The 57,671-nt window shown below is 67.4% G+C and carries 51 protein-coding genes, 2 tRNA genes and 3 pseudogenes (1 of these 56 only partly in view); 17 read left to right on the top strand and 39 right to left on the bottom strand.

Features of this window, described 5'->3' with window-relative positions:
• Together AB0K60_RS30735 and AB0K60_RS30730 are read left to right on the top strand one after the other, a co-directional pair.
• A protein-coding gene (locus AB0K60_RS30735; RefSeq protein ID WP_364062935.1) for an alpha/beta hydrolase crosses the window boundary here: on the top strand, window positions 1-1,151 show its 3' portion. 391 nt of this gene lie to the left of the window's left edge; the window shows 1,151 of its 1,542 coding nt (coding positions 392-1,542); its start codon lies off the left edge, out of view; its stop codon occupies window positions 1,149-1,151.
• A 13-nt stretch (window positions 1,152-1,164) separates the two neighbouring features.
• The gene (locus AB0K60_RS30730; RefSeq protein WP_364062932.1) at window positions 1,165-1,764 is read left to right on the top strand and encodes a GNAT family protein; all 600 of its coding nucleotides are present in this window, start codon (window positions 1,165-1,167) and stop codon (window positions 1,762-1,764) included.
• Between the two features lie 87 nt (window positions 1,765-1,851).
• Here the strand turns inward: AB0K60_RS30730 and AB0K60_RS30725 are convergent, their stop codons facing one another.
• A complete protein-coding gene (locus AB0K60_RS30725) occupies window positions 1,852-2,796 on the bottom strand; it encodes an aldo/keto reductase (RefSeq protein WP_364062929.1) in 945 nt (314 codons plus the stop codon).
• Between the two features lie 98 nt (window positions 2,797-2,894).
• Between AB0K60_RS30725 and AB0K60_RS30720 the strand changes: the two genes are divergently transcribed.
• Complete coding sequence (locus AB0K60_RS30720; RefSeq protein ID WP_364062926.1) at window positions 2,895-3,506, top strand: helix-turn-helix domain-containing protein; 612 nt, start codon at window positions 2,895-2,897, stop codon at window positions 3,504-3,506.
• Between the two features lie 55 nt (window positions 3,507-3,561).
• On the opposite strand, the gene AB0K60_RS30715 is transcribed toward AB0K60_RS30720, so the two are convergent.
• From AB0K60_RS30715 to AB0K60_RS30705, 3 genes are read right to left on the bottom strand one after another with little or no spacing between them, the layout of a single operon-like run.
• Window positions 3,562-4,071 (bottom strand): flavin reductase family protein, encoded by a 510-nt coding sequence (locus tag AB0K60_RS30715; RefSeq protein ID WP_364062923.1) that lies wholly within the window; start codon window positions 4,069-4,071, stop codon window positions 3,562-3,564.
• Window positions 4,072-4,081: 10 nt separating this feature from the next.
• A complete protein-coding gene (locus AB0K60_RS30710; RefSeq protein WP_364062920.1) occupies window positions 4,082-5,398 on the bottom strand; it encodes a 4-hydroxybenzoate 3-monooxygenase in 1,317 nt (438 codons plus the stop codon).
• 1 nt (window position 5,399) lies between these two features.
• Window positions 5,400-6,182 carry a helix-turn-helix transcriptional regulator gene (locus AB0K60_RS30705; protein ID WP_364062917.1) on the bottom strand — a complete coding sequence of 261 codons (783 nt, stop codon included), beginning with the start codon at window positions 6,180-6,182 and terminating at the stop codon, window positions 5,400-5,402.
• 101 nt (window positions 6,183-6,283) lie between these two features.
• On the opposite strand from AB0K60_RS30705, the gene AB0K60_RS30700 reads away from it, so the two are divergent.
• Both AB0K60_RS30700 and AB0K60_RS30695 read left to right on the top strand, forming a co-directional pair.
• Complete coding sequence (locus AB0K60_RS30700) at window positions 6,284-7,321, top strand: LLM class flavin-dependent oxidoreductase (protein WP_364062914.1); 1,038 nt, start codon at window positions 6,284-6,286, stop codon at window positions 7,319-7,321.
• A gap of 25 nt (window positions 7,322-7,346) precedes the next feature.
• Window positions 7,347-7,667 (top strand): hypothetical protein, encoded by a 321-nt coding sequence (locus tag AB0K60_RS30695; protein WP_364062911.1) that lies wholly within the window; start codon window positions 7,347-7,349, stop codon window positions 7,665-7,667.
• Window positions 7,668-7,729: 62 nt separating this feature from the next.
• Here the strand turns inward: AB0K60_RS30695 and AB0K60_RS30690 are convergent.
• The 7 genes from AB0K60_RS30690 to galU form a co-directional block, all read right to left on the bottom strand.
• Window positions 7,730-7,803, bottom strand: a tRNA-Ala gene (locus AB0K60_RS30690).
• 49 nt (window positions 7,804-7,852) lie between these two features.
• The gene (locus AB0K60_RS30685; protein WP_364062908.1) at window positions 7,853-8,593 is read right to left on the bottom strand and encodes a hypothetical protein; all 741 of its coding nucleotides are present in this window, start codon (window positions 8,591-8,593) and stop codon (window positions 7,853-7,855) included.
• A gap of 151 nt (window positions 8,594-8,744) precedes the next feature.
• The gene (locus AB0K60_RS30680; protein WP_364062905.1) at window positions 8,745-9,374 is read right to left on the bottom strand and encodes a GNAT family protein; all 630 of its coding nucleotides are present in this window, start codon (window positions 9,372-9,374) and stop codon (window positions 8,745-8,747) included.
• A gap of 7 nt (window positions 9,375-9,381) precedes the next feature.
• The gene (locus tag AB0K60_RS30675) at window positions 9,382-9,891 is read right to left on the bottom strand and encodes a MogA/MoaB family molybdenum cofactor biosynthesis protein (RefSeq protein WP_364062902.1); all 510 of its coding nucleotides are present in this window, start codon (window positions 9,889-9,891) and stop codon (window positions 9,382-9,384) included.
• A complete protein-coding gene (gene moaC / locus AB0K60_RS30670) occupies window positions 9,888-10,397 on the bottom strand; it encodes a cyclic pyranopterin monophosphate synthase MoaC (RefSeq protein WP_364062899.1) in 510 nt (169 codons plus the stop codon). Before moaC ends, AB0K60_RS30675 begins: the two co-directional genes overlap by 4 nt.
• 70 nt (window positions 10,398-10,467) lie before the next feature.
• Entirely contained in the window at window positions 10,468-11,667 is a 1,200-nt protein-coding gene (glp, locus tag AB0K60_RS30665; RefSeq protein WP_364062989.1) for a gephyrin-like molybdotransferase Glp, read from the bottom strand.
• Window positions 11,668-11,708: 41 nt separating this feature from the next.
• A complete protein-coding gene (gene galU / locus AB0K60_RS30660) occupies window positions 11,709-12,620 on the bottom strand; it encodes a UTP--glucose-1-phosphate uridylyltransferase GalU (protein WP_364062896.1) in 912 nt (303 codons plus the stop codon).
• A gap of 24 nt (window positions 12,621-12,644) precedes the next feature.
• Here galU and AB0K60_RS30655 point away from each other — a divergent pair, with 24 nt between their 5' ends.
• The 3 genes and pseudogenes from AB0K60_RS30655 to AB0K60_RS30645 form a co-directional block, all read left to right on the top strand.
• Window positions 12,645-13,226: a 5-formyltetrahydrofolate cyclo-ligase gene (locus AB0K60_RS30655; RefSeq protein ID WP_364062894.1), complete on the top strand. Its 582-nt coding sequence runs from the start codon at window positions 12,645-12,647 to the stop codon at window positions 13,224-13,226.
• 58 nt (window positions 13,227-13,284) lie between these two features.
• Window positions 13,285-14,781, top strand: coding sequence for a potassium/proton antiporter (locus AB0K60_RS30650; RefSeq protein WP_364062891.1), 1,497 nt, complete (start codon window positions 13,285-13,287; stop codon window positions 14,779-14,781).
• A 393-nt stretch (window positions 14,782-15,174) separates the two neighbouring features.
• Window positions 15,175-15,267, top strand: a pseudogene (locus AB0K60_RS30645) (zinc ribbon domain-containing protein); the annotation flags it as partial.
• 62 nt (window positions 15,268-15,329) lie between these two features.
• Here AB0K60_RS30645 and AB0K60_RS30640 read toward each other — a convergent pair.
• Complete coding sequence (locus tag AB0K60_RS30640; RefSeq protein WP_364062995.1) at window positions 15,330-15,503, bottom strand: hypothetical protein; 174 nt, start codon at window positions 15,501-15,503, stop codon at window positions 15,330-15,332.
• Between the two features lie 703 nt (window positions 15,504-16,206).
• On the opposite strand from AB0K60_RS30640, the gene AB0K60_RS30635 reads away from it, so the two are divergent.
• Both AB0K60_RS30635 and cpaB read left to right on the top strand, forming a co-directional pair.
• On the top strand, window positions 16,207-17,013 hold the full coding sequence (locus AB0K60_RS30635) for an S-methyl-5'-thioadenosine phosphorylase (RefSeq protein WP_364062888.1): 807 nt from the start codon (window positions 16,207-16,209) through the stop codon (window positions 17,011-17,013).
• 101 nt (window positions 17,014-17,114) lie between these two features.
• On the top strand, window positions 17,115-17,735 hold the full coding sequence (cpaB, locus tag AB0K60_RS30630) for a Flp pilus assembly protein CpaB (RefSeq protein WP_364062885.1): 621 nt from the start codon (window positions 17,115-17,117) through the stop codon (window positions 17,733-17,735).
• Between the two features lie 40 nt (window positions 17,736-17,775).
• Here cpaB and AB0K60_RS30625 read toward each other — a convergent pair whose 3' ends face one another.
• Window positions 17,776-18,906 (bottom strand): D-alanyl-D-alanine carboxypeptidase family protein, encoded by a 1,131-nt coding sequence (locus tag AB0K60_RS30625; protein ID WP_364062882.1) that lies wholly within the window; start codon window positions 18,904-18,906, stop codon window positions 17,776-17,778.
• Window positions 18,907-19,247: 341 nt separating this feature from the next.
• On the bottom strand, window positions 19,248-19,700 hold the full coding sequence (locus AB0K60_RS30620; protein ID WP_364062879.1) for a hypothetical protein: 453 nt from the start codon (window positions 19,698-19,700) through the stop codon (window positions 19,248-19,250).
• A 231-nt stretch (window positions 19,701-19,931) separates the two neighbouring features.
• On the opposite strand from AB0K60_RS30620, the gene AB0K60_RS30615 reads away from it, so the two are divergent.
• A tRNA-Arg gene (locus AB0K60_RS30615) sits at window positions 19,932-20,004 on the top strand.
• Between the two features lie 431 nt (window positions 20,005-20,435).
• Here AB0K60_RS30615 and AB0K60_RS30610 read toward each other — a convergent pair.
• Window positions 20,436-20,555 (bottom strand): annotated as a pseudogene (locus tag AB0K60_RS30610) (transposase family protein); the annotation flags it as partial.
• 318 nt (window positions 20,556-20,873) lie between these two features.
• On the opposite strand from AB0K60_RS30610, the gene AB0K60_RS30605 reads away from it, so the two are divergent.
• Complete coding sequence (locus AB0K60_RS30605; RefSeq protein ID WP_364062986.1) at window positions 20,874-22,649, top strand: IS481 family transposase; 1,776 nt, start codon at window positions 20,874-20,876, stop codon at window positions 22,647-22,649.
• Window positions 22,650-23,103: 454 nt separating this feature from the next.
• Window positions 23,104-23,658 (top strand): class IV adenylate cyclase, encoded by a 555-nt coding sequence (locus AB0K60_RS30600; RefSeq protein ID WP_364062876.1) that lies wholly within the window; start codon window positions 23,104-23,106, stop codon window positions 23,656-23,658.
• A 12-nt stretch (window positions 23,659-23,670) separates the two neighbouring features.
• On the opposite strand, the gene AB0K60_RS30595 is transcribed toward AB0K60_RS30600, so the two are convergent.
• From AB0K60_RS30595 to AB0K60_RS30555, 9 genes and pseudogenes are all read right to left on the bottom strand, one after another.
• Window positions 23,671-24,471, bottom strand: coding sequence for an endonuclease/exonuclease/phosphatase family protein (locus tag AB0K60_RS30595; RefSeq protein WP_364062873.1), 801 nt, complete (start codon window positions 24,469-24,471; stop codon window positions 23,671-23,673).
• An 11-nt stretch (window positions 24,472-24,482) separates the two neighbouring features.
• Window positions 24,483-25,088, bottom strand: coding sequence for a dTMP kinase (gene tmk, locus AB0K60_RS30590; RefSeq protein ID WP_364062870.1), 606 nt, complete (start codon window positions 25,086-25,088; stop codon window positions 24,483-24,485).
• On the bottom strand, window positions 25,085-26,188 hold the full coding sequence (locus AB0K60_RS30585) for a radical SAM protein (RefSeq protein WP_364062867.1): 1,104 nt from the start codon (window positions 26,186-26,188) through the stop codon (window positions 25,085-25,087). Before AB0K60_RS30585 ends, tmk begins: the two co-directional genes overlap by 4 nt.
• An 837-nt stretch (window positions 26,189-27,025) precedes the next feature.
• Window positions 27,026-27,610 (bottom strand): annotated as a pseudogene (locus AB0K60_RS30580) (class I SAM-dependent methyltransferase); the annotation flags it as partial.
• Between the two features lie 205 nt (window positions 27,611-27,815).
• Window positions 27,816-30,590 carry an RNaseH domain-containing protein gene (locus AB0K60_RS30575; RefSeq protein WP_364062864.1) on the bottom strand — a complete coding sequence of 925 codons (2,775 nt, stop codon included), beginning with the start codon at window positions 30,588-30,590 and terminating at the stop codon, window positions 27,816-27,818.
• Window positions 30,587-33,829: a hypothetical protein gene (locus AB0K60_RS30570; protein ID WP_364062861.1), complete on the bottom strand. Its 3,243-nt coding sequence runs from the start codon at window positions 33,827-33,829 to the stop codon at window positions 30,587-30,589. The genes AB0K60_RS30575 and AB0K60_RS30570 overlap by 4 nt, the downstream gene beginning before the upstream one ends.
• Complete coding sequence (locus AB0K60_RS30565) at window positions 33,820-34,962, bottom strand: hypothetical protein (protein WP_364062858.1); 1,143 nt, start codon at window positions 34,960-34,962, stop codon at window positions 33,820-33,822. The genes AB0K60_RS30570 and AB0K60_RS30565 overlap by 10 nt, the downstream gene beginning before the upstream one ends.
• Window positions 34,963-35,854: 892 nt before the next feature.
• A complete protein-coding gene (locus tag AB0K60_RS30560; protein WP_364062855.1) occupies window positions 35,855-39,373 on the bottom strand; it encodes a ThiF family adenylyltransferase in 3,519 nt (1,172 codons plus the stop codon).
• Window positions 39,366-40,691 carry a hypothetical protein gene (locus AB0K60_RS30555; RefSeq protein ID WP_364062852.1) on the bottom strand — a complete coding sequence of 442 codons (1,326 nt, stop codon included), beginning with the start codon at window positions 40,689-40,691 and terminating at the stop codon, window positions 39,366-39,368. Before AB0K60_RS30555 ends, AB0K60_RS30560 begins: the two co-directional genes overlap by 8 nt.
• A 169-nt stretch (window positions 40,692-40,860) precedes the next feature.
• Between AB0K60_RS30555 and AB0K60_RS30550 the strand changes: the two genes are divergently transcribed.
• On the top strand, window positions 40,861-41,217 hold the full coding sequence (locus tag AB0K60_RS30550; RefSeq protein ID WP_364062849.1) for a helix-turn-helix transcriptional regulator: 357 nt from the start codon (window positions 40,861-40,863) through the stop codon (window positions 41,215-41,217).
• Between the two features lie 29 nt (window positions 41,218-41,246).
• Entirely contained in the window at window positions 41,247-41,804 is a 558-nt protein-coding gene (locus tag AB0K60_RS30545) for an ImmA/IrrE family metallo-endopeptidase (protein ID WP_364062846.1), read from the top strand.
• 333 nt (window positions 41,805-42,137) lie between these two features.
• Here AB0K60_RS30545 and AB0K60_RS30540 read toward each other — a convergent pair whose 3' ends face one another.
• The 8 genes from AB0K60_RS30540 to AB0K60_RS30505 all read right to left on the bottom strand — a co-directional run bounded on the left by AB0K60_RS30540 (window position 42,138) and on the right by AB0K60_RS30505 (window position 49,998).
• Window positions 42,138-44,087: a recombinase family protein gene (locus AB0K60_RS30540; RefSeq protein WP_364062843.1), complete on the bottom strand. Its 1,950-nt coding sequence runs from the start codon at window positions 44,085-44,087 to the stop codon at window positions 42,138-42,140.
• 591 nt (window positions 44,088-44,678) lie between these two features.
• Window positions 44,679-45,125 (bottom strand): transposase, encoded by a 447-nt coding sequence (locus AB0K60_RS30535; protein ID WP_364062983.1) that lies wholly within the window; start codon window positions 45,123-45,125, stop codon window positions 44,679-44,681.
• Window positions 45,126-45,328: 203 nt separating this feature from the next.
• The gene (locus AB0K60_RS30530) at window positions 45,329-46,318 is read right to left on the bottom strand and encodes a tyrosine-type recombinase/integrase (protein WP_364062980.1); all 990 of its coding nucleotides are present in this window, start codon (window positions 46,316-46,318) and stop codon (window positions 45,329-45,331) included.
• Between the two features lie 14 nt (window positions 46,319-46,332).
• On the bottom strand, window positions 46,333-46,587 hold the full coding sequence (locus tag AB0K60_RS30525) for a hypothetical protein (protein WP_364062992.1): 255 nt from the start codon (window positions 46,585-46,587) through the stop codon (window positions 46,333-46,335).
• Window positions 46,584-47,003 (bottom strand): site-specific integrase, encoded by a 420-nt coding sequence (locus AB0K60_RS30520; RefSeq protein WP_364062977.1) that lies wholly within the window; start codon window positions 47,001-47,003, stop codon window positions 46,584-46,586. The genes AB0K60_RS30525 and AB0K60_RS30520 overlap by 4 nt, the downstream gene beginning before the upstream one ends.
• A 663-nt stretch (window positions 47,004-47,666) precedes the next feature.
• Entirely contained in the window at window positions 47,667-47,903 is a 237-nt protein-coding gene (locus AB0K60_RS30515) for a transposase (protein ID WP_364062840.1), read from the bottom strand.
• Window positions 47,904-48,696: 793 nt separating this feature from the next.
• Window positions 48,697-49,446, bottom strand: a complete 750-nt coding sequence (locus AB0K60_RS30510) for a DUF4386 family protein (RefSeq protein WP_364062837.1) — start codon at window positions 49,444-49,446, stop codon at window positions 48,697-48,699.
• Between the two features lie 408 nt (window positions 49,447-49,854).
• Complete coding sequence (locus AB0K60_RS30505; RefSeq protein WP_364062834.1) at window positions 49,855-49,998, bottom strand: hypothetical protein; 144 nt, start codon at window positions 49,996-49,998, stop codon at window positions 49,855-49,857.
• Between the two features lie 140 nt (window positions 49,999-50,138).
• Here AB0K60_RS30505 and AB0K60_RS30500 point away from each other — a divergent pair, with 140 nt between their 5' ends.
• The gene (locus AB0K60_RS30500; RefSeq protein ID WP_364062831.1) at window positions 50,139-50,504 is read left to right on the top strand and encodes a hypothetical protein; all 366 of its coding nucleotides are present in this window, start codon (window positions 50,139-50,141) and stop codon (window positions 50,502-50,504) included.
• A 158-nt stretch (window positions 50,505-50,662) separates the two neighbouring features.
• Here the strand turns inward: AB0K60_RS30500 and AB0K60_RS30495 are convergent, their stop codons facing one another.
• From AB0K60_RS30495 to AB0K60_RS30465, 7 genes are all read right to left on the bottom strand, one after another.
• Complete coding sequence (locus AB0K60_RS30495; RefSeq protein ID WP_364062828.1) at window positions 50,663-50,833, bottom strand: hypothetical protein; 171 nt, start codon at window positions 50,831-50,833, stop codon at window positions 50,663-50,665.
• A 235-nt stretch (window positions 50,834-51,068) separates the two neighbouring features.
• On the bottom strand, window positions 51,069-52,181 hold the full coding sequence (locus tag AB0K60_RS30490; protein ID WP_364062825.1) for a LacI family DNA-binding transcriptional regulator: 1,113 nt from the start codon (window positions 52,179-52,181) through the stop codon (window positions 51,069-51,071).
• A 20-nt stretch (window positions 52,182-52,201) separates the two neighbouring features.
• On the bottom strand, window positions 52,202-52,726 hold the full coding sequence (locus AB0K60_RS30485; RefSeq protein ID WP_364062822.1) for an amidohydrolase family protein: 525 nt from the start codon (window positions 52,724-52,726) through the stop codon (window positions 52,202-52,204).
• Entirely contained in the window at window positions 52,702-53,559 is an 858-nt protein-coding gene (locus AB0K60_RS30480; RefSeq protein WP_364062819.1) for an amidohydrolase family protein, read from the bottom strand. The genes AB0K60_RS30485 and AB0K60_RS30480 overlap by 25 nt, the downstream gene beginning before the upstream one ends.
• Complete coding sequence (locus tag AB0K60_RS30475; RefSeq protein ID WP_364062816.1) at window positions 53,556-54,737, bottom strand: FAD-dependent oxidoreductase; 1,182 nt, start codon at window positions 54,735-54,737, stop codon at window positions 53,556-53,558. Before AB0K60_RS30475 ends, AB0K60_RS30480 begins: the two co-directional genes overlap by 4 nt.
• A 568-nt stretch (window positions 54,738-55,305) precedes the next feature.
• Window positions 55,306-55,779 carry a GNAT family N-acetyltransferase gene (locus AB0K60_RS30470; protein WP_364062813.1) on the bottom strand — a complete coding sequence of 158 codons (474 nt, stop codon included), beginning with the start codon at window positions 55,777-55,779 and terminating at the stop codon, window positions 55,306-55,308.
• A 116-nt stretch (window positions 55,780-55,895) separates the two neighbouring features.
• On the bottom strand, window positions 55,896-56,351 hold the full coding sequence (locus AB0K60_RS30465) for a hypothetical protein (protein WP_364062810.1): 456 nt from the start codon (window positions 56,349-56,351) through the stop codon (window positions 55,896-55,898).
• A gap of 601 nt (window positions 56,352-56,952) precedes the next feature.
• On the opposite strand from AB0K60_RS30465, the gene AB0K60_RS30460 reads away from it, so the two are divergent.
• Entirely contained in the window at window positions 56,953-57,429 is a 477-nt protein-coding gene (locus tag AB0K60_RS30460; RefSeq protein ID WP_364062807.1) for an NUDIX domain-containing protein, read from the top strand.
• Window positions 57,430-57,671 lie beyond the last annotated feature (242 nt).

Here is a 57,671-nt window from a genome sequence, read left to right as displayed (position 1 = left end):
CCGCCGAGGTGCGCCGCCGCTTCGACATCATCGGGTTCGATCCTCGGGGGGTGGGGCGCAGCCACCAGATCCGGTGCCGCCCGCTGACGTTGCGGCCCGAGGACGTGTTCCCCGTCACGACCCGGCAATTCCGTCGCCTTGGCGAGACCATGCGCGCGCACGGCGAGAGCTGCCGGCAGGTGAGCGGCCCGCTGTTCGACTTCGTGGACAGCGCGAGCGTCGCACGGGACATGGACGCGATACGGGAGGGCCTCGGCGAGGACACACTGAATTTCTACGGCAACTCGTACGGCACCCTGCTGGGCCAGCAGTACGCACGGCTGTTCCCGGAGCGGGTGCGCGCCATGGTGCTCGACAGCACCATGGACCACAGCCGGGCCACCACGTGGGATTTCCTGCGCAGTGAGGCGAAAGCCGTACAGGATGGCTTCGATCAGTACGTGGCCTGGTGCCGCCGATCGACCGACTGCGCCCTGCACGGCAAGGACGTCCGCCGCGTCTTCGCCGAACTCCGCGCCAGGGCCGAGCGTGGCACGCTGGTGGATCCGCGTACGTCGGAGCCGAAGACCGCCTTCGATCTGCTCGCCGACGCCCAGTACGCCTTCTTCGGCCCGTATTGGAAGTCGCTGTCGCAGGACCACGCGAAGATGCTGGCGAACAGGCCGAGGACGTCCTCCACCAGCCGCCCCGTGGAGAAGGCCACGCGGGAGGAGACGGTCGAGAATCCGTCCATGCCCATCTTCTGCCAGGACTGGCGGCTGCCGGTGCGCGGCGCCGCCGAGGTCCGCGCGTACCTGCGCGGGCTCGCCCGGGTGGCACCGGACATGAGGCTGCCGGCGCAGGCCTGGGCCGCGACCATATCGTGCGTCGGCTGGCCGACCGCGACCCGCGTTCCCCAGGAGCCGCCGCGGTGGAAGGGAGTCCCGGTTCTGCTGATCAACAGCCGGTACGACCCGGCCACGCCGCACGAGTGGGCGCGCAACGTGGCACGTCAGTCCGGTGCGGCGCTGCTGACCTACGACGGCTGGGGACACGGCGTGTACTCGCTGGGCAGCGCGTGCGCCGCCGCGGCGACCGAGCGGTACCTGCTCAGCCTGCGGACTCCCCCGCCCGGTTCGCGTTGCCCCGCCGTCGAGCCGCGGGCCGAGTGAGGTGGCCGTTTCGATGCGAGGAACCAACGGCATCGCCGTACCGTCGTGGACTGTGCCGATGTTGCCGTTCCCGGACCCTCCGCTCACCGATGCGGTCGTGGCGCTGCGCCGGTGGCGCGGAGCGGATGTGCCGCAGCGGTTCGCCGGCTTCCGCGACCCACTGTGCCTGCGTTACTCCTGGCCGCTGGCCGAGCCCTTCACCGAGGAGCACGTGCTGCGGCGCTTCGCCGGTGAGGAGGAGGCACGCCTCGCCGGCGAGGAGCTCGCCCTCGCCGTGGTCGACGCGACCGATCAGGCCCGCGTCCTCGGCGGCGCGTCTCTCTACGACGTCGACCATGACCAGGAGCGTGCGGCGATCGGCTACTGGCTGGTGGCGCACGCGCGCGGACGCGGGGTCGCCACCCGCGCGCTGCGACTGCTGGCGGGCTGGGCGTTCGACCGTCTCCGGCTGGCCCGCCTTGAGCTGACGTGTGCGCCCGACAACGACGCCTCGCAGCGGGTGGCCGAGCGCTGCGGGTTCGTACGGGAGGGGGTGCTGCGCTCGCACCTGCGGTTCAAGGGCGAGCGCCGCGACTCGGTGCTGTTCAGCCTGCTGCCGGGCGAACTGGTGTGATCGCTCGGCCGCCCGGCGGCGGCAGCGGCGCGAGCAGGAGTGGCCCCTCGCCATGCGCTCCCGGAGCCGCCGCGTCTCACGCGAATCTCATGCGAAGGCGATGTCGCCCGGCTTGGATTCCACGGCGTCCAGCGCGGCCAGGGTGACATCGTCGAGCTCGATCGCTCCGGCGGCGATGTTCGCCGCGAGATGGTCGGCGTCGGCGGTGCCCGGGATGAGCAGCACGTTCGGCGCGTGATGCAGCAGCCAGGCGAGGCCGAGCTGGGCGGGGGTGCGGCCGAGGGCTTGCGCCGCGTCCCGCACCGCGGGCTCGTCGGTCACCTTCGGCAGGCCGGGGAAGGCGCCGCCGAGCGGGAAGAACGGCACCCAGGCGATCCCTTCGGCGACGCAGAGGTCGAGCAGGTCCTCGTCGTCGCGGCTCACCAGGCTGTAGGCGTTCTGCACGCAGGCGATCCCCGCCGGGAGCGCGCGGCGCAGCGTGTCCAGGGTCACGGCGCTCAGCCCGATCGCGCCGATCTTGCCCTCGTCGCGCAGCGCCGTCATCACCGCGAGCTGGTCGTCGACATCGACCGCCTGGTCGCCTTCGGCGCGCAGGCCCGGGCCGGTCTCAAGCCGCCGGAGGTTCACCAGCGGGATCTGCTCCGTGCCGAGGCTGCGCAGGTTGTCCTCCACGCTCGCCCGGAGCTGCTCGGGCCGCTGGGCCGGGCGCAGCGGGATGCGTCCCCCCGGGTTCGGGTCGGCGCCGACCTTGCTCGCGACCAGGACATCGTCCCGGGTGCCGATCACCTCGCGGATGCAGCCGTTGACGAAGCCGTCGCCGTAGAACTGGGCCGTGTCGACGTGATCGGCGCCGAGCTCGACGGCACGGCGCAGCAGCGCGATCGCGGCATCGCGGTCGCCGTGCAGGCGTTCCAGCTGCATCGCGCCGAATCCGACGCGCGAGACGGTACGCCCGGCGAGCAGGCCGGCGCCGCCGGGACGCGGTACGCCGGTGGCCGTGACGTCGGACGATGAGGTGCCGGGTGACATCATGGAATTTCCATCCTCATGAATGTTGGCGAAAAGAACGTTGACAAAAGCGGAGGGCCCTCCGCTAATGCGACTCTAACACTACCGGAGGGACCTCCGCTTTGAGCTCCCTTGAATCAACGCCCGGCACCGCCCGCCCCGGACGGGCCGACGCGCGACGCAACCGCGAAAAGCTCATCGCGGTCGCCCGTGCCGCCTTCGCCACGGCCGACGACACCGTCGCCCTGGAGGCCATCGCCCGCGAGGCCGGCGTGGGGATCGGCACGCTCTACCGCCACTTCCCCACCCGCGAGGCGCTCGTCGAGGCCGTCTACGCGGCCGAACTCGACGACCTCGCCGCCGGCGCCGCCACCCTGCTGGACGAGTACCCGCCCGAGATCGCCATCCGCGCGTGGATGGAGCGCTACGCGTCGTTCGTCGCGACAAAACGCGGAATGGTCGACACGCTCCGCGCCGGCTGGGCCTCCGGACGGATCGCGACGCCGACCACGAGGGAGCGCCTCACCGCCGCGATCGGAACGATCCTCGCGAGTGGGGCGCGCGCCGGTTCACTCCGTTCGGACGTCGAACCCGAGGACGTCATCGCGATGCTCCTCGGCGTCTTCCTGTCGACGACGGCCCTCGACGCCCCACAGCGCACGGGACGACTGCTCAACCTCATCGCCGACGCCCTGCGCCCCGGACCCGAACCCTCGGATCGGCGTGGCGGGTGAGGTCCACGTCGCCTCTGGCCCGCGGCGGCCGCCGCAGGCGCTTGTGGGTCTCCGGTCATGCCGCCTTCGCGCCCGCCGCCAGAGAGCGGAACCGGCTGCCGTGGAAGACCAGCGGCGCCCCATCCGGCTGCGCCCCCAGGCCGAGGACCTCCAAGAGGACCATCACGTGGTCTCCGGCCGGGATCTCGCCGTAAACGCGGCAGTTCAGGACGGCGGTGGCGCCGTGCACGAACACGCTCCCGTCCGAGGTCGCCTCCCAGTCGACGCCGGCGAACCGGTCCCCCTCCTTGGACGACAATCGCAGCGCGACGTCGTCATGCCCTTCGGCCAGCACGCTCAGGCCGACCCGCGTGCGGCCCCGCAGGCGGGGCCAGGTCCGCGAGGTGTTCTGGACGCAGACGGAAACCAGCGGCGGCGCGAGGGAAACCGGCGTGAACGAGGCGATCGCCATTCCTACCGGTTCGTCGCCGTCCATCGCCGCCAGCGCCACCACGCCGGAGGGGAAGCAGCCGAACGCCTGGCGGAGCCGCTTCGGATCCTGGTTGAACACTTCGATCTCGATCATGGTTTGGCGGTCAGATGTCGGATGTGCGGGGCTGCAGGATGGTCTCCAGATTCACTCGTGCGACCCGCTTGCGGAACTCCCCTGCGTAACCGGCGTCACCGGACTCATGCATGGTCTCGGTCATCCACACCGCGGATGCCTGACGCTCCCAGGTGTGGGTCAGACAGGTGTCGGAGTAGCTGTCGAGCAGGCTCGAATCGTCCTTCTCGACGTACTGGATGACCGCCCGGGCGAGCACCTCGGCGTCGTGGAGGGCGAGACTCATCCCTTCCGCGCTCATCGGAGAGATGATGTGCGCCGCGTCCCCGACGAGGTAGAGCCTGCCGTAGCTCATGGGGTCGAAGACGACACCACGAAGCGGTACGACCTGCTTGCTCACGATCGGGCCCTTGACCGCCGGCGGCTCACCGAAACGCAATTCCAGTTCGCTCCAGATGCGCTCGTCCGGCCACTGGTCGATGGTGTCGGTGACCGGGCACTGCAAGTACAGGCGACTCGCGTTCGGGCCACGGGTGATCTGCGCGGCGAAGCCACGGGAGTGCACGGCCATCACGGCCGGCGGATTCGCCGGCACCTCCGCCAGGATGGTGAGCCAGGCGTACCCGAACTCATGGGTGTAACAGTTGAGGACGTCGGCGGGGATTCCGGTCCTGCTGACACCGTGATAGCCGTCGCTGCCTGCGACGAAATCACAGCCGATCGCCTTCGCCGAACCGGCGGCGTCCCGGTAGCGAACCACGGGACGCTCGGTGTCGATGCCCTCCAGACAGACATCCTCGGATTCGAAGCGGAGGTCGCCGCCGTCCCGCAGGAATATCTTGATGAGGTTCCGTACGAGGACCTGCTGCGGGCAGAAGACGGCGTCCAGATCGTCCGCGTTGCTCTCGTCCATCTTCCACTGCCGCTTCTCCCCGTCGATGATCAGCGGCATGTTCGCATCGGAAGAGCCGTGATCGACCTCTTCTATCGCCTCTCCGAGCCCCCACTCGCGCAACATGCGCACCCCCCGGGCATCGAGGGACCCGGCCCTGTGCCGATTCTCGACATATTCGCGGCTGCGCTTCTCCAGAATCACGCAGTCGATTCCGCTGCGCAGCAGGAAGTTGCCGAGCGCGAGCCCGGCAACCCCGCCGCCCACGATGACCACGGTGGTGCTCTCCTCTGCCTGGTTCATCCGCTTTCGTCCTCCTTCAGGAGTTGTGGTGGTCGACAGCCCGAACGGCACGAGCGCCGTCGACCACCACCGTGGCCCCGCCGACCGACTGCCGACAACCGCTACACGGACAGGCAATAACGAAAACCCGCCAACCTGGGCGGGCTCAGACACGCTACGAAGCGTGATGATGCAGGTCGGCCTGGTATCGGCCCGGGGTCTGGCCGACGACCGCGGTGAACGCCTCGATGAAGGTCGACGGATTGGACCACCCGCAGGCGATCGCGGTGTCGGTGACCGACTGGCCGTCGGTGAGGTGGACCAAGGCGTGGTGGATGCGCAGGATCGTGCGCCAGCGCTGGAAACTCATCCCCAGATCGGTCTGAAACAGACGGCTCAGCGTGCGCTCACTCGCTCCCGCGGCACGCCCCAGCTCGGCAAGGGTCGTGTTCTGGCCGGGATCGGCCCGCAGCAGGTCGGTGACGACACGCAGCCGGTCATCACGCGGCTCAGGCAGATGCAGGGACTGCTCGGGCGTCTCGACGAGCTCGTCGATGACCACGGCACGCAGCCGGTTCTCGGCGTCGAGAGATCTCCAGTTCCGGCCGGTCAGCGCCAGCAGCGCCTCGCGCAACAGCGGACTCACCGCGAACACGCTGGGGTGCGCCGCGAGGTCGCCGCACTCGTGGGCCGGAATGGTCAGGAGCCGGGCATCGGTGTTGCCGTAGAAGCGATGGGAATGCTCGAACCCCGGCGGCGTCCAGGTGACCCGGTGGGCAGGCGCCACCCATGTCCCGCGCTCGGTCGTGGTGGCCAAGATGCCGGACGCCGCGTACACCAGCTGACCGTCGACATGGGAGTGGGTCTCAAGACGGAAGCCGTGCGGAAGCCAGGCCCGACCGCGAGGCGCTTCCTCCGGCTCGCCGACATCGAGGGAAGGTTGGCGGATTTCCTGCATCAGGCGTCAGTTTACCGGTGGTACGGCACCTGCACCAAGGCCGAGACTCTCCCCGTGAGCAGAAAGGCACCGATCACGCCTGCACGAGAGGAAAAGATCCAATGAAGCTCAGTCTGCTGGACCTGGGTGACCGCTTGACCGATCCGATCACCGGGGTATGCCCCACCCCGGCCGAACGCCACCGCGCGATCGTCGAGGCGTCCGCGGTGGCCGACGAGGCCGGATTCCACGGTGTGCACATCGGCGAGCATCACGGCCTTGAGTACATCTACTCGGCGCCACCGGTGATCCTCGCGGCGATCGCCGAGCGGACCACGAACCTCCGCCTCTCGACGGGCGTCACCCTCGCCGCGAACCTCGACCCGGTCCGCGTCGCGGAGGACTACGCCACGGTCGACGTACTCTCCGGTGGCCGCTGCGAGGTCGTCGTGGGCCGCGGCCACTTCTTCGTCGCGACCTACGCCCTGTTCGGCCAGCGCGTCGAGGACTCCCACGAGTTGTTCAACGACGCGATCGAACTGCTCCTCCAGCTGTGGAGCGGCGAAACCGTGAACTGGCCGGGCTCCCGGCACCGCGCACCGATCGAGGGGTTCACCCTGCAGCCCCCGCCGGTCGACGGGATACCGCTGTGGGTGGGCGGCGGCGCCTCGGAGACGACCGTCGACCTGACCGCCCGGCTCGGCTTGGACCTGCTGCTGCCCAGCGTGTTCGGCGATCCCGAGAAGCTCAAGCCGGTGGTCGAGACCTACCGCGAGAAGTTCGCCTCGTACGGCCACGCCCGCGAGCCACGTGTCGGCGCCGCCTGGCACGTCAACGTCGGCAAGACCAGCCAGGGCGCCCGCGCCCGCTGGGAACCGCGTTACCGCGAGTACTTCGACCTCATGATGCAGCGGGGCAACCGAGCCGCCCCCGCCCCGACGCCGTTCTACGACACCCCCCTCGACTTCGACCACGTGACCACACACGGACCGGCCATCGTCGGCAGCCCGGACGAGGTCGCCGACCGGCTGAACCGCGCCGCCGCGATGCTCACCGCCGACACCAACCTCATCTCCCTCAACATGGGCGGCTGCCCCACGGAAGAGTTCATCGACATGGTCGAGCTCATCGGCGCGCAGGTCATCCCGCAACTGGACTGACACCGCATCTGAGAAAGGTACGTGCATGTACGTCCAAGTGACGGGAACCGCCGAAAGGCCCGAGGTGAGCGTCGAGGAGGCTGACGACTGCACTCGCCTGCACGTCTCCGCGGGACCACTGGACGAGGCGACGGTGGGCACCATGCTCATCCGTACGGGACTCGGCCGCCCGCGCGGACCGGGCCACGTCTGGCTCGACATCGCCGCGCTCCGCTCGCGAATCCGCAGCCACGCCCCCGACTGGCCCCAGCGATTCGCCGCGATGATCGCCCACGCCGGGCGCAACGGCTGGCTGGACGCCAGCGGCAAGCTGGTCGCCGCGCACATCGCCGGCAACGAGCGATGAAGTCTCTGCGGAAGCGGCGAGGCCGCCTCACCGGTTAGGGTGAAACGGCCTCTGACATGCGGTGGAGCTAAGGGGATTTGAACCCCTGACCCCCTCGATGCGAACGAGGTGCGCTACCGGACTGCGCTATAGCCCCTAGGACTCGACCAGGTTAGCAAACTTTGGGAGCAGTCTGCGCCAGGGTTTCAGTCGCCGACGGCGCGGCGTGGCGGATCGGCGTACTGGTCGAAGACCTCGACGCGGCGGGAGGCGTCGAATTCGAGGATTTCGGCGGCGGTCTGTTGGGCGGCGAGGGCCCGGGCCCGTTCGCGGGCGCGGCGGCGGGCGCGTTCCGCGCGGGCTCGGGCGGCGTGGGCGCGGCGTTCGGCGTCGATGCGTACGGCGATGCGGAGCATGACGAGGTAGCCGAGGAGGAGGAAGACGGAGGGGAGTACGCCCAGCCAGGAGACGACGCCGGTGGCGGCGGTGATGGCGGAGGCGATGACGAGGAGGATGGACCAGAGCATGCGACGGCGGCGCCGGGCGATGAGGCGGGCGCGGCGGCGGGCGGCGGCGCGGCGGCGGGCGGTCCGGGAGGTCGGGCTCGGGGGTGCGGAAGGAGGGGTGACGGAGGCGTCGGGGTCGTCGGCGACGGCGGCGGTGGCTCCCTGGGGGGAGGCGGTGCCGGTCGGGGCGGCGGAGGCCTCGGACATGGGGGTGGGAGTGGGCTCGGAGAGGGTGTCGGACCCAGGGTCGGACCCGGGGTCGGACGCAGGATCGGACACAGGGTCGGGTCCGGCCTCGGATCCTGCCTCGGAGGCGGTGTCGTCGGTGCTGAAGGCGGGGACGAGTTCGGCGTCGTCATTGCGGTCCCGGCGCAGCCACATGGGCACCAGGACGCACAGCCACATCAGGACAATGGCGAGATAGAGGAATACGCTACCCATGAGGCCACCTCCGGGCAGCGTGAACACATCTGGGGACCTTTGCCGTTGCCGATGTGCTCACGTCACGCACCGTAAGACCGCGTGTCACTGGTTGACGAGTATTCGATGCGGTGTGTCGCGAGATCGTCAAACCTGTTCACGTGATGGCCATCTAAGAGCCGTCGCGTGCCGTCGCCTCCCGGCTGCGCCGCCATTGCGCCAAGAGCCCGTGCGGGACGTCCTCCAGCGTCAGCGCGTAGCAGACGTGGTCCCGCCAGGCTCCGTCGATGTGCAGCTGACGTCGGCGTACGCCCTCCTCACGGAATCCGAGCTTCTCCACCACCCTACGGCTGGCCTGATTCTCCGGCCGGATGTTGGCCTCCAGGCGATGTAGTCCGGTGGTAAAGAAACAGTGGTCCACGGCCATGGCCAGGGCGGTCGGGGTGATGCCGCGGCCGGCGAGCGCCGAGTCCACCCAGTAGCCGACCTGGGCGGAGCGCGCCGCTCCCCAGGTGATCGCGCCGATGGTCAACTGCCCGGCGAAGCGTCCTTCGTACGTCATCACCCAGGGCATCGCGAGCCCCTGCCGCGACTCGCGGCGCAGCGTGCCGACCATCGAGATGTACGGCCCCAGGCCGGTGCGGTAGAGCGGCGTCTCGGGGTTGGTGGGCTCCCAGGGGCGCAGCCAGTCGGCGTTGCGCAGCCGCGTCTCGCGCCAGACGCGCACGTCTCGCAGGCGCAGTGGCCGTAGGCCGACCGGCCCTTCCGTCAGGGTCACCGGCCAGCCGCGAAGTCGATCCACTTGTCAATCATCCCTTGTGTGACCGGTGATCCGCTACGCCGGGCCGAGGGTGGTCGCCGCCGTGGATCTGGTCGATCGCGTGGCGCAGGATGGGCGCGAGTACGGCCATGCCGTCCCGGACCCCGCCGGACGATCCGGGCAGATTCACGATGAGCGTGCGGCCCGCCACGCCGGCCAGGCCGCGCGACAGGATGGACGTGGGGACCTTCTCCCGGTTCACCTGGCGGATCGCCTCAGCGATGCCGGGGATCTCGCGGTCGATGACGCGCCGGGTCATCTCGGGGGTGAGGTCGGTCGGGGTGAGGCCGGTGCCGCCGGTGGTGACGATCGCGTCGTATCCGGCGGCGATGCCGTCGCGCAGGGCCTTCTCGACCGGGTCGCCGTCGGGGACGACCTGTGGGCCGTCCACGTCCTCGCAGCCGGCCTCCTGCAGCAGCGCCGCCAGCAGTTGCCCCGATTTATCGGGATAAATCCCGGCGGCTGCGCGGTTTGAGGCCGTGATGACCAGCACCCTCACGACGACGCCCCCGCCCTACCGCCGCGCTCGGCGGCGTCCGCACGCGTCCACACGCCGGTCTTGCCCCCGGTCTTCTCCTCCACCCGCACGTCCGTGATCACGGCCCCCGGGTCCACGGCCTTGATCATGTCGATCAGCGCCAGCCCGGCCACCGACACCGCCGTCAGCGCCTCCATCTCCACGCCCGTGCGGTCGGCCGTCTTCACCCGGGCGGCGATCTCCACGCCCTCGTCCACGACCTCCAACTCGATCTTGACCCCGTGCAACGCGATCGGATGACACAACGGGATCAGGTCGGGCGTGCGCTTGGCCCCCTGGATGCCGGCGATGCGCGCCACCCCCAGCGCGTCGCCCTTCGGCACCTCCCCGGCCCGCAGCACCGCCACGGCCTCCGGCGACAGCAGCACCCGGCCGGTCGCGCGAGCCGTACGGACGCTGACGTCCTTGGCCGACACGTCGACCATGCGGGCCGCACCGGTCTCGTCGATATGGGTCAACCGGCTCACATCGCCCTCCTGACGGGCCTTCTCCAGGCAACCGCTTGCCGTACGAACTCCTCCAGATCGTACGTCCAGCTCACAACGGGATGACCCGCACGGTCGAGCCGGCGGGGACCTCGGTGACGTCCTCGGGGACCACGATCAGCGCGTCGGCGGCGGCGAGCGCGCCGAGCTGGTGCGAGCCCTGCCCGTGCACCGGCGAGACGACGCCCGCGGGCGACAGCACCCCGCGCAGATACGACGTTTTGCCCTTGGGCGAGCGCAACGCCCGGTCCGTGGTGGCCTCCACCGTTTCGGGCGGTCCGGACGGCAGGCCGCGCATCTTCATCAGGGCGGGCCGTACGAAAATGATGAAGGACACGAACGACGACACGGGGTTGCCCGGCAGGCAGAAGATCGGGACCTTGTCCTCCCCGACGACGCCGAAGCCCTGCGGCATGCCGGGTTGCATGGCGACCTTCTCGAAGCGCACCGTGCCGATCGGCGTCAGCGCCTCCTTGACCGGCTCGTACGCGCCCATCGACACCCCACCGCTGGTGATCACGACGTCCGCCCGCACGAGCTGGGCCTCCAGCCGCTCCAGGAACTCGGCCGGATCGTCGGTCACCGCCTCGGCGCGGAACGCCTCGGCGCCCGCCTCACGGACCGCGCCCACCAGCATGTAGCTGTTGGACTCGTAGATCTTGCCCGGCGTGAGCGGCGACCCCGGCGGCACCAGCTCCGACCCGGTGGACATCACGACCACCCGCGGACGCGGCACCACCCGCACCCGCCGACGCCCCACCCCGGCGAGGATGCCGAGCTGCGCGGGCCCGATCCGCGTCCCGGCGGGCACGACCACCTGGCCGGGGCGCACGTCCTCCCCCGACCGCCGGATCGCGTAGCCCACCTCGGGCGCGCGGCGGATCTCCACCCGCACCTTGCCGCCGTCGGTCCACTCCACCGGCACGACCGCGTCGGCCCCGCCGGGCATCGGGGCCCCGGTCATGATCCGGGCGGTCATGCCGCGGCCCACCGCGTACGTGGCACCGTCCCCGGCCGCCACGTCGTCCATCACCGGCAGCGTGACCGGCCGTGCCTCGGACGCGCCGGCGACGTCCTGCGTCCGTACGGCATAGCCGTCCATGGCCGAGTTGTCGAACGGCGGCAGCGCCACCGGCGAGGCGACGTTCTCGGCGAGGGTGGTGCCGAGCGCCTGGTCGAGATCGAGCTCCAGCGGAGCGGGGGCGCGCACGGTGGAGAGGATCTCGGCCAGGTGCCGGTCGACGGATTTCAGCATGACGTCATGGTCCTGACGTCAGGGATGTTGTGCACTTTTCATCCAGACTTTTCGTTCTCGTTGAGGAACTCCCGGAGCCAAGGGATGAACTCCCCGGCGAGGTCCTCCCGTTCCGCGGCGAACTGCACCACGGTGCGCAGATAGTCGAACTTGTTCCCCGTGTCGTAGCGCCGCCCCCGGAACAGGACCCCGTGCACGGGACCGCCCTCGCCGCTGTCCCGCTTGGCGAGCGTGAGCAGCGCGTCGGTGAGCTGGATCTCGCCACCGCGGCCCGGCTCGGTGTTCTCCAGCACCTCGAACACGGCCGGGTCGATGACGTAGCGGCCGATGACGGCCCAGTTGGAGGGGGCGTCCTCCCGGCGGGGCTTCTCCACCAGGTCGGTGACGCGCACGACGTCGTCCTCCTCGGTGGGGGTGATGGCGGCGCAGCCGTACATGGAGACGTGGTCGGCGGGGACCTCCATCAGCGCCACGACGCTGCCGCCGTACCGGTCGCGCACCTCGATCATGCGCTTGAGCAGCGGGTCACGCGGGTCGATCAGGTCGTCGCCGAGCAGGCAGGCGAACGGGTTGTCGCCCACGTGCTGCTTGGCGCACAGGACGGCGTGGCCCAGGCCCTTGGGCTCGCCCTGCCGTACATAATGCAAGGTCGCGAGATCGGCGGTCTCCAACACCTGCGAGAGCCGTTCCTCGTCCCCCTTCGCCGCGAGGGCCTCCTCCAACTCGTACGCTCGGTCGAAATGGTCCTCAATGGAGCGCTTGTTACGGCCGGTGACCAACAGCACGTCGAGCAGACCGGCGTCCACCGCCTCTTCAACGACATACTGAATGGCCGGCTTATCGACGATGGGCAGCATCTCCTTCGGGGTGGCCTTGGTGGCGGGCAGGAACCGGGTTCCGAGACCCGCCGCCGGGACGACAGCTTTCGTCACAGGGTCGAAGTCAGCCATGCACCGACTTTAATGGAGGTATTCGTGGAAAAGCGGGAGCTGAGGCGGGAGATCCTTGAGAGGCGGGCCACAGTCGCCGACCCGCAGGGCGCCGCCATCGCGATCAGGGAGTCGCTGCTTGAACGGCCATGGGTGCAAATGGCCGGTCTGGTGGCGTGTTACTGGTCCACAGGGAACGAGCCCGCCACGCATGGGCTGGTGTTCGCGCTGTGGAAGCACGGGGCGACGGTGATGCTGCCGGTGCTGCGGCCGGACAACGATCTGGATTGGGCGGTGTACGACGGGCCGGACACGCTCGCGCCCGGCCGGCACGGACTGCTCGAACCGGTGGATACGCGGCGCGGGGTGGACGCGATCCGCACGGCGGCGCTGGTCATCGTGCCCGCGCTCGCCGTCGATCGGACCACGGGGGTACGGCTGGGCAGGGGCGGCGGTTCGTACGACCGGGCGCTCGCGCGGGTGGGGCCGAACGTGCCGACGGTCGCGTTGCTGCACGAGGGGGAGCTGATCGACGGGGTGCCGGCCGAGCCGCACGATCGTGCGGTTCGGTACGCGGCCCTGCCCTCGGGGATCGTCACGGTCGGGGCTGCCGCTGCCCAACGCTAAAGGAGGGACGTGAATGCGACAGAATGACCTTTGAGGACCGAAAGGGGGCACGCTGGAGATGGACATCTGGCTGCTCCTCGGGTCCGTCGTGGTCATCGCCGCGATCATCTCCGTGCGGGTCGCGCACCGGACCGGTCTGCCCAGCCTGCTGATCTATCTGGGGATCGGGCTGCTTCTGGGCGAGAACGGGCTCGGCATCCACTTCGACGACGCCTTTCTCGCGCGGGAGATCGGGCTGATCGCCCTGGCGGTCATCCTGGCCGAGGGTGGTCTGACGACCAGTTGGCACCATGTGCGGCCGGCCGTACCGGTGGCCACGGTGCTCGCGACGGTCGGCGTCGGGGTGAGCATCATCGTGCTGGCCGCGTGCGCGATGATGCCGCTCGGCATGGACCTGCGGTCGGCGCTGCTGCTCGGAGCGGTGCTGGCATCGACCGACGCGGCGGCCGTCTTCTCGGTGCTGCGGCGGTTGCCGCTGCCGCCGCGGCTCGCGGGCATCCTGGAGGCCGAGTCCGGCTTCAACGACGCGCCCGCCGTGATCATCGTGATGGCGCTGAGCGCCGGGGGCGCGCGGATGCCCGGCGTGGGAAACATCGTCCTGGACGTGGTCCTGGAGCTGGTGATCGGCGCGGCGGTCGGGCTGGCGGTGGGGCCGCTCGCCGCGTACGCGCTGCGGCGGGTCGCGCTGCCGGCGTCCGGTCTGTATCCGCTCGCCGTTTTCGCCGTCGCGCTGGCCGCGTACAGCGGGGCGGTGCTGGTGCACGGGAGCGGCTTCCTCGCCGTGTACCTGGCCGGCCTCGTCCTCGGCAACGCACGGCTGCCGCACCGGGCGGCGACGCGCAGTTTCGCCGAGGGTGCGGCCTGGCTGGCCCAGATCGGACTTTTCGTGATGCTGGGCATGCTGGCCAATCCTTCGGAATTGTCCTCCTCGGTGATCCCTGGCCTGCTCGCCGGTTTCGCACTGATTTTGCTCGCCCGCCCGATCTCGGTGGTGGCGTCGTCGCTGGTGTCCCGGGCTCTACGGATCGATCGCATCCCCTGGCGAGAACAGATCTTCCTGTCCTGGGCCGGTCTGCGCGGCGCGGTCCCCATCGTGCTCGCCACCATCCCGTGGGCGTCCGGCGTATCCGGCGCGAAGACGATCTTCAACGAGGTCTTCGTCATCGTGATCGTCTTCACGCTGCTACAGGGGCCGACGCTGCCGTTCGTGGCCTGGCTGCTCAAGGTCGGCGCGCCCGGCGAGGCCCGGGACCTGGACGTGGAGGCGGCCCCCCTGGAGGAGCTCAAGGCCGACCTGTTGCAGGTCAGCGTGCCACCCGGCTCCCTGCTGCACGGCGTGGAGATCTTCGAGTTGCGGCTGCCCAGCGACGCGGCGGTCACGATGGTGGTACGCGAGGGCCGGTCGTTCGTGCCCGAGCGGACCACCCGGATCCGGGCGGGCGATCAACTGCTGGTGGTGACGACGGCCGCGTGCCGCGAGACGGCGGAGCGCCGCCTGCGCGCGGTGAGCCGCCGAGGCAAGCTCGCGGGCTGGTACGGCGAGCAGGGGTTGTGACCGCGCACCCCGTCCCCCGGGTGCCCTCTGCGCCGGCGCCTTTCTTGGTGAAGCCTGGCATCCCGAGATCTTTTGCACGATCGCCGGACATCCTACCCGGGCCATCCCTATTGTGTGGTTTGCGTCACATCGCACCGCGGATCGCCACCGACCGGCCGTATCCGACCCCGCCCCGAGCCGACCCATCACCCCCGGTCGCAGCAGGGGCGAGCGGCGCCGCCCGGCCCTCGACGATCTCCCGCCGCCACCCCGACCGCGCGGATCTCGTTCTCACATAGCCCATGGTTAACAGGATTAGAACGCGCGCGAGTGGCGTTTATGCTAGTCCCAGCCTTACCATTAGCAGTCGCACCGCTAGAGTGCCAGTCGGTGTGAGCCATAGAGGAGGAGTGCGTGCCCACCTACCAGTACGCCTGTACCGCCTGCACCGAGCAGTTCGAGGTCGTCCAGAAGTTCACCGACGCCTCGCTCACCGAGTGCCCGAGCTGCAAGGGGCGGCTGCGCAAGGTCTTCTCGCCGGTCGGCATCGTCTTCAAGGGATCGGGCTTCTACCGTACGGACAGCCGCTCAAGCAGCTCGTCCTCCACGTCGGCCTCGTCCTCGACGAGCTCGTCGAACGGAAGCAACGGCAACAAGGACTCCGGCGGAAGCAAGGACTCGGGGAGCACCTCCTCGACCTCCTCCTCGGACACCTCGTCCAGCAGCGCCAAGTCCGACAGCAAGTCCTCCTCCACGGTCTCAGCCGCCTGACATAGGCACCTGGCGGGGCCGCCATTCGACACTAGATAGGCAGCACGGCCTGGTTCGGCCCACGGAACACCGAAGCCGGGCCTGCTGCTGACTCCAACTTCGCCCGACCTGGTCTACCCCTGCCGGGTAGCACACTGGGGATGTCGGCGACCTTCGCTCTGGCCGCTTTCCGGATCTTGGTACGGATCTCCGAACCTCGCGAAACCTGCTAAATCGCAGACCCCTCGTTCTGCGCCATCGGAGACTGTGGGCGGCCATGCCGCCGCACGTCGCCGCACCAGGTACGGGTGCGGCGCGCACCACAGCATCGACGACAGCCTGCGGTATCGGTCGCCGATCCGCAGCGCCCCGAGTGGCAACGCTCACCTTGTCGAGAACACGCACCGAGACATCGACATTCTCGGCCCCGGCGCTCCGGCCGCCCTCCGCCTCGCAAGTTCCGCCCGAGTGTGGAGGCAGCACAGGAGTTGGGCGTGCGACGGCCTGAGACGAAGCCGCCGGTCATGTTCACCGACGCCTCCCCGTACATCACCCAAGGTCGGCCGCACCCGGGCGCCACGGCCAGACGAGGCCACCGTCCTTCTTTATCCACAGGCCGTGAACCCTCCGCGCGGGTTATCCACAGGCACGGCCGCCCGCTCCAGCCTCCTTTCCCCACGCGCTAAGGTCGGCGCCATGGTCACTCGTGCAGACATCGCCGTCATCGGAGGCTCCGGTTTCTACTCCCTGCTCGACGAAGCAGAGGAGATCACGGTCGAGACTCCTTACGGTCCCCCCAGCGACGTCATCACCCTGGGCCGGATCGGCTCCCGCTCCGTGGCCTTCATCCCCCGCCACGGCAAGGACCACCGTTATCCTCCGCACCGCATCCCCTACCGAGCCAACCTGTGGGCCCTGAGATCCCTGGGCGTGCGCCAAGTCCTGGCCCCCAGCGCCGTCGGCTCCCTCCGCCCCGAGCACGGCCCCGGCACCCTGGTCATCCCCGACCAACTGGTCGACCGCACCTCCGGCCGCGTCCAGACCTACTACGAGGAGGGCGGTGCCGTCCACGTCGCCTTCGCCGACCCCTACTGCCCCTCCGGCCGCGCCACCGCGGTCGCCGTGGCCCGCGCCGACGACTGGCCCACGGTCGACGGCGGCACCTTGGTCGTCATCGAGGGCCCCCGCTTCTCCACCCGAGCCGAATCCCGCTGGTACACGTCCGCCGGCTGGACCATCGTCGGCATGACCGGCCACCCCGAAGCCGTCCTCGCCCGCGAACTCGCCCTCTGCTACACCTCCCTCTCCCTCGTCACCGACCACGACGCCGGCGTGGAAGCAGGCGAGGGCGTCAGCCAGGAGGAGGTCTTCGCCTTCTTCGCCGCGAACATCGAACGCATGCGCACCCTCGTGGCCAAGGTCGTCGAGTCCCTCCCCGAAGACCGCACCTGCCCCTGCGGCCACGCCCTCGACGGCATCAAACTCCCCTTCGACCTCCCCTGACGTCACCACTCGACCTGCTCCACACATGACCATGCCCCACACGTGCCGATGCCAGACAGCAGTGCTCGGAGCCATCCCACCCGCTCGGAGTCGAAGGAGTCATGCGCGCCTTCCGCCGTAATCTCGCCCGGCGCCGCCGCCCCATCGCCGCCCTTCTCGCCGCAATGGCCATGGCCTGCGCCCTACTGTCGATCCGCCCCGCCTCAGGCGTGGACATCCTCGTCGCGGCCCGAGACCTCCCCGGCGGCCGACTGACCCCCGCCGACATCAAATCGGTCGCCTTCCCACCTGACCTGCTGCCCACGGGAGCGCTAAAACCTGGAGCCCCCCTGATCGGGCGGACTCTCGCCGCCCCCATGCGCGCCGGGGAGCCTTTCACCGACACCCGTCTCCTCGGTCCCGGCCTGCTGTCCGCCTACGGCCCCGGCCTCGTGGCGACCCCCGTACGCATCGCCGACGCCGACGCCGCCGGCCTCCTCTCCCCCGGCGACACGATCGACATCCTGGCCGCCCCCACCGACTGGACCGGCGACCAGACCACAACCACGATGCCGGTGGCCCAAAACGTCCGCGTCATCACCGCCCCCGCCGACCCCTCGACCACCAAAGACTCAACCGCCGGAGCCCTCGTCGTCCTCGCGACCACCCCCAGCCAGGCCGCGTACCTCGCCCTGGCCCAGTCCGCAGGCCGCCTCACCATCGCCATCCGCCCGCGCGAGTGACCTACCCGGATGACCTACCCAGATGATTTACGCGGATGACCTACAAGGCAGAGCCGAGCTTGGGGTCGTACTCCCAATGCCAAGGTTCAAAGGGGCTGCTGTAGGCCCAGTCCGGGTGGATGAAGCCGTACTTCTTGCTGTTGGCCTCCAGCCAGTTGAACTGCACCGACCTGAAGACCTCTACGCCCCCGCAGAGGTCGACCGCGAGCCCCAGCCCGTGATTGCTCTTGCCCGGAATGGCCGCCAGCCCCGGCCGCTGGTAGTAAACGGCCTGCTGCGCCCCCAGACTGCGATAACTGGAGGTGATGCACATGGGCTTGCCGAACCGCCTACGGTACGCCTCGTTCAGCGCCGCGAACGAGATCGCCGCATCCGCCCGCAACTGATGCCCCTTGCCCGGCAACGGACAGAGAAACGCCTTGGGCAACAGCCCGTTGGGGAACTTCTCGGCGGTCGCGATCTGCGTCGGGTCACACCCGGTCGTCCGGCTCTGCTTGTTGAGCCGCACCCCCGCTTTCTGCAAGGCCGCGGTCAGATTCTTCACCAGCTTGCGCGACCGCTTCCGCAGCGTGTCGATCTCGGCGTTGAGCTGCGCCTCCTGCAGCAGGTTCGCCGCCCGCAACTCCTGCGCCTCGGCCGCGAGCCGCTCCCGCTCCTCATAGACCTTGCCGCTGTCCGCGAAGACCAGCTGCCGCTTCTCGGCCAGATGAGTGGCGTCACTCATCGCCCGCAGACTCGACTGCTCCTTGCCGGAAAAGAAGGTGGCCAAATCCGTGGCCGCCGGCACCTGATAGAGAGACTGCACCAGCTCCGACAACGGCTGTCGCACCTTGGCCAGCTCCTGGTTGGCCACCTGCAGCGCACCAAGCTTGGTGGCGAGCTGCTTCTGCGACTCGTCGAGGGCCTTCTGCCGCCCCACCAGCGCCTTGGTCGCCGCCTCAATGTCCGCGGTGGCCTTCTGCGCTTCCCGCCGCAGATCATTCAGGCCGATCGGATCCGTCTTCGAATCCTTCGAATCATCACCCGGCTCCCGCACCTGCCGCCCCGCCGCCGACCCTCGCTCGGCCCCGGCCGCGGCCTGAGCCTCCCCCTGCCCGGACGAGGCCCCCACCACCAGCGAAGTCATCGCCATGACGACCGCGATCAGCCCCGCTGATCGAGGAGATGCCACGTCCGACTCCTCCGTTTGCCAACTCGCGACCCGAACCGCAAGGCACGTTACTACAGCGAAACAACGTTCTGGACGAAACTTCCCATAGCCGTTATGTGCCAATTAGGCCGGTTTCGCGGCCCACACCAACGACCACCCGCCGTAACCTGCCTTCGCGAACCTCACCTAACGCCAGGCCGTACCACCGCGAATCCCAGGGCCCCGCCACAACGAACGACCCACCGCTCGCCACGGTCACGCCACCCGGCCACGACCCACCGGCCTCCACCGTCAGCCACCGAGCCGCCCAACGAGTGAAACACACACCCGCCCCGAATGTGGCCGTTTTTCCGGACTGCCCGTTACTCGACTTCCGTCCCGACAACTCCCAGCCACAACTCCGAAATCACCTCACGCTCACCCTCCACCTCCCCGACCACCTCTCGCACCCCGTCCTCCACCTCCGGCGGACACTCCTCCCCCGGCCGCTCCTTCTTCCCGTCCCCCCTCCCTTCCGACCGCCTCTTCGCGCCCTTCTCCCGCGCCTTCCCCGACCCCCGCCGCCCTTCCGGCACCCCCTCCGGCCTCCCCACCCCCTGCTCCCACTTCACCTCGCCCCCTCTCCGTGCCCTCACCTCCACAACGCGCTCATACACCACATCCGGCCCGGAAACCGCGCCCTTCCCCTCCGACCGCACACTCAGCGCCTCCGCCCGCGGCCTCACTCCATCCGCCGTCCGCCCCCCAACCTCAATCCCCGCCAGAGACACGACAAGCAACCCGCCCCCGAGCACCACCGGAGCAAGCATCGCCACCACAAGCACCCAGGGCCGCCCAAAACCGCTCCCCAGACACCCCGTCCGCACTCCGGACCCGCGCACCCCATCACTCATGCCACGTGACGGTAATCACCCACCCACCCCACCGAACCCGCCCCTGACCAGACCTTTGCCACCTCCCACATCCCCCATGACCGCCCTCTTCCCCAACCCACCCCGATACTGGGGCGCATCAGGCCCTCCCAGTTCGATAGGCTTACACCACAAGCCTCCGTAGCTCAGGGGATAGAGCACCGCTCTCCTAAAGCGGGTGCCGCAGGTTCGAATCCTGCCGGGGGCACTGCACAGATGGGCAACTGCGCCGAGGCCGCGGTCGCGGCAGATGACACCGATGCCGGGATGGTCGCGGAGCCAGCCGGCGAAGGTGTCGGCCCGGTCATCGCCCAAGATGTCGATGACCTGATGGGTGTCCATGTTGACCAGCACAGCCGCATACGATCGGCCGCGTCGTCTGGCCCACTCGTCGACCCCCAGCACGGAGACCTGCCCGATCTCGGGGTCGGGCAGAGCGCGGACCAGGCGGATCAGCGTGTCGCGCGACACCGCGACGCCGAGTCCGGCCGGCAAACGGGAGGCGGCGCGGCCGGCCACGGCGAGGGCGACCGGCTCCAGCATGCGCCGCAACAGCGATGTGTTGCGCGCGTGCCTGTCCGCCAGGTCGCCAACCGGCTCGGCGAACGTCCGCACCGCGCAGGAGGGGTTGGTGCACTTCCACCGGCGTACCGACAGCGCGATCAGCACGGGGCGGCCACCCGCGGGCAGGTCCTGCAGGAACCGGCGGTAATGGCCGTGTACTCGCGAGGAGGTCTGCACGCAGGCCGGGCACGCCACCGCCGCGCCCCTGGTCGCTGCATGGACCAGCACGTGGCTGCCCCGGTCCTCGACCTCGCGGATGACCAGTTCGGTCAGATGCGGGAAGAACGTATTCAAGCAGCAGGCATCGCCTGCCGAGTTGGCATGAGGGCACAATCGGGGTTCCTACAGCCGTCTCAGGTTGACGATCGGTTCTCACTCGAACGAGATCATCAACGTGACGGTGTGAGGGTTCAGGACATCGTTGACAGCCCAGCTCCAGGACCTTGCTGACGGTTCCATAACATCCGCGACGGTTCCGGCTCATCGTTGACGCTGCTGCAAGATGCTCATGTCGTGGCTGATGAGACGCTCGATTCGGCCTTCGACGCTGGGCGCTGGTGGGTCGAGCATCGATACCGGGCCGTCCAGGAGGTCCTCGATGGCGGCTCCGTCGCGGAGGTAGCGCGCCAGTACGGCACGTCACGGCAGTCGCTGTATACCTGGCTGCGGCGGTACGAGGCCGAAGGGTACGACGGCTTGGCGGAGCGATCACGGCGGCCGAACACCTCGCCGACCCGGCTGGCGGCGGACATCGAAGCGCTGATTTGTGAGCTGCGGCGTGGCCATCCACGGTGGGGTGCCCAGCGGATCCAGCACGAGCTGAAGGTTCGTGAGGTCGCCAAGGCGCCAGGGCGCAGCACGGTTTACCGGGTGCTGGTCCGCAATGGGCTGGTGCGGCCCCAGGAGCAGCGGCATCGCCGTAGCTATAAGCGGTGGCAGCGGGATGCTCCGATGCAACTGTGGCAGATCGACATCATGGGCGGGGTGTTCCTGGCCGACGGCCGCGAATGCAAGGTGGTCACCGGGATCGACGATCATCCCCGCTTCGTGGTGATCTGCCAGGTGATCGTCGATCAGTCGGCGCGGGCGGTCTGCCAGGCCTTCACCGACGCGATGGGACGCTACGGTGTCCCCGCGGAGGTGCTGACCGATAACGGCAAGCAGTTCACCGGCCGCTTCACCAAGCCGTTCCCGGCCGAGGTGATGTTCGAGCGGATCTGCCGGGAGAACGGCATCACGCACCGGCTGACCAAGCCTCGCTCGCCCACGACAACGGGGAAGATCGAGCGGTTTCACGGCACGTTCCGGCGGGAGCTGCTGGAGGTCTGCGGCCCATTCGAATCGTTGGCCGCCGCCCAGGCCGGCATCGACGTGTGGGTGCATGCCTACAACCATCAGCGTCCGCATCAGGCCCTCGGTATGGCCACACCGATCTCCGCGTTCCGGCCGGTGCCTCACCCCGCGAGCAGCCCGGCACCGGCGGACAGGTCCGGTCCGCACCCCGAGCGCGTTCTCGTCCCGCCACGCCCCGGTCGGCAAGACGAAGCCAAAGACGAGGCGGTCGAGATCGACCTGGTCATCTCACCTGCCGGAAGGATCGTGCTGCCTGGCAACAACCAGTTGAAGTTCCCAGCCGCGCTGGGCGGGCACCCGGTCACGATCTGGGCTGACCTGCGCAGCATCCACGTCGCGCTGGCCGGCGAGCTCATCCGCACCCGTCAGTCCCGTCTCACTCCTGATGACCTGGCCGTCCTGCGGTTACGCGGCCGCCCCGCCGACCCCGAACCCGCGGCCTCTGCGGCACCTCGCGGCGCGATCCCGGCCACCACCGCTGTCGAGGTCGACCGGACCGTCGACCGCGACGGCACGGTTGCCCTCGCCGGGCAGCGGCACCTGCTCGGTGTCCAGTTGTCCGGACAACGCGTCACACTTCGCCTGGACCGGCACCTGCTGCACGTCATCGCCGACGAGCACCTCGTCAAGACGATGCCCGCGCCAATCAGCCCGCACCAGGCCGCCCGGCTCATCGGCGCCCGAACCACCACCGATCCGCTCCCGCCGCCACCTCAGGGACCAGTTCGGGTCATGCGCAAGATCCCCGCCGATGGCATCACACAGGTCGGTGGGCAACGTCTGCGGGTCGGCCGCGCCCACGCCGGCAAGACCGTAATCACCCTCGTCGAGGACACCGTCTTTCGCGTGACTCACAACGACATCGAGATCAGCACCCACGCACGCAAGAGCAACAACCCCGTCACCCACTTGAGGGCCACCACCCGACGTTCCTAATCGTCAAGCATGTCCTGAAGCGTCAATCAGCTCGTGAAACCGTCAAGCCAGTGATGGAGCAAGGACGTCAAGGAAGTCCTGGAGCCGCACACCTACGGGGAGAACTCACAGGCCATTGACATCAACGAGCGGCCCTAGCCGTGCACGCGCCGTCACACGACTGCGATAGTCCTCGGACTAACCCCTCGCATGCTCTCTGTCACGAGATCACACACTTTGCGCCAGAGCCAGCTTCTCATGGCCGCCGTCAACCGATGTCATTGCCGTAGCCTTCGACCGGGAAACGATCATCCGCAGTCCGAGGAGCGACAGCCCTGGTCAGACCTGCTCGTGAACATCCCATGTCCGCAACACCCGCCGCCGGGATCGAGGAGGCGGGCCTCGGGAAAGACGCCAATCACCGCCCGGGGTGTCGGTAAGCTCCCTCGCCAGAGCAGATGTCAGGGAGGCCAGTGTGACGGATGGGGCGCAAGAGATCGAGGTCAAGTACCGCGTAGGCGACCTGACGGCCCTACAGGACGCGCTGACCCGGCGCGGTGTGACGCTGTCGGCACCCACACGGCAAGACGATCAAGCCTACGCACCGGCAGGCTGGGACTATGGCCGCAGCAAGATCGGAGTAGCGTTCGCCCGTCTGCGCACCCAGCAGGACCGGCACCTGTTCACCGTCAAAACACCGCTCGACAACGAGATGGCGTGCCTGGAGCACGAGACGGAGGTCGCTGATCGGCAGCAGATGCACCAGGCTATCGTCGCGATGGGGTTCCGCCCGACGGTGCGCATTGTCAAGACCCGGCGGACCGGCACGCTGGGTGAGGTGTATGTCTGCGTCGACGAGGTCGAGCATGCCGGGGTGTTCATCGAGTTCGAGTGCACAGCCCGGGCCGGGGAATCCGGCACCATCGCCCAGCATCGGCTCGACGCCCTCGCGCGCTCGCTCGAGGTTGATCTCCAGCGCGTCAGCGACACCTACGACTCCTTAGTGCGCGCAGCGATGGCCCCCGCGTAACAGCAGCGCTGGCTAGAACAGGGCGATGGTCTCCGGACCAGCGGGGTTGCCGCAAGGCAGGCGGGAAGCCGTGACATCAAGGTCCAGCTGTACGGCGGCGTGGTCGGTCAGCCCGTCCGTTCGCACTTGGTGCAGGTAAGCAGACCCCCGGATGCGGTCGGCCAGGGCCCGGCCCACGTGAAAGTAGTCATAGCGGTAGCCCGCGCCGGTCCGGCCGATCCAGCTGTAGGCCTGAACGTCCGGCTGGCAGTGCCGGTGGGCGTCGAGAAAACCCTCGGCGTGGAGGGTCTCCAGCAGGCCGAACTCAAACGGCAAGAACCCCGGGTGGAGCGGGCGGTGATCGGCGCCGATCACGTTGTAGTCGCCGCCGATCACCAGATGGTCGTGCTGTTCGGCAGGAAGATTTCGCAGGACCGCAAGCAGCGAGCCGATGAAGGTTTCTTTACGGGTGGTCTTGTCCGCGCTGCGGTCCCGGCTTGGCACATACACGCTGACAAACCAGGTCCGCGGGTTCGTGTCGAGCGCCGCGGCCGCGATGCGGCCGGGGATACTCACCTTGTCGAACCAGTCGGGCTGATCGTCGGCCAAGGGAATCCGGCTGACCAGGGCTGCTCCCCGATCCCCGTCGTCGGGTGTCTTGACCACGTCGTAGCCAGCACGCCGGAACCTTTCCAGCAAGAAGGCGGTGCCGGCCCCAGCGCTGGTCTCGGTGAGCAGCAGCACATCCTCCTGCCGCCCGGCGAGCCAGTTCAGCAACAGTTCGGCGCGTTCGAGGGACGCCGCCCCGATATTGACCGTGAGCGCGCGGACCACTGCCGCCTCCCTCATGCCGTTGTGAGCCGATCCACGTGGTGCAGGAGCATCGCCACCACCCCATCGGGGTCGAGGCCGCGGCAGTCGATCCGTTCCTGGCGCCAGCCGCGCCTGCGCAGGAAGTCGAACGCCTCCTCGTACAGAGCCAGCTCCCGCTCCGGCGAGCCGTCGCGCTCCAATCGCGACAGCTGCGGGCGTTCGCCGAGCCGCTGCCGCAGCGTCTGGGGCGCGTGGTGCAGGTAAAAGGATAGGGACGCGGGTGGCACGTGAGCGTTGTATTGCCAGATTTCTTCTAGTGGCAGGCCGTCGAGGCGTTGCAGCACCAACGATGAGTGCACATATCGGTCGCTGATGACCACGTGCCCGGCCTCCAGCGCCGGGAGGATTTCGGTGTCGACGTGGTGGTAGCGGTCGGCGGCCACCGCCAGGGCCAGCGCCCGGCCTGACAGCGTGGACTCGCTCGCGCGGATGAGCCGCCCCAGTTGGGACCGTGATGGCTCGCTGGTGACATGGACGGCCCTGCCGTACGCGCGCAGTCGTCTGGCCAGCAGGCTGGTGGTCGTGGTCTTGCCGACGCTGTTGGGGCCTTCCACGACCAGGAACACACCGCCGGTCATGACAGCGGCCGGGTGGCGATCTGCAGCAGTGGCCGCTCGGTGCGGGGGCACTGCGCGGCATCGACGTCACCTATGCGCTGCCCTTGGGCGATCACCGCGGCGGGGCAACCCTTGCCGCAGATGCTATTCATTGGGCAGCCGCGGCAGGTGGGGTTGGCGCCCATGCCGAGCGTGCCGGCCACGTCGTAGCCATCCAGGGCGTCGGCGACCTCGCTGTGCAGGACGTTGCCCACCAGAAAGTCGCGGTCGCTGTAGCGGGACTGAGGGGTGCGGGCGGCGAACACCAGGTAGGGGCAGACGGCGGTGAGGCCGTCGGCGAAGACGTAGATGAGTTTGCCGGCGTCGCAGCCGCCCAGCGGCTTGGTGTCGTTGGGGAAGCGGATGTGCACAAGCTCGATTCCTTGGTCGCGGAACCGCTCGGTCACCGCGTGAATGGCGCGCATGGTGTCGTCGCCGGCCGCCAGACGGTTGCGGCTTTTGACCCCGCGACCAAAAGGCGACAGCGGGTTCATCAGTACATACTCGGCGCCGACCTCGACAGCGAACGCGCACAACTCGGCGAACTCTTCCACATCGGTGAGCGCGTTGGGCGTCGACAGCAGCCCTTGAAGAAGCCCGGCCTGGGCGAACGCGCGGGTCGTGGCCAACGTCGTGGCGAAACAGGTGGTGTCGCCGCGGAACCTGCCGTGACTTTCGGGCCGGAAGCCGTCGAAGCTGACGTTGATGTGGACGTTGCCGAGCCTGGCCAGGTAGGCGATCTGCTCGCCGCTGGTCTGGGTGGCATTGGTACAGATCCCGACCGGCAGCCCAAGATCGGCGAGCACGCGGCAGATCTCCAGGATGTCCGGGTGGACGAACGGCTCGCCCCCGGTCAAGGTGATGCGCCGCACGCGAGCGCGCAGCAACCGCGGGAACACCGTACGAGTGAGGTCCTCCAATCGCATGTCCTGGCCCCAGGCGCCGGAGGACACGAAGCAGTGAGCGCAGTGGAGGTTGCAGCGCTCAGTGATCTGAACCAGCGCCTTGCGCTGGTCGCCCTCGACCGTGGTACGGAAGTAGCAGGAGCTGGCGTGGGTGTCGACAATGAGCGATCGCTTCACGGCTGTCTCTTTTCGGGGGGCCGGCCGGTGCGTTTCAGCTGGCGCGGACGGTGCCGGTGCAAGTGGCGGTGCGGCGGCTCACCTGTGGGCCAGCGCCGAGGTGGCGAGCGCGGCCCTTCCTACGCGTCGTGTCTTCGACTGTGGGGCGCGAGAAGGTGGTAGCAGCATGCCCTGGAGGGCGGTGCCGGTTCCGCCGGGCCGCAGGGGTTGGCAGGGTCTGGCGTCCGTGTGGCCCACATCGCACATGTGGGAGTGAACCTCACGCGCCCCGTATGAACTCATCTTTGCGATGGTTGCCGTACGGGTTCATCGGCACGCCGCCATGGGTGGCAGACCGGTGATGCCACATTCGGCGGCCGCGCGTCAAAGGGGAGGGAGCAGTCAATGCCATGGGGCGGACCTCCATGCGTACGACGGCCAGGGGCCCCGGATGGCGGTGGGCGCATCGGGTCGGGCCGCTTGCTGCGCTGCTTTCATCAAAACGCGCGCCGCCGTGACCGTGACAGGTGCGATAAGGGGAACGCTGAGGGACAGTTCGGTAACCCTCAGCATCGGCGAGGCGGCCAGAAGCGAGACTCCAGCGCGGGCGCGCGACGCAGGACCGCATCGCTATCACCGAGTTGATCGCGATGCACGGCCATCATGTCACCAACATCGTCCTCACGGAGAACAGCGATGGGACCGTTGGTGCGCTGTCCCAGGGGGTCGGCATCAACGCCGACGGCACGAGCGGAAGCGTGACCTATCAAGACACGCCGTACGCACAGATCGGGGATGGCGCATCAGCCGCCGCCAGGTACTCGAACGAAGGGCTCCCCTCGGCGGGTGAGGCAGCCCCTAGATCTTCCGCATCCTGACGGCGAGGAAGGACGGCGCCTGCTGGGTCTTGAGATAACGGCGCTCGTCGATGCGGCGGGCCTCCTCCGTGGCGCGTGGCTCGACCACGCGCTCTAGGACGAATCCGGCGTCCAGTAGCTCGTTCAGGAACGTCTGAACGGTTATGCGACGGTAGGAGATGGTCATGGCGCCATCGTTGATGGGCAACTCGACCCGGATCTCGTCGAAATAGGAGCCGCCGAAGTAGGTCCAGTCGGCGGTCGGGTGCGTCGTGGACACCAGCAGCCTGCCGCCTGGGCGCAGCACGCGGTGCAGTTCGGTCAGCAACTGTCCACGGGCCTCGATGTCGTGGTACACCAAGGCCATGACCACCAGGTCGAACGAGCCGTCGGCAAGGAAGGCGAGCGGATCTTCGAGGTCGTGACGAATCAACGTCACCGCGGCGTCGCCGTTGATTCGCTCGCGGGCGTGGTCGAGAAGCGTCTGGCTGCCCTCGATGCCGACCACTTCGGCCGCGCCCCGTGTGCGCAACTCGACGATGTAGTGCCCGGCGCCGCAGCCGACGTCGAGGACACGCAGCCCGGTGACATCGCCGGCGAGGGCGAGCTGGCAGGGCGGTCGGTATGGGCGTTATAGGGACTGTCGGTGGCGTGGCTGGCGAAGTGGTCACCCAGCTCGCCCTCATGGCAGTCTGGGCATGCTGAGCCCGCATAGAGTTCGAGAACACGATCACCGTGGTATGAGAGATCCACAAATCCGACTCCACGGAACCCGGGGCAGACCAGGGCCTTCAGGCGTCGTTGAGTTCGTCGAGTTCGATCTCCTCATCGGGATCGATGGTGCGTCGGTAGTCGGGGTGGTCCTTGTCCATCTGGGCTGCCAGGTGGAGGGGTGCCGGGTATTGGGTGCGGCCGTCCCAGGCAATGGCGTGGTCGCATAGTCGGGCGGCGGCGACGGCGTAACGAATCGGGTCGTCGTCTGCGCCGACGACGACGATTTCGGTGGCCGTGTGGGCGTACCAGGTGTGCTGGCCAGCTTCATTGTCGGCGGTCCACCGGGTTCTGTCCTCGCCTGCCCGGCTGTGTCTCCGGCTGCCGGTGAACTGGCGGGGAATGTTCGACAGGATCCACGTGTTGCGGGCTCCGTCGAGCTGGTGCAGGCCCTCAGTGGTCTTGATGATGTGGGGTTTCTTCTCCTGAATCCCGTTCTTCGTCTTTTCGTTCTTGAAGCTGTGAAGTTCGACCGGTCGTGGTACGCCGCGTGAGCCGGAGGTGACGCGGACAATGGCTCGGGGACGATGTCCGGTGGAGGGGGTGAAGCCGGGAAGGGCTGGGCGGTCTTTGACGCGTCCTGCCGAGTCGGGCTGCAGGTCAAGGTTCTTGTTGGCCAACAGGGGCCATAGGGAGCGGGAACTGTCGCCGGAGACCAGTAGGACGTAGCCGTTGGCGGTGGCAAGGTGCTCTTCGAGTTGCCCGAGCGCGGTGTCGATGCTGTCGACGAGGGAGAGGTCCTTGCGCTTGCCTTCGGGTAGCGGGTGCGAGCGGAATGCTGTGTTGGCGGTGAAGTAGTCTTGCCATCCGGTCGTTCCACCGCGCGGGTGTCGCTTGGCCTGGTATGCCATAGTGCGCCAGTGTCCCCCGTCGGGGATGAGCGCCACCAGTGACCAGCTCAGTCGGGGCGACCCGGAACTCCACCGTGCTCCGCGCTGCTCGCGAATGTGCAGGCCAACGAACGCGATGGGTTCCTTGAACCCGTAGCGGCCGTAGGCGAGTGCCTGACCGAGACGGGGATGGATCAGACCGGCGGCGCGCAGCATGTCGGCGACGGCGTTGTGACCCGCATGGTCTTTCTTCAGGCAGAGGCCGAGCTTGCTGAGTGGATCGTTCTCCTCGACGCCGTTCTCGGTGATCGGGGTCGCCTCGCCGGTGTCTGCACTCTTCGCGGTATCGCTGGCCAACATGGCCGCGGGCTCGGGGCCCGGTTTGGGCTTGGTGGTGATGAACTGCGCAAGGACGTTGTGCTGGGCGAGCAGCCGGTTGACGGGATGCTTGGCGTCGGTCAAATCCGGGTCGGCCACCGTGCTGCCGGGCTTGCGGGACTGCTTGCGTTGGGCGGCCCACGCGCGCGCGTCGAACTCGGTCTCGCACAGAGCCATGACCCGTGTGCCGTCTGGCGCGTCCAGGTGGCGAATGCCAGCGAGAAGGGCGGCTCGGCCGGAGTGGTCGCCGTGGGCCAGCAGTCTGGCGGCGTGGTGGAAGAGGATTTCGACATGGTCCCCGATCGCTACAGCTTGATCCTCCGGCATACCGGTGTCAGCCAGGTCTGGCCGGTTGAAGTGGTAGGCCAGCAGCCGCTGCAGTCGAGCGCGGGTGTGTTGGTGGCTGTAGAGGACGAGGATGCGAAGGCGTTGGCAGCCTGATGCGTTGATGATTTTGGGCAAGACGGCTTCGTCGAGCAGGTCGGTGTCCCGTCCCGCTGTTGTCTTCCGCCGCGTGTTTTTGGGGAATCGGTGGCCGGCGACGTTGCGGGCGATGATGTTGGGTACGCCCAGAACGTCAGACAGGTGCCTGCTGAGCTCACGGATGGTGTACATTCCGACGCCGCGGCCGATCGGGAAGCGGACGGAATTCGGCACTAGGGCGCGCAGCCTGCCGGGAACACCGGTCAGGTTGTGGTCTTCTGGTCGGATCAGGTGTTCGCCGCCGAGCCGGGCCCATACGGCGAGGGCGATGTCGCTGGTGCGTTCGATTCGTGTTGCTGGGCCTCGCCCTTCGAGGGTCAGAGCTAGCAGCGGATCTTGTGCCGAACGCTGGGCAAGCCAGGCGGTGCGCGAGGAGTTGAGCCAGCGGCTCAGCCTCGATACAGAGGGGTCGACGACTACGACCGGATCCCGCATCGAGGGCAGCGTCTTCATCATCAGTTGCACGCGCAGCGCAGCATAGGACGGGTTGTCCTCGTCGTTGTCCCAGTGACCGGTCCATAGAAGGTCGTTGTCCCAGACCAGCAGGTTGCCGTCGGTGTCGGCGCGGAAGGTGACGTCTTGGTCGTCGACCTTCCAGATGCTGGCGGACAGTTGCTGGGCAACTTCCCAGGTTGCTGCGTCGTACACCCAGTTGGCCGCGTCGGGCTGATCGCCGATGTGCTTGATCTCCTTGGCCAGTTGGACTTCGTCGGGCTCGATGTCGGCGAGCAGTTCGGCCAGCTCACTGTTGTAGGAAAAGCTGATTTCGTCGTCGGGAACCCTGAGCAGGGCCTGTTCCCACAGGACCATGGCGTCGTGAATGTCCCGGCTGTCGAGTCTCCGGCGGCTGATCATCTGCCGAGGTGGGTCGTTGCGACTGGTCGGGAAGAGGTTGACGCTGCTATGTCCGATGGCGCGCAGGGCGGTGGCCAGGCCGGAGTAGGGCAGGTTGCCTCGGGATCCGGTGATGTCGCGGTAACGGTCGAGCAGGTCGCTCCACACGTCGCGGGCCCGTTCGGGGAAGCGGTGGAGGTATACCACCCCGTGCAGTTCGCGGGTCAGGGGGTAGGCCAGGAGGTGCAGTTCGTCGTCGCCCGTGGTCATCGGTTGTCGTCCTCGCGGTTGTGGTCGATTCCGGCGAAGTCGAGCCAGGACGCCAGCGTGGAGCCATAGATGCGGCGTAGGGCTCGCTGATGTTCGGGAGTGAGGTTGTCGTAGTAGAAGCGCAGCAGCCCGGGCAGATCGCTGCCGAATTTCGGGTCGTGGAAGGCTCCATCGACCAGATACAACTCGACCGTAGTGCCGCCGCGGCGGGCGCGTCCGGCGAGTTGGATCAGGTCGACGAGCATCCCTGCGACGGCTTCGGCTTTCAGGACTCGGCTGAGCCGGCTGAACCGAGGGTCGCTGGTCAGAATGTGGAATAGCCGGGAAAACGCGGCCTGGCGCTGTTCGGCCAGCACGGCGGCAGGGTCGGGGCCGGGCATGCCAACATCGAGGGCATACGAGTTGACGCTGGCGAACATCTCCGCCGAGTCGGTGAGCTGCGTCGGTGGCCGCACACACACCCAGACCGATGCCAGGGCGGAACGCTGGTCTCCAGGGACCAGGATGTTGAGCCCTCGCGCAACCGGGCTCAACGGTGCGATGCACACCTTGACGTTGGGATATTCGCGTGGCATCGACTCGAGGTCGTCGACGGTCACGCGCACCACCCCGGGAGGCAGCGCCACCGAGGTGGGCCGCTGGTCCTTGGGCACGACGACGGCAACCCAGCTCGGATCGCTGACGTGAGAGGCGATCCCCGCGCCAAGCAGGGCGGCCTGTTTGTAGGAGTTGCCGACCAGCATGCACAGTTCCCGGTCGGGTTCGGTTTCAGCAAGCCTGCGTAGGTGCCGGTCCAGATGCTGATCCCACAGGGTCTTGCCGAGGTCGCGGATAGCGTCGGGCTTTTGGGATTCGGACCGGCCGCCGATGTGGATGGCCTGGAACTCCTCGTCCAGAGCCTTGCCCGCGCGGGTAGTGAACGCGCCTGGTGCGGCGTCGGTCATCGCGTAGGTGATCTCAGCCTTGATGTGCTCGCGGGCGGCGCCGGGAAAAAATGCCGTGGCTGACAAGCCTAGGACGATGCGTTGCACCCCCGCGGTGGCCAAGGCCACCGTGCCGCCCAACTGCGTTACGGTGGTGTGCGGATCGCCGGCGATGGCCTGCACGGACAGTTTGCCCTGTGGGTAGGGGTCGGTCACCTTGTCCACGCGGAACCCGAACAGCAAATACCCCAGGGGGCCGTAGGGGATGGTGGCGTGCTGGACGAAGGTGCCAAGCTTCTCGGCGAGCACGCGAGCAGCCGGAAGTTCGATGCCCGGTGAGCTGACCGCGAAGGTCAGCCGGGTCAGCGACTGGTGCAGCGCGCCGAGCCAGGTTCGTACCAGCAGGGCGTTGACCACGTCGCGGCGTACGTTCGCGTCCCGGACGCGTCGGGTCAAAGTGCGGTGCAGGCTGTGCTTGACCTCCCTGATCCGGTCCTGGCCGGTGTCGTTGCTCACAACCGAGCGCAGCAGGGTGGCGACCTTGCGCATCTTGCGGGGTGGAGTGCCACCGTTGACCTCGCGGGTATCCGGGAACAGGGCGTTGAACTGTTCGTAGATCTCCGGGGCAACTCCGTCGGCGACGTCATCGATCCCGAACAGGGCCTGCAGCAGCATGCGGTCGTTGGAGCCGGGGACGTGCCATCCGGAGCCGGGGCGATCAGGGTCGGTCTCCAACCACAGGTCCTGTTCCAGCACGTAGTTGAGGAACTGATCGGCCAGAAACCGGGTGCGTGACAGCGCAGGGAGGACTTCGCGGTCCTCAGCGGGTAGCAGCATCGTGCGTTGGGTATCGAGTTGGGCCAAGGGCAGCTCAGGCTGGCCGCCGCTCGCGGCCAGCGCGAGCTGCTTGGCCCCGGTGTCGAACATGTTGCTCTGCAGCAGGTCGATCTCGTCGATAATCAGCACCGGGCAGCGACGCATGAGAAATTCCAGCAGCGGCATGCGGCCGTGATCGATGCCGTCGATTCGCACGGGGACCGGCACTGTCCCGTGGGTTAGGTTGTGGTGGTTGGTGACGATGATGTCGGCTGCCGCGGCCTCGTGGAATCCCCGGTGCCGCCCGCAGGCGCCAAGGAAAGGACAGGCGTGCCGCTGGTTGGCCTCGGGCTTGCCCCGCCTACCCTTCGCGGTGGGGGTGGTCTCCTGTTCACCGGAGGCGGGTCGGACACGCAGGGAGGTGCAGGGCTCGTCGGGTGCGGTCGGCGGTGGGCCGTCGACTATGAGAGCAGGCAGGCTGCAGCCATAGCCGAGCCGGTCGAAGCGGTCCCACTCACCGCGCTCGGCCGCTTGGGTGGCCTTCTCATCCAGCCTGCGTGGGGACACCAAAGCCACGCACCGGGCGGGCACAGCCAGGGCAGCGAGGTCTTCTTCGATCCCCTGGGTCAGGTTTCGTGCGTTGTCCTCCTCATAGGCGATCTTCTCGGCGGTGGTGAGTGCCTCGTGGATGGTGCCCACCACGATGGCCACAGGGATGCCCTGGCGGGCCAGATGGATCGCCAGTAGCCGGGTCAATACGCTCTTGCCGACTCCTGTTGGGGCATTGAACAACCGGATTCCGCCCGCCCGCAAAAGCAACTCGGTCACGGGCAGGTCCTCGACGTCGCGCAGCTTGCTGAAGAGTTCCTCGATGAGGCTGCTTTGCCACGGTGAGGTGCCTGAAGCCTTCGTCAGTTCGTTCGCCAGCGCCTTGAGGTCGGTAAGGCCGACCTTGACGGTGTCCAGCTTCGCTGCCGTGTCCAACGCGACGGGAGCGACAGTGGCCCCGCGCACGGTGATCGGTAGTTCGACCGTCGATTCGCCCCGCCAGCCGAAGCTCCAACGGCCCGGACCGGCCACCGGCAACGGACGCCGACTCTGCAAGTACTTGGTCTCGGCCTCCTCAAGCAGGCGCTCGGCGAGATCCAGGGGATGCTGGCCGTGCCGGGCGATCACATGGGTGACCGCGTTGTCGGGAACTTCGTCGGGTACTTCGTAAGGGCTGTTCGGGTCGTGGCGCAGTGCCCGGGCCGCTTCGAGGAAGCGTCGGGGCGAGCCGAGTTCGTTGTGGCGTAGCCGCAGGAACTGCCCCACTAGGCGCTGGGTGTTCTCGGGCTGGTTGGGCCAATCCGACCACAGATCCAGCCTGCCCGAGGCGATCAGACCAGCCTGGTCCAAGGGCACGACCGTGCGGCCATCGGTGCCTGAGAATCCGAAGAATTCCTCGGAGAACGCACACGCGATCTGCGTGGCGAGTTGACGCAGACTCGTCACCGCCACGCCTCCGCCGCCTTGTCGATGTCGTTCTTGAGATCGGTTGCCGTCATCACCCGATAGCCCGCGCCGCGCAGCATGTCGGCCAGGAGCCCCCGGCTGGCGCGCTGGTGGTCGGGAATTACGATGATCAGTCCGGGCTCGGCCGGCTCAGTGTCACGTAGCGCCTCACCAAGCGCGACCGGAGAGGCCCACGCCTTAGCGTCCACCCTCCACACTTTCCGCCCCAACGTGATCCGCAGGTCGTAGCGGTCCTTATGAGGCCACATGTCCACCTCTGCGCCGACACCACGCGCATGATCACGGAGGTCGCGCTCCAAGATTCCCGGCAGGGTTACGTACCGCCAGATCACGCGCGAAACCGCACGCGCCTCCTGTGTGGCCGGCTGACCCTTGACCTCGCTCGCCCGTGGGCCGACAGGCTGCAGAATGGGAGCGCGGTCAGCGGTGCCGTCGGCGTGGCAGGTGTAGATGACCCCGCTGCGGGCGTGCGCCTCACAGCGAACCTCGACCACTGTGCCCCTGTCGACGACGCGCATCGGCCACCGACACATCGGACAGGCAAACCACCATCCGCGGATCTGGCACCACGTCCACTCCACGATCGGCTCGTAATGATCGATCCGGCCCCATAACCCATCCCAGGTGCGGCGCAACTTGCGAAGATCGCCTGAAGGCATTTCCACGAGCAACTCCCGTGCCCGGGTGTACTCCTTCGAGGGCAGTCGCCGTAGCACCTCGTAGATGCGGCGCTCCTCCTGTTCCGTGGCAACCTTGGCCCACGGCCAGTGCTCCTCCAACGCTGCTGACGGAACCAGGTGTTCCAGACATAGGTCACGGGCCTCGTCGCTGAACTGCCCTTCCTCATCGAGCAGGACCAAGTCACCGACACCGGCGAGATCAAAATCGTCGGGCAGCAACTCCCGTAGCGGGCGACGCAGGCCACAACGGAACTGCGCCATCGTCGGAGCCCGGCCGACCGGGTAAGCCGAGGTCAATACCCCCAGGCAGCTCATCAGTGCGCTTCCTTTCCTGCGAGCTGCGAGATCCGGATCCCCCAGGGCAGCGGCTGCCAGGCAGCATGCGGTGATTGCCTGATCGCGGAGACGCTGATCAACACCGATCACGGTCGAAGACATGCAGGGCATCCTAGAGACCCTCTCCGACAATTTCTGTCCAACTGAACATCCGGACACTAGTCATTTTCCGGACCTGTCCGGACAAATACTACTTCTAGCGCCCGAAACCAAGATCAGGGCCATGACAACGAATGCGAATATCACTCGCCTTTCGATGTCTCGGCTTTCGCCAGCTACCCCGGCGGCAACGGGTTGGTGGTAGCTGTTCGTAGACTGCGAGGCCAGTTGACTCGAGCGAGGAGAGCCGGGGCGTGTTACCACGCGACCGGTACTGGCACATCGTCAAGCAGGCCGTCCGGGACGGCAAACTCGGCCCAGCGCCAGGGTCGCCATAGCACACCCTAATCTCCGCCGTGATCGATCCGACGCGCACACCCCATCGTCGTGTAAACCTTCTGCTGGAGAGGCGAGGACCATGTTCGGCGCTTTCTACGCGGACTCCGATCACTCAAATCAACAAGGCTTCGTACCGATCCAGTTCGAGCTATCAGATGCGCAGAGACCAGAATGACTGACCGAAGGGCCGCGTCCTGCTATCCGGAGAGCATCGATTGCCGCGCGCTCGACATGGCCGCGTTCCCTGCGCTCGCCCTCACCATGTAGTCGCAGCGGTATTGAAAGGATGGTTTCCGTTGGCTTCGCCGCTTTGCAGCAATCGGCGATTTGCATGGAATGGTCGATCTAACCGTCGGTCAACCGAAGGAGGATAGGTCCACAAAGATCACAATTTTCGGCTACCGTACTACGCCGCGCCGAACATTGCAGAGTACGATGTGATCTAACACTAGATCGCCGCCCCGGTAAATGGAGAAAGCCGCGTTACGGAAGGCCTCCTGCCGCGCAGCTCGCCTGTCGACACCCGATCGCCTCAACGTTTGAGGGATCACTGTCATCACTGCCGCACTGCATTCGCTCCCAGCTGAGGGCAGTAGTGTTCGATAAGGATACGCGTGAGCTGTTCTCCGCGGGTTGCGATCAGATGCAGGTTTTCTGCTGTCATGCGAGCAAAATTCGTCGGGTATTCGACGACTGCCTCCCGGGGGACGAGGTCAGCTAACGGAAACGGGAGACGGCCGTCTCGGGTAGCCAAGTACGGGTGAATAAAGCCACGAATGGCACCTGATTCGGCAGCCTGATTGAGCCGCGCCCTCGACCCATCCTGCGCTCTGCTATAGGCGATCTCGAAGCTTCGCTTGAGGCGACCAAGCATAAAATTCGGCGCTGTGCGGACTGGTCGACCCTGCCCTGCGTCCACTGCAATGATGTAATCGAGATCGTAGACGTGGCTGGTGTGTGCGGCCGAACGCCCCGGAAGTAACGGAGTGAGTCCAAGATTGTCATAGACGCCTCCGTCGGTCATCAACAGCGTCCTACGCTCCCGAACCCCGTCATGCTTAATGAATTCGTATGTGCGGTTCAGCTGCGGAAGCAGGGCCGGAAATGCGGCCGACGCGGCAACCGCATCGGCCACCGTGACCGAGTCTGCTATATCACCAATCGAGGATAGTGAGCTCACTTCACTACCGAATCTAACAGCATTGCCCGTCGCGAGATCGGTGGCCGAGATAACGGTCGTGAGTCCGGGATGAGTGACTTCGTCGAGTTGACGCTGCCCGAACGGCCGGGCGGCGATAGCCCGAACCAGGGCCTCGGTGCGCGTGCTCAACCGTTGCCCGCCAAACGGCTTCCCAGCAACAGCCCTGACGAGGCTGACGCTGTTGGCTAGGACGGCGCGCGGCGCGAACGCACGCCGGACGAGTTCCAATTGAAGACCAGCCGCGACCAACTCGGTCACGCTGGTTTCGAAGGCGGCGAAGCTCTCCGGGCCATACGCCCACATCGCGGCCAGAAGGCTGCCGCCGCTGATACCGGAGACGACCGTGACATCGCGCAGGATGCCTCGGTCATGAAGAGCACGAAGAGCGCCAAGGCCGAATACAGTCGCACGGAATCCACCGCTCATACCGCCACTAGTGGGCTCGTCACTGGGCAGAACCAAGCGTGCGAACGCCGCCGGTAGTGGCCCCTCGCCCGAAACCCACCGGTCCCACTCAGCACTGGGGCCTCCCACGATGACCATGAGAGCACGCTGTCGGCGACCGTCGGGCGCCAGGATGGACGCCATCCCTTCTTCGTCAGTCGGACTTGGCGCCGCTCGTCCTCCGGGATGCGTATGCCAATAGCCAACGAATCCGGTCATTGCTCGCGAACTCGCCTGGTGGACTTCGATGATTTCTTGCACTCCCACCTGGCCGTGCTGAAAGTAGCTCTCGGAAAGAAAACTGTCGGGCGGCGGACCGGTAACCCGATCGACATAGATTACGCCGGCGGCCTCGTCGACCGCTCCCAGTAGCATGCCGCCGGTCTCAATCCGTGGTCCCCTCACACGTGCTCCGCGACGCACCTCTGTCCGCATATCAATAACGGCAGCCGGACTTAGCCTGACTTCGTAATCGAAGGTGTCATCTACCACGACCGTGTCCGGACCCCAAGCTACTCGAGATATGCCAGAGCCAGTCACCGCACCGCCGATCCGGACCGCCGACGCGTATACAGTCACTCCCGTATTGGAATAGGAAGCACTGTTACTCCCTAGCATGCCCAGGGCCTCGTTCAGCATGAGCGCTGCCAGCGCCGTGGTCTGCGCAGAGCCCCCGATGAACGTCGGCGCCGAGCAGCCTGGTTCGGGGAAGAACATATCCGTCCGCGGCTTCTCCGGGAAGAAATCGTTGGCAATATCCGCCCACTCCCGCGGGTTCGCAAACGCATGCAGAGCCACTTGTCGCAAGGCACTGGCACCGGCACCGGTCGACTCCGGCGTGCTGACTGTCACCAGACCACGGGTCGCGTCGTGGCCAATGATCATCGTGACCACGGTCGGCCACGGCCCCTCGTCCACCCGCCGCTTGTTCTCGATGGCCGAGCGGATACCCGCATCCGCGGTCGCGTCAATGACTAAGTCGAACGAATTGATGCCATGGTTCGGCTGTAAGAAGACGTCCAGCGCGTCTCCGTGTCGGCCCTCGACTTGGAATCCTGCCCGGACCCTGCTGAGCCGCTCAGCCAGGACCGTAGCCTTTGGCCGGCCGATTTCCGCATCGTTGTAGGGCTGGCGAACCAGGATTCCGGGTGTGACAAGTCCGCTGTCGACGATGGAGAGTGCCGCCACACCAGCTCGCGCACAATGTTCGGCGACCGGAGCGCCTAGCGCGCCGCATCCGAGAACTAGGATACGCTTCCCAGCCAACCACGTCAACGGTGTGCCCTTATCGCGGCGTCGTGTGACTTCCGGCCGGTTTTCCAGAATGCGCATCCACAGCACGTCTGCTTCCTGCAGCCATTCTCGGGTGAGCTCACCTACCTTCTTGAGTACCTCTTCCTTCTCCGGCTTTCGCCGAAAGTCGGCATACGCGCTGGCCAGGATTCGTCCGGTTTCCTCGATCCGCCACCCCGCCAGATGGGTCAGCCGCACATCGTCGATTCGCCGGGAGGGAGTTCCGATCAAGAGACCCGTGAGCGGCGGGGGCCTGTCACTCGCGTCGACCTCGCCTCGTGCTCGGACAGCGTCCAGATCGCTGGTCTGGCTGGTTCTCAGATACCTGTTGACGATCACCGCATTGGCGAGTTCTACAAGAACGTCATCAAGCGAGAAGCCAGCCGCCTCCAGCGCCATGACCAGATCCCAGGCCTTCTCCGGGTACTCGAATCCAAGTTCATTGCTGATAAGCAGCGCGGGCATCACTACCAGCGGGCGGCCGCCGGCGAACGGATCGAACCCGTCTTCCAGCACTCGGTTGTATGTGGTGAGCCAGTCACTCCACTCCAGGACGTCAAGGCGCTCGCCATCAACCGTGCACCAGGCGACCATTGACGTGGCCCGCGGCGGGCTCGGCTCACCGGAATTGATTCGCCTCCCCGGTGACCATGGAGCGCGGTCACCGATATCAGCGTGCACGACCAGTGTGCCCATACCGGCAGTTGGGTAGGCGACCGGCGGATGCAACGGCTGTCCGTGCGGGTCAAGGGTGCCCTCCGCGGCGCGCACAACCCAGGTAGAGAGCCTCTCGATGAAGCCGTTTAACCCGTCAGAAGGCACCCACTCCACCGAGGGTGCAGCGTACAGGCATAGCTGGTTGCCCCACTGCACGTGCGCTGTGCCCGCCCATCGGCGATGGACGACCTGAACAAGCGGAGGTCGGTAAGGGTATTTAGTTCCAACGAGGATGCGGAACCGCTCCCGGTCGCGGACTCGAATGGCAGCACCCCTGGCTGAGATGCCACTCGTGTCCAGGGAGATCGTGAACCAGCGGCCTCGTTCAACGTCCTGAATGTCCAAGATCTCGACCGAGCCACCGCTGACGGCGGCGAGTTCCCTCAACTGCCGCTCAGCAAGGTCAAGGCCGTCAGTCACTGCCGAACCCGACAGTGGTCGCCGGGGCGTTCTTCGTCCCGCGACTCGCGGCGACCGCGTCCCGGACACGCTCCGGGCCGGACTGCACATCAGTGCCAGCGGAACCTCCGCCAACCTTCTCAGCCGCGAGTCGGCCAGCGCTCGACGCCGCGGCAGCTACCGCCACAAGGCTGCGGTGTCGCTTCGCCACGGCCTCCATAACAGCGGCCTTGGCCGACAGCTCAGCTGCGTCATCGCTTACTATGCGCCCGCCTGCGGAGTCGACAGCGAACACAATCGACGATGGGTCGTCCTCGCTGGGCCACTCCATTGTGCACAGGAAGTTGCCCGAGTCGACGATCTCACGGTAGCGATCGGCCGCCTTACGGTGTGGCGGGTTGTTTCCGTCCACGTCCTTTGACGGGATGGGGCAACTGCTGGACACGATGACCGCGCCCTCACGCGCGTGGCGCTCGAACGCGTCGAGCACGTCGTTTTTCAGCACGTCCCTCCCGTCCTCTCGGACGTACATCACCTTCTTGGAGCAGTGGTGCGGTGCCAGCAGAAGGTCCCACTCAAGATAGTTCTCCCGCTGCTTAGCCTCGCTGTAGTTGAAGATCTTCATGATGGTGTCGTGCGCGAGGTCGCCAAACAGGAGCATCTTGCCGTTTCGGCCACCATCTTCGGTCAGCGTGATCTGCATCGACAGCGACGTATCGTTGCGGGCCTCGGCACAGTCGTCCTTGAACGGCGCATGGATGAACGCCTCGAAACGGCCCCGCAAATCCTCGCCATCGAGCTTGGTGATGCTGTCGCCCGGTGTCGCGAGAAACCGGTCGGGAAGCTCGGAGTAGGCGTGCTCATCATGATCGGTGTCATAGCCGACGACAAGGATACGGTCGCCACTGTCCGGATCTTTGCCCTTAGCCACAGCCTTCTTCGTCGCCTCAACCCGGCGGATTGACTCCTCCTGGAACGCCTTCGCGTCCTTACACAGTTCCGGCGCATCCGGGTCGTCGAACTCCCTCCACAGGCGCGGTGTCGCCCACAATTCCCCGATCGTCACCCGGTCCAGCAGCTCTTTGAATCCGCTGCAGTGGTCCTTGTCTGCGTGTGTCAGCACGAAAACCGCCAGATACGGCTTGCCATCCGTCCCCCTGGGCAACGCATCCGCCAGCAGGTCCACGATTGGCACCTCATGGGTGTCGTCGTCATCGGCTTTAGCCAGGTCATGCAGGTCGACCTGCATCATGATCTCGTCCGACACGACGATCGTGGTGCTGTCTCCGGTGCCCACCGGCCAGAAGACGGCACCCAGGTTCGGCAGCTCGCTGCTCAAGTGATCATCTCCGCTCTCCATCGAGGTTACATGACTGTAGCGATATACCAACGCTGTTCGAGCTCTCAAACACTAGCCTAGCAGGTATGTTTGAGAAGTCGAACAGTGATAGAAAGGTCCTCATACGCACACAAGGGAGCACGACGTCATGCCAAGGACCCGGGTCGACGTGCCCAAGCTGTACGCCACCCTGGACGCCGCTCGTCGCGAGCGCGGCTTGTCCTGGCGGCAGCTGGCGCGGGAGGTGGGCGTGAGCCCTTCGACGATGACCAGACTCGCGAACGACTATCGCCCAGACGTTGACGCCTTCGCCGCCCTGGTTCGCTGGCTAGGTCTTCCTGCCGAGGACTTCATGATCGACGAAGACGACGGTGAAGTCCGAGCGGAACCGGAGCTTATGGTCCAGCTCGCCCCGCTTCTGCGAGCCCGCAAGGACCTGCGCGAGGAAGATGTACGCTACCTGGAAGAGGTCATCAGCGCCGCCCTGCGGCGTTTCTCGGCAGAGCGTGACTTGCGGGCCAGGTGATAGTGGCAGAGCGTTGGACTCAAAAGGTCATGGAGGCACTCGCTCTCGAAGTACGCGATGAGTTGACGCTCTCGATTGACGACCCGTTCGATCCCTATGTTTTGTGCGACAAGTACGGTGTGCCGACATATAGGCTCGACGACCTGAGTGACTACGAATGCTCGCCAGAGGCTGTCGAATACTTCCTGTCCAAGCGGCCAAACGTGTGGTCGGCCGCCCTGGTACCCCACGGGACGGCAAAATTCATTGTGGAGAACACCGCCCATGAGGTGGTTCGTCGCAGGTCCAACGTCACACACGAGCTGAGCCACCTTCTCCTTGAACACGAATTTGATCGGATTCTGTGGACCGACGACGGATGCCGGAAAATGAATCCACAGATCGAGAAGGAAGCGGCCTACCTCGCAGGGGAGCTCCTCATTCCGAAGAAGGCCGCGATTCGTGCTGCCTTCAGGGAGCGAAGCAACCAGGAGGTCGCCTCCATGTATAACGTAAGCGAGAAATTCGCGCAGTGGCGCATGGATGCCTCGGGGGCTCGGAGGATCGCCCAAAGATCCCGGGCTCGCGACTTGGCCCCAAGGCGATAAGAAATCTCTCATCTGGTCGGCGCCAGCAGGGGGCCATCACCTTGACCGCCTCGGTGTCACCTTTTCGTTGGCGGTCCCATAGGTTTCGATCATTGCTCCCGCACGTGCCTGCCCGCCTCTTTATTCGACCGCCTGCAGTAGGTGACAGTGCGGAGGTCACCTACCACTGACCCGCTATACCGACCGAAGCCCTCTGTCCGCCGTCCGCGGCACCCGGGATTTCCAGACGGACGGCAAGGTAAAAGTTCTGCGGAGGTTCCGTTCTGCGTCTAATGGAGGCCAGTGAACAAGGGATGAGCATAGGACTGGGACAAAGCCATCCCCAATTCGGAATTATGCCCTATCCACAATCCGGAAGTGGTCGTTGATCACGAGCACGTGGTGGGAGAATCGCAGGTCACGTTGTTGCCCATCTGTGCAGTACCCCGCCGGGGGCACTGCACAGAAGGGCAACTGCGCCAAGGCCGCTGTCATCTCTTCTTTTCCGCCGTTAAGCGTTTGCTGGGCTGCCTGCTGGACCGCGTGAAGTGATTCCCTGGCGATGGTGATCGTGCAGGTGGCGATGTTGGTGTCCTTGTCATAGACCACTCGAAGCCGGAACGCCTCAAACAACCGCCGCAAGATCTCCTCCGGCAGCATGGTCAGATCGGGCGCGCCGGTCGGCAGGGCATCAAGGAGCTCAGGGCTTTGCCGTACCGGTTCGGCCCGCCGCAGCCTGTCCAACTCGGCGGTCTTCTCCTCCTGGTCGGCAGCCAGCTTGCCAGCGCGGAGTTGGATGTCACGGACCAGCTCAGCGGTGAGGTCGTCGGTGAGTTCCAGGCTGCGTACCAGCCGGGCCCGGCGCGTTTGGATGTCGGTGATGCTCGCGCTCAGCGCGGCGATGCGTGCCTGACGGTCGGTCTCGGCCTGTGCCTGCACGGTCGCTGCCGCGGCGGACAAGTAGGCGGTGCGGGCGGGGTTGAAGACACGCTGGGCGAAAAAGTCACTGATGCCCGCCAGCAGCGCATCCTCCCGGACGTAGACGGCGGGCGGATGCCCGGCGGGACGATGGCTCTTGGCGGGGGTGCAGGTGTAGTACGTGTAGGGGGTTCTGGTCTTGCCGAACATCCGCCGACCGCAGGCGGCGCAGATGATGTAGGAGCGCAGCGGGTAGGAGCGGTGGGTGGCCGGATGGGCGGTGTTGGCCCCGGCACTGCTGCGGGAGCGTTCCCGGCTGGGCGCGACCTGCTGCGCGGCCAGGAAGATCTCCTTGCCGACCAGGGGTTCGTGGGTGGGCCGGCTGGACCACACCCACGCCTGGGGCGGGTTGTGCTTGCCGGAGGCGGTCTTGGTCGCGCGGCGGTTCCACACCATGTAGCCGGTGTACTTGGGGTTGATCAGGATCTCCCGCACCGCGCTGGCCGACCAGCGGCCGAGCGCGCGGGCGGGGTCGACCGGCTCGGGCGGCGGGTAGCGATCGGGGTCGGCGTTGAGCCGTTCAGCGATCTTGACATAGGCCAGCCGTTCGACGACCCGCCAGGAGAAGATCTGGGTGACCACCGGCCCGCGGACCGGGTCGGGGACCAGGCGGTGCTTGGTGGCCCCTTCGGCGCGTTTGGCGGGCACCGGGTGAGGAATCTTGTGAGCGCTGTAGCCGTAGGGCGGCTTGCCGATGTTGAAGCCCTGCTCAGTGTGGGTCTCAAACCCCGCCCAGGACTTCTCCAGTAACTCCAGCACGTACCATTCGGCCACACCCTGCTTGACGCGGCGGGTGAGGATCTGAGTGGAGCGTTTGCCACCGTCCAAGACGATCGGCTCATCGGCGGCGAACAGCACCACGCCAAGTTGTTCCAGCTGGTTTTCGATCTGGGTGCCGATGTAGGTGCGCCGCGCGATCCGGTCGATCGACTCGCAGATCACCGCGTCGAACCGGCGGTCGGGGCGGGCGGCCTCGGCCAGCAGGTCGGCGACGCCGCCATCGCGCGGCACCGGGATCGAAAAGCGTTCATGCCCACGGCCGTGTCCCCGTGCGGCCAGGTCCTTTCGGCCGCTTTCCACGTCGTAGAAGTGAGCCACGATGATCGCCTGGTCGGGGAGCGCGGCACGGCTGGCCTGAAGCTGCCTAGGGATCGACAGAGTGGGATCTTGCTTGTCCTCGGTCGAGGTACGACCCAAGAAGGCGCACAGCAGCGGACCGCGTGGCAGAGCGGTGCCGCCAGGACGGCGGACGGTCAGCCGGGTGGCGGCGCCTCGTGTCCCGGTGGTGATGGCATCGATCGGGAACGGGGCTGGGCCTGCCACCATGTCAGCACCTCCATGATCGCCTGCGCCTGCCGGCGATGCAGTTGCTCGCCCAACTCGCCGTCGACTACCACCAGCTCGACGACCACGCGGGGAGGACCGGTGACCGACCCGCCCAGCCCGGGGTGGTCGACCGGGTCCGCCGCCGGGGAAGCGGCGGCGGACCGCCCCGGGCCACCGCCAGGGCCGCCACCGATACGCGGCGAGGGATGCGCCCGGCGCGTTTTCCCGGCAGTGGCCCGGGACGCATCCGATGAACGCTCTACTTCTCCCGCGTCGTCAAGTCGCCGTCGGTTCGTCATGAGGCCACCTGCCGGTCGGGGTGGGATACCAGGCCCGCACAACCATCGGTTGCGCATCGATCATCTATACGGTCGACACCGTCGAGTTGCGCCTCGGCGGGGCCGGGGCGCCCGACCGGGCCGCCGGCATTGGGGTAAGGCACCTGATCCTCGGGTCGTCTCTGTGTTCGGTATGGCGATAGGCGAAGGCCAGACACCAGGTGGGCTCCTTGGTCGTGGCATGGGCGGATGCACGATGCCACGACCAGCTGTGAGTGGGCGTTTTATCCCGGGGTTTCTGTCTGATCCCGGGTCAGGTGCCGCGCCAGGTTGGTGTGGATTCGCCGGTGAGGCGGCGGCTCATGAGGTCGATCATCGCGATGTGAATCATTGCTCGGGAGCTGGCCGGCCGGGTCTCGTAGTCGCGGACCAGGCGGCGATGGAGCATGAGCCAGCCCAGGGTCCGCTCGGCGACCCAGCGGCGAGGTAGCGGGCTGAAGCCTCTGGTGGCGGGGTCGCGGCGGACGATGTGCATGTCGATGCCGAGGGCGGCGGCGTGCTCAACGAGGTGCCGGCGGTAGCCGCCGTCCACCCATGCCTTGCGGACGGTGGGGTGGGCGGTGGCGATCTGGTCGATGAGCGTGGTGCCGGCGACCGAGTCCTGCACGGAGGCGGCGGTGACCAGTACCGCCAGCAGTAGTCCGAGGGTGTCGACGACGATGCTGCGCTTGCGGCCGACGATCTTTTTGGCGGCGTCGATGCCCTGGTCGGCGGCGGGGACGTTGTGGAGGTCTTGACGCTCTGGGCGTCCAGCACACAGGCTGATGGCTCGGGCTGGCGGCCCTCCTGCGCGCGTGCCAGGCGGTGCAGCAGGCCCGACAGGCGGGTGAAGATGCCCGCGTCGCGCCAGGCGGCGAAGTAGCCGTAGACGGTGGCCCAGGGCGTTCTATGGAATCAGCTTTGTCAAGCTCCTCCTGGTTTGCCCTGTCTGACGTCCACGATCGGCAGCAGGGTCGCGGTGGCGGGAACGTCGATCTGACGTGGGGTGGGCCCGGCCGGTGTGGGGACGTCGGTGAGTCGTTCCAGTAGCTGATCGAGGGCCGCCTGCCCGTCGTCGACGGCGGCGCGTTCGTCGTCGGTCAGGGGGATGGCGGCGAGCATCTTTTGCAGGTTCTCCTTGGCCTCCAGGAGCTGGCCCTTGCTGGAGGACTTCGGGGTGTAGAAGTCGCAGCGTGCGCAGGCCATGCGGTGTTGGCACTGCTCGAAGAAGGTGTAGGTGCACCAGCCGTGGCCGAGATCGTAGTACTGCCAGGGCTCGCCGTTCGCGGCGGCGCCGGAGGCGACGGCGTCGCGGTCGACGAGGACTTCGATCGTGCGGACGTTGCGGGCAAAGTAGCCGGCGTCGTTGTAGGCCCTGGCCAGCGTGTTCGGGGTGATCTTCGCGTAGTGGGCGGTAGCTTCGGGTGTCCGGTGTCCGAGCCATTCCTGGAGCTCGAAAAGGGTCATGGGCTCCTTGGCGTTGTAGAGCTGGCTGGCGATGGTGGAACGGGCCCGGTGGCTAGTGATGTTGCCGCGGGCGTCGGAGGTGGGGACGCCGGCCTTGCGGCAGAGCATGGGGATGATCGTCTCGTTGATGTAGTGCTTGGAGACCCGGCGGGCGCGGAAGGCGAACAGGAAGTCCACGCGCTGGTTGGTCTTCGGGTTGAGGATCGCGGGCTGGGCCGGGCGGACCGCCCGCCAAGCCTCGATCGCCTGCCCCAGGAGTGGGTCGACCGGCTTGGTGAACGCGGTGCCGGTCTTGTGGGTGGGGATGTCGAGCAGGCAGACCGTGTCGCGGGCCAGAACCTCGCCGGAGTCGCCGGGAATGGGCATGCCGTCGTGCTGCCAGCGGATGCAGCCGACCCGGAGCCGGGCGACCTCGTCGCTGCGTTGTCCCGCGAACAGCCAGGTCAGCGTGATGGCCCGGATCAGCTCGGCCGGGTAGGTGCGGCCGTCCGCGGTAGGCAGTCCCGGGCGTGAGCCAGCGGCTCGACCAGCCGCCTCGGGGCCGCCTGCGGCGTCAGTCCCAGGCGTCTGACCTGCTCGATCTCCAGCGTGCCAAGCACCTTCGCCTCGCCGCCGGTCACCAGAGCACGCCGGTCGTGGCGGGTGAGGTCGAGTGGCCAAGCCCAGGCCGCGCTGTCACCGCTGTCCCCGGAGACCCCAGGGGTCGTCGCGGTCAACGGTTCACCCCGCCCGTGTGGTCGGCTCGGGTGAGCATGTCGATGCGCCAGGAGTGGATTTGCCGCATGCCGCGGTTCAGCTTCTTTGCGAGGTCGCGTCCGGACAGGTGAATGTAGGTCATGGTCGACTCGGTGTGGCGGTGTCCGGCGAAGGTCGCGATGGCGTGCAGTTCCCAGCCCATCCTGGCCAGGTCGGTCAGGCAGAGGTGGCGGGTGGTGTGGGTGGAGAAGCGCGGCAGGTCGGCGGCCAGGGCGACGCGGCGGATCACCTTCGACCAGGTCCAAAGGCTCAGCGGCTGCCCGTAGTTGCGGCGCGACTCCGACAGGAACAGCGGGCCGCGGGCCCGGCTGATCGCGGCCCGATGGACGAGGTAGCCCGACAGCAGCACGCCGGTCGGAGCGGAGTACGGGACCACGCGTTCGCGGCGGGTCTTCGTCGTCTCCGCCCTGATCCGAAGCGTAGCGAGCACAGTTCCTCGCGCCTCAGCGCGGCGTCGTAGGCCAGGGCGAGCATCACGCGGTTCCGCGCCGGCTCTTGGCGCACGACGTCCAGCAGGTCGAGCCACTGCTGCTCGTCAGGGATCCAGGGCAGCTTCACCAGCCGCGGGACCAGCCCTCGCTCGTGGCCGCCGAACTTCCGGCCCGGTGTGTAGCGGCCGCGCCCGACCGGGTTCGACTCCCGCAGCCCTTCCTCGATCAGGTAGTCGTAGAACAACCGCACCGGCACCAGCCGCTGCTGCAAGGTCGCGTTCGCCAGGCCTGCACCCGAGTCGAGCGCGACCACGTTCGCTCCGCGGCGGCTCGGCCGCGTGGAGAGGTCCTTCACGAACGCGGCAACGTGCAGGCGGCCCGCCGTCACCGGGTCGACGTCGTCCCGCTCGCAGATCAGCAGGTACTCGGCCAGACCCCGGGCGTACGCATCGATCGTCCGCGGAGCCCTCCCGAGGTCCGTCCACACCCGCAGCCACTCGGCTGCCCGCTCATGCCGGCCCAGGACCGGCCACTTCTCCTCCAGCACCACCGCGCTGCCCAACACGCCTCCTCAGCTCATGGGAACGCCGCAGGATACGAGATGGCTCCTACGGCGTCTGATTCCACGTAACTGATAGAAAGTCGTGGGGCAGGTAGCGCCAGGGGACGCCGGTGCGGTCCACGAACAGGATCGCGTCCATGATGGTGCGCAGGTCGTGCTCGGGTGGACGGCCGATGTCCAGGGCATGCGCGCGGCGTTCGGCGCGCCAGGCGGTCAGGACCGGTTCGATCAGTTCCCAGCGGGCGTCGGACAGGTCGCTGGGGTAGCGGCGGCGTACGGTCATGACTGTGCTGTAACGCTCTGTGTGCTTGTAGGGCTATATGCGTATTGGTCAGGTCAGGCTGTTGGGGCGCCGCGGTCAGCGTCACAACCAGTGCGTAGCGGATGTCTTGGGATCAAACAGAAGAATGCGTCTATTCGGTGCTCGCTCAGACCTCTTCTGGCCCGGGCGGCACACAGCTGTGCCGATATCCCGGCTCCGTCGCCAGCGGGGCGCCGACGAAGCGGCACACTTCGCCATCTTTAGGGATAAGACGCCCACTGAGAAGGAGTTCATCGACGGGCTGAAGATGGTCATGACGTTCGAGTCTCCGTGATGCGCCGCGTTGAGCTCGACGCAAAGTTGATCGATTTAACCGGTGACCTCGAAGGTGGCCACGCCGATGAAGGTGCGGGGCGTGCTGGACAGCAAGGGGACCTCCTCAAGGTGTTGGCGGTCCGGTCAGATAGAAGAGTCGGCGCGAGGGTGGGTGCGTCTCACCGGGGAAATCGCCGGGTTTTTCGCCGGGACCGGCCAGGTCAGTGGCCCTCCCGCCGGAACCGTGGCCGGTGGCGCCGGGCTTGCCGCTGGGGGCGGCGAGCGAAGTGAGGATGGGCGGCCGCCGACCTTCGATCGTCGCGGTGGCCGCCCAGGTGGGACGGCCACCGCGGTCCGCATCTGGACGAAGGCAGGGTGTGGGCTCAGCCCGCGGTGCCATGCACGGCGTCTTGGATGGGGCCGACACTCTCTCGTCTTCGCCTCGGCGCGGTCGCCGACGATGTCGAAGGAAACCAGCGCCACGCGGCCCACACCTTCATCAGCCAGACGACGGGGCCTGCGACTCCTGCATCCGCCAGGCGACCACGACCAGCCAGATCATCCACGCCACGTCTAGGACGAAGGCCGACACGATTGCGATCGTCTCCGTTCGCGAGAAACCCGCGGAGCCGACCGCCCAGCCCTGCACCAGGTAGGTGATGCCGGAAAGCCCCATCAGGTGGACTATCGGGCGCGGAACCCAAGCCGTCCGCACGACCGCGACCGCGAACAGGAGCAAAGCAAGGCCCAGGGCGAAGTTTTGGTAGCTCCTCACCCCCCACTCAAGCCAGCGGATTGCCTCGGCGCTGGCGAAGCGCGCCGCCTTCTCGGCGTCCGGGGCGCTCGCCCACGCGTTCACGGCCTGCTTGAGGGCGACCCCGTCCACCGCTTGGAGGACGCCGTACAGTGCCAGCGTCGTCACCGCCGAAGCGGCACCGAATCGACCCGCCCATCTCGCCGTTCCAGCCTGAACGTCCAGGGCGAAGAACAGGGCGAGCAGCCCCGCGAGGAAGATCGCCATGCTCGCGAACTGGCCGAGGTGCACGACTGTCCAGATCCCGCTGTCGGCGTACTCGGCGAACACGGCGGGGTGGTTATTTGCGTCCCCATCGGCGTGGAACTGGGTGACCACAATGTACAGGAGTTGTCCCACGAGCAGTAGCGTGGCGGACAGGCGCGGCGACGTGCGACGCTGCGGGGGTTCGGTGTGCGCGGGGTTGGCGCTGTGAGCGGGAAACGTGCTGGACACGGCAGGCCTCCAGGCGTGCGGGATGGACGGTGTCACGGGACGAGGACGTAGCCCGCCTCGTCGACGGCGGTGATCTGCTCGGTGGCCGCGCGTCGGCAGTCCGCGCAGGTTATACCGGTGACCTTGAGCGTGGTCGAATCGATGAAGGTGCGGGGGTGCCGGAGAGCGAGAGGAACTCCTCGAGGTGCTGGTGGTGGTGCGGCCTGGAGGAATAATCGGCGCGAGGGCCGGTGCGTCTCACCGGGGAAATCGCCGGGTTTTTCGCCGGGATCGGCCCGGTCGGTGACGGTGCGCCCCGTGCCCGTGGCCGGTGACGCCGGGCTTGCCGCCGCCGGCGGCAAGCCCGGCGAGGACGAACAGGGCGGCAAGGACGTCGGCGGGCGGCGAAGGCCCGGCCGTAGCCGTCGATCAGCCCGGTCTGCGTGGCGAGGTGTCGGCGATCGCGGTGAGCCCGGCGGTGCCGATCTCGTGGCCGGTCATCAGCCCCGAGGCCGGTCCGGAGCTCTCGGCGGGCACGTCGCCGGTGCCGACGAGCAAAAAGCCGGTCAGCACGCCGACGGCGTCGGGGTGCCGCCGGTGAACCGCATCGCGTTTGATGGAGGCCGGGTCAACTGGCTGTGGTGAGGATAGCCGGGTCGATCTCAGTTCGGTAGCGGGCCTCGAACTCGGCTGGCGGGAGGTCGTGGCAGGCGATGATCGTGGAGCAGTACACTGACCTGGGCGGCCACGATCGCGGCGTGCTGCTCCTCATCACCACACGTCCGTCGCTTCGCGACACATTCCTCGACACCGCCGCACAATTCGAGGATCCCCTTACCGCCGTGATCGCCGAGCGCCTCGGCGATACCGATCAGCACACCGCCCGAGTGCTCTCGGCGAGCGTGGCCGCCGCGGTACGCGTCGCACTCCAACGATGGCTACGGCCCGCCGCCGTATCTCCCGCGACCAGCGGACTCGTCGCACCGTCAGGTCGCTGCCCGAACTGCTCCGGACAGCACTCGCACCACTCATACCGGCGCTTGAGGCAGCCGAAAGACGACCACGGCCACAACGGATGAGCAATAGCACACGGACCAACGGCCGTCTCTAATGCGAAACCGATCTGTGATCACCAGAATATGGCGGGAAACCCGCAGGTCATGGTGTTGCCCACCTGTACAGAACCCCGCCGGGGGCACTCTTTGATCAGGCCAAACAGCCCTCACCTGGGGTTTCTCTATAGCCGCCCGGCGATCATGTGCAGCGAGGTGCAGTGCCGTGCGCTGGGCCGACCAGCGGCGCCGAGGCACCCGGCCTTGTAGCCGACCAGCACCGCGGTCAGAACGTCGGTGCCGGAAGATCGGCAGGAGTCCCGGGCGTTTGTGGACTCTGCGGTGAGGGTGCTCACGCGGGTGGCCGAGCCGAAGATGGTGGCATGGGTGCCGGGGCCGTCCAGCGCGATGGCACCGCGTACCAGCGAGTGGCCCCAGCCGATGCCAGAGGCGTCGAGCCCACAGGCGATGCTGTCGAGCAGCAGTTCGCGGACGCGGCGTTACGTCGCCAGCCGCGCCTGGTGGAGGGACAACGCGACCAGCCGCTCGGCCAGGCGCGCACAAACGTGACGATCGTCCATCGGGAGGCTCTCAGGTTCCGTTGTAGGGGATGTCGGGAGAGGCTGTGGGTGCGGACGCGCCGCAGGAGCGCCGGACGATGAGTGTGGGCTGTATGACGACTTCCTCGGGTTCGTCGCGGTCCTCGGCCAGGATCAGTTGGGTGGCGAGTACGCCCATCCGGTAGGGCTGTTGGTCAACGACGGTGAGCGGGGGATCGATGAGCGATGCCCAGGGGAAGTCGTCGAAGGAGACGAGCGCGATGTCGTCGGGGATCCGAACGCCCGACGCCCGGAGGGATCCGACGACTTCGCGGGTGAGCCGTCCGCTGGTGCAGATGACGGCGTCCGGGGGGCCGTCTCCTCCCCGCCTGGCCAGCAGTTCGGCCACCGCTGCGGCCACGTCGCCGGGTTCCCCCGTGTCGCAGACGTGCGCCGAGATCGCGCCTGCCGCCGGTCCGGTGGCATCGCGTTCGGCGGTGACGCCGGCCAGTCGCAGTCGCTGCGTGGCCAGTCGTTGTGTGCTTGTGACGACGGCGATTCGGCGGCGGCCCAGCCGGTACAGGTGCCGGGCGCAGAGGGCGCCGGCCGCCTGATCATCGAGGTGCACGCTGTGCATTCCGGGGTGCGCCGTGGCCGGTGCGCGGGTGAGCAGGACACACTGCGTCCCTCGGGATGCCATCTGGCGGGTGAGGTCGTCGTTGTCGGGACCGGTGGTGGTGATGAGACCGCGAACCCGCTGTTCGTCCATGAGATTGAGCAGGCGACGCTCGGCGGAGGGATTTCTGGAGGTGCCGACGAGGAGAACCGAACTGTCGGCCGGTGTGGCCACTTCCTCGGCCCCTCGGACGAGTTCGACGTAGAAGTGGCTGCGGAGATCTCCGACGAGCACGCCGATGCTGTTCGACCTGCCCCGGAAGACACCGCGGGTCAACCCGTTCGGGCTGTATCCCAGCTCGTCGATCACCCTCGTCACCCGCGCCACCAGTTCTGGGCTGACATTCGATGACCTGGACAGCACGCGGGAGACCGTGGCGGTCGAGACTTCGGCGGCGGCCGCCACGTCCTTGATGGTCGGGCGGCCGCCGCCGATCCCGCGGGGTGCGCCCGCGGGCCCGGCGGCCGAGGTGTCTTGCGGCGTGTCCATACCGGTGTTCCTGGTGCTTGTCATAAATTCGCGTGGACGAGTTCGCCGTTCGCGACGGCCGGGCGACCGTCGATGAGGACCCATCGGACGTTGTCGAGCCGTTGTGCGTCGGTCACCACGATGTCCGCCACGGCACCGGGGTCGATGCGCCCTCGGCTGGGTGCGAGGCCGGGGATGATGTCGGCGACATTGGCACTGGCCATCGCGACGGCCGCGGGCAAGGTGGTGGCGCCGTCTTCGACCGCTTTCGAAATCGCCAGAAGAATGGGGTCGTGGTACCCACCGGCGTAATCGGTGGAAATGGTGTCGACCAGACCTTCCCGGAGCATCGCGAACATTGTCTCAGGGGAGTGCAGGAGCCGACGCGCTCCGAGGGCGTCCAGCGTCGAGACGTCGACGACCACCCCTGCTTTCCGCAGTTTGCCGGCGTGCTCCACCGCCTCTTCGACGGTGAAGCTCGAATGGTTGGAGTGGCCGGCGATCAGCCGTACGTCGATATGCGCGATCTCGGCGACCTGTTTCATGGACGCCGCGGCGTTGTGCACGATGACCGGTACGGCATAGCGCCGCGCGTGTTCCGCAGCCTCGGCCAGGCCGTGTAGAGCCGCCTCGAAGGCGGGAGCACCACGGACCGGACGATGTCCGCGGCGTCTTCCGGGGTCATAAGGTCGATCAGCCCGATCTCCGTCAGTACGGCGGCCACCTCATCCCTGTCGTAGGTTCGGCGATCGATGTGCCGTCCCAGGACCGTGTATTTCAGAGCGTTCGCCTGCGCGGGCGTGATGGTCTTCCCGGTGCGTTCCCGCACCTTCTCCGGGATGTACATGTAGCTCGCACCGCCGCCACCGAGGGTGTGCCCGGCACCGATCTCACCCAGCGCCACCGCGCCCTCCCGTACGGCCGTCTCGGCGGTGGCCTGGATGTTCTCGCGGTGCAACCCGCTGCCGTCCGCGATCTGGGCGGCACGCAGGCAGGATGGCGTGTTGCACGAGGCCCACTTCACGTTCATCGGGTGCGCCTGGTTCGTCCGCGCGATCTGCTCGGCGGTCATGAACCCGTCCACGCACAGGACCGTGGTGGTTCCCTCCAGCAGGTGCCGGTCGAGGTTGCGGATGACCTGGTCGTCGGACAGCGGCGTGTGTCCGCTGGGGAACAGCGGCCCGAACGCCGTCCCGTGCGTATGGTTGTTGATCAGCCCGGGCAGCACGACCTTGCCGGCCGCGTCGATCACGAGGTCCGCCTGGTCGTACGGTCGCGCCGGGTTTGACGGCAGCAGGTCGCGGACGGCGCCGTCGACGATGACGACATCCGTGCTGGGCAGCGAACTGACGCCGACACCGGGGATGACGGTGCCGGATCGGATGACGGTGATGGTCACGATGCCCCCTGGGGTGTCGCGGTGGCGGCCTGTTGGGGACGGTCGGCCTGCGAAGAGGAGTCGGGACGCCCATGGCGGAAGGGCTCCAGCTCATCGACCCGCTCTCCGCGTATAGCGGCACCCACCAACTCGGCGACGCGCAGGCAGAGGGTGACGCCGCTGTCGGTTATGGCGAAATAAAGGCCGTCGACCGTGGCGCATCGCCCGAGCACCGGCAAACCGTCGATCGGCATCGGCCGCACCCCGACCCGGGTTGCTTCGATCTTGGTTCCACGGATGCCCGGGTACAACTCCTCGGTCCGGCGCAGCAACGTCTCCGCGACACCCGGCTCGACGTCCCAGGAGCCATCCTCGCGTCTGGACACGGCGTCGTCCAGGCTCGGGTCGTGCAGGAGCAGCCGTCCGGCGCCGTCCGGCCTGAGGTTGACGCCCGGCGAGTGGATCACCCTGCCCACAGTGACGGCCGTGGGGGCGGTGTAGGCGAGGAGGCCGACGGAGTTGCGCATGGGTAGCTCCACCCCTGCCAGCGCGGCGACCTCGGCCGCACGGGGGCCCGCGCAGTCGACGACCGCGTCCGTACGCACGGTTTCACCGTCAGCCGTGGTGACGCCGGTGACGCGGTCGCCCGTCATGGACATCTCGACGACCGTCGAATGGGTCCTCACTTCCGCCCCCGCCGAACGTGCGGACGCCAAAAGCGCCCGCACAAGCGGCACGGGGTCGCCCCAGCCTTCCTCCGGGTAGTACGCGACCGGGCCGTCGATCATGTCCGTGGCCAGGTCGGGCTCCAACTCGCGGAGCTGCGACGGCTCCAGCCACCGCACCGGATAGCCCCGGTCCGTCAGGCGATCGATCTTCCGCTGCTGGTCTTGCCGCTCCGCCGGATCGGCCTTCCACTCCAGGTTGTCGTGCTCGTGGTACCAGTCACACGAGGCGACGTCCTGTGCGAGCCGCCGATGCGCCCGCAGCCCCTCGACGTTGAGGTCGTGGTAGCTGCGGGGTGTCTTGCCGTTGGAGTCGGTCCAAGAGAAGGTGGCACCCGATGTGCCGGACGCGGGAGCACCCGCATCCACAACAGTGACGGAGCAGCCGTTGCGGGCCAACTCGGCGGCCATCGCCGCTCCCATCACACCGGCGTTGATGTAACTAGTTACATTCGACAGGATGCGACGGTGCATCTGCGCCTGTCAAGACTCTTCGCATGTCGCGCCGTGACCGCCGGCGGCCATGCCCACACCCCGGTCCGCCAAAGACGTAAATGCTTCAATCTGTGATTCGACGAGTTACTGTCACCGCACACACGTCGTGGTGACGCATTGAGTGCATGCGGATGTGACGGCCCGGCTGGCGGAGTTCCGTCGTCCGGTGGTGTCGTCGCGCGAACAGGAGGCCGGCCTTGCTCGGGCTGCTGCTGGTCAGCGTTGCGGCCGATGTATACGCGCCGGCCGCAACGGCCAAATCCGCACCCGGCTCGGTCGCGGCGCGCCCGGTCCCGGCGAGTGCGACTCCGGCGATGGGCATGAACCAATTCCGCCCTGCTCCGGCCCCTCCCCGTCACCAGCATCTCGGGAGCCCCTGCCGCTGACGGCAGCCGCCCGGACGGTGCAGTGCTATGCCCACCCCACCCCCCACGAAGCCCGCGCCACCCGCGGTGATCATTGCGGTCTCCTGCTCGGGCGGGGGCATAGGGACTACGGCTCATTGTTCGGGGGTAAGGACCGGCGATTTCACCAGTTCGCGGCCAGGTCAGTGGCCGGTGGTCAAGTCGGCGTACGCGCTCAGGGGCCAAGTGGCGAGGATCTTGGACCGCAGGGTGGCGCCGAGGCGGTGGTAGAAGCGCTGCGCGTCGACGTTGTCGACCTCCACGCTCCAGCGGATGAGCAGTCGCTCGGGTGCGGCCAGTGCGGCGAGAGCGGCCATGAGCTGACGGCCGACGCCGGCGTCACGGTGCCCTGGGCGGACGTAGACGTCGTCGAGGTTGAGCACATCGCCGCCGGTCCACAGGTGCAACTGGCGGACGGAGGAGACGTAGCCGATCGCCCGGCCGCCGCGCTCGGCCAGCAGGACGATCACCTCGGGGCGTCCGAGCAGAGCGCGCCACTGCTCATCGGTGACGTGTACCTGCGCCGTCTGGTCCTCATGGGCGGCGATCTCGCCGACCATCGCGGCCACGTCGGCGGCGTCATCCGGTGTGGCCCGGCGGATCGTGATCTGAGTCATCGTGGGGTGTCCTCTCGTGGAGTGGAGCGGTGGACGGGACGGACGGCTCCCCCGCCGTAGTCGGGTTCATGCGACGCCGCAGGGGTCTTCGACGTCGCTGGGCCGGGGTCGGGGCCTCAGCAGTGGGCGTACTCGTGCGGGCGCAGCAGCATGGCCACGGCCATCGCCGGGAGCATGAGCAGGTGGCCCCACAGCATTAGGGCGCCGGGGTCGATGAGTTCGAGCGCCAGCGGTACGAACAGCACCAGGAAGGGCGCGTACATGGCCGCGCCCATCTCGACGATGGGCCGCCAGCGGTGGCCGCGGAACTTCATCCACGCGGACATGGCCACCGTCATGTTCGTCGCCATGATCAGCGCACCGGTGTACGGGTTGTGCATCAGTCCGGCGGCGCCGAGGGCGTCGAGGACGAACATCCATATCGGGTGCAGGACCACCATGCCGACGGCCATCGCCACGACCATCTCGGCGAAATGCAGGGCGAACTTCTTGGCGCTCAGGCGGTGGCTGTTGTGCGCCACGGCGTCGGTGGGCACGGGGGCTGCGCTCGGGGTGGCGGGTTGATTGTGCACGGCATGTCTCCAGGAATGGGGGCGGGTCACGGGGCGAGGGTGTAGGCGGCCTCGTCGACTACGGCGGCGATCTGCTCGGTGACCGCGCGCTGGCAGTGCGCGCAGGTCATACCGGTGATCTCGAATGTGGTCGAACCGATGAAGATGGGGGTGCCGGAGAGCGATAGGAACTCCTTGAGGTGCTGGTGGTGATTCGGCCTGGAGGAATAATCGGCGCTAGGGCCGGTGCGTCTCGCCGGGGAAATCGCCGGGTTTTTCGCCGGGATCGGCCCGGTTAGTGACGGTGCGCCCCGTGCCCGTGGCCGGGGACGGCGACACTGGGCTTGCCGCTGGGGGCGGCGAGGTGGCGAGGACGAATAGCGCGGCGCCGCGCTGCTCAAACGTGGAGCGGCCCTTGCCGATTCGGCCACCGCCGCCGAAGTCGACCCAAAAACCGTCGAACGGTGGATCACCCAGGGACGTCTACGGCACCCCGGCCGCGGAGGCTCCGGTGCTGCATCTGCGCAAGGTCGCCGGGGGTGACATGGTGACCACCTACGACACCAGCTTTAGCGGGTCTGGGCCACCGCCCAGCCCCTCGACCGGCAGTAAACTGGCGATCATGGCGCGGAGGATCGACTACTACGACGACCCGGACGCCCCGCCCGCCAACAGCATCGTGCCGTCGGTCAACGTCGTGGTCGTCAACGACGCCGGCGACATCCTGATGATCCGCCGCTCCGACAACGACAACTGGGCCGTCCCCGGCGGAGCCATCGACCGGGGCGAATCCCTCCCGCAGGCCGCCGTGCGCGAGACCCGCGAGGAGACCGGCATCGAATGTGAGATCACCGGCCTGGTCGGCATCTACACCGACCCCCGCCACGTGATCTACTACACCTCCGATGGCGAGGCCCGCCAGGAGTTCTCCATCGTGCTCACCGCCCGCCCCATCGGTGGGCGCCCCACCCCCAGCGACGAATCACGCGAAGTCCGCTGGGTACCGCGCGACCAGGTCGGCGCCTACCCGATGGACCGGTCGATGCGGATGCGCATCGAGCACTACCTGGCCGACACCGGTCGCCCGCACATCGGATAGCCGCCCAAGGATCGAGTCCACGGCCGAGGTGATGCAGGGCGTGGCGTTGGAGATCGCCCGGCTCACCAGATGCTCGGGACCGTAGCGGGAATGGATCTCGGCCAGCCGCTCGCCCACGCGCAGGTGTGTGCCGTCCGGGCCGGTGGTCATGTCGCAGTACGTCAGCGCCTGGCACAACCCTGCCTGCTCCTGAGGGAACTCGGCCTGGAGCGTCTCCAGCAGGCCGCGCTGCTCGGCCTCGA

It is taken from the genome of Thermopolyspora sp. NPDC052614 (assembly GCF_040678635.1).
Classification (GTDB): domain Bacteria; phylum Actinomycetota; class Actinomycetes; order Streptosporangiales; family Streptosporangiaceae; genus Thermopolyspora.
Note: the sequence above shows the minus strand (reverse complement) of the source record. Positions and strands in the feature narration are given on the sequence as shown.

Excerpts from the sequence above, each read along its gene's own strand:
- AB0K60_RS30730 (WP_364062932.1), top strand. The coding sequence starts at position 1,165 with ATGCGAGGAACCAACGGCATCGCCGTACCGTCGTGGACTGTGCCGATG.
- AB0K60_RS30725 (WP_364062929.1), bottom strand. The coding sequence starts at position 2,796 with ATGATGTCACCCGGCACCTCATCGTCCGACGTCACGGCCACCGGCGTA.
- AB0K60_RS30715 (WP_364062923.1), bottom strand. The coding sequence starts at position 4,071 with ATGATCGAGATCGAAGTGTTCAACCAGGATCCGAAGCGGCTCCGCCAG.
- AB0K60_RS30705 (WP_364062917.1), bottom strand. The coding sequence starts at position 6,182 with ATGCAGGAAATCCGCCAACCTTCCCTCGATGTCGGCGAGCCGGAGGAA.
- AB0K60_RS30700 (WP_364062914.1), top strand. The coding sequence starts at position 6,284 with ATGAAGCTCAGTCTGCTGGACCTGGGTGACCGCTTGACCGATCCGATC.
- AB0K60_RS30695 (WP_364062911.1), top strand. The coding sequence starts at position 7,347 with ATGTACGTCCAAGTGACGGGAACCGCCGAAAGGCCCGAGGTGAGCGTC.
- AB0K60_RS30685 (WP_364062908.1), bottom strand. The coding sequence starts at position 8,593 with ATGGGTAGCGTATTCCTCTATCTCGCCATTGTCCTGATGTGGCTGTGC.
- galU (WP_364062896.1), bottom strand. The coding sequence starts at position 12,620 with ATGGCTGACTTCGACCCTGTGACGAAAGCTGTCGTCCCGGCGGCGGGT.
- AB0K60_RS30650 (WP_364062891.1), top strand. The coding sequence starts at position 13,285 with ATGGACATCTGGCTGCTCCTCGGGTCCGTCGTGGTCATCGCCGCGATC.
- AB0K60_RS30635 (WP_364062888.1), top strand. The coding sequence starts at position 16,207 with ATGGTCACTCGTGCAGACATCGCCGTCATCGGAGGCTCCGGTTTCTAC.
- cpaB (WP_364062885.1), top strand. The coding sequence starts at position 17,115 with ATGCGCGCCTTCCGCCGTAATCTCGCCCGGCGCCGCCGCCCCATCGCC.
- tmk (WP_364062870.1), bottom strand. The coding sequence starts at position 25,088 with ATGACCGGCGGTGTGTTCCTGGTCGTGGAAGGCCCCAACAGCGTCGGC.
- AB0K60_RS30575 (WP_364062864.1), bottom strand. The coding sequence starts at position 30,590 with ATGACCACGGGCGACGACGAACTGCACCTCCTGGCCTACCCCCTGACC.
- AB0K60_RS30565 (WP_364062858.1), bottom strand. The coding sequence starts at position 34,962 with ATGTCTTCGACCGTGATCGGTGTTGATCAGCGTCTCCGCGATCAGGCA.
- AB0K60_RS30545 (WP_364062846.1), top strand. The coding sequence starts at position 41,247 with ATGGAGGCACTCGCTCTCGAAGTACGCGATGAGTTGACGCTCTCGATT.
- AB0K60_RS30540 (WP_364062843.1), bottom strand. The coding sequence starts at position 44,087 with ATGGTGGCAGGCCCAGCCCCGTTCCCGATCGATGCCATCACCACCGGG.
- AB0K60_RS30515 (WP_364062840.1), bottom strand. The coding sequence starts at position 47,903 with ATGACCGTACGCCGCCGCTACCCCAGCGACCTGTCCGACGCCCGCTGG.
- AB0K60_RS30500 (WP_364062831.1), top strand. The coding sequence starts at position 50,139 with ATGATCGTGGAGCAGTACACTGACCTGGGCGGCCACGATCGCGGCGTG.
- AB0K60_RS30490 (WP_364062825.1), bottom strand. The coding sequence starts at position 52,181 with ATGGACACGCCGCAAGACACCTCGGCCGCCGGGCCCGCGGGCGCACCC.
- AB0K60_RS30475 (WP_364062816.1), bottom strand. The coding sequence starts at position 54,737 with ATGCACCGTCGCATCCTGTCGAATGTAACTAGTTACATCAACGCCGGT.
- AB0K60_RS30470 (WP_364062813.1), bottom strand. The coding sequence starts at position 55,779 with ATGACTCAGATCACGATCCGCCGGGCCACACCGGATGACGCCGCCGAC.
- AB0K60_RS30460 (WP_364062807.1), top strand. The coding sequence starts at position 56,953 with ATGGCGCGGAGGATCGACTACTACGACGACCCGGACGCCCCGCCCGCC.